This is a genomic window from Streptomyces sp. NPDC058701 (assembly GCF_042715295.1).
GTDB lineage: Bacteria > Actinomycetota > Actinomycetes > Streptomycetales > Streptomycetaceae > Streptomyces.
The window spans coordinates 1-54,554 of record NZ_JBHXSY010000045.1 but is presented as its reverse complement, the minus strand read 5'-3'; the positions used below and the strand labels follow the sequence as shown (position 1 = coordinate 54,554).

Below are 54,554 nucleotides of genomic sequence, written 5' to 3'. Positions count from 1 at the left end.
TGAGCGACCTCCACCTGGACCCCGCCTACGGCCGCTACCTCGACCACGCCCCCGCGCCCCTCCTCGCCACCGTCAACCTCATGTCCCTCCTCGGTCTCCACCGGGCCCTGCGCGGCGCACTCGTCGGCCACTTCGCCTGCCTCGAGATCACCTCCCCGCCCGGCTCCCGCCGCCTCGCCAAAGCCATGGACCGCTGCGGAGCCGGCCCCGCCGCCGCACACTTCTACACCGAACACGTCGAAGCCGACGCCGTCCACGAGCAAGTCGTCCGCCACGACGTCATCGGCGGCCTCCTCACCGACGAACCCCACCTCGCGCCCGACATCGCCTTCGGCTGCGCCGCCACCCTCCACCTCGAAGACCGCCTCACCCACCACCTCCACACCCACTGGACCCAAGGACACACCGCACTGCGCACCCCCCTCCCCCAACACTGAACCCACCCGGAGTCCTCCGGAATGCCAGGGCGCCCGGAATGCACCAGTCTGGGCACGGACAGCAGGCCTACCGGTCCTGCGTACGAAGGAGGCCGCGGTGACGGACGGCAGCGATACCCCGCCCGACCCCGGAGCCGGTGCGGCTCCCCCGGGACACGGCGGGCCCACCGCTCCCCCGGCCTCCCGCGTCACCCTGAAGGTCAACGGCACCGAGCACGTGCTGCGGCTGGACCACCGCGTCACTCTCCTGGACGCCCTGCGCGGACACCTGGGCCTGACCGGGGCGAAGAAGGGATGCGACCACGGCCAGTGCGGCGCGTGCACCGTGCTGCTCGACGGTAAGCGGGTCAACAGCTGCCTCCTGCTGGCGGTCGCCCAGGACGGCTCCGACGTCACCACGGTCGAGGGACTCGGGACCACGGACGGCGGCCTGCACCCGCTGCAGCGGGCCTTCCTGGAGCGGGACGCCTTCCAGTGCGGCTTCTGTACGCCCGGCCAGCTCTGCTCGGCCGTCGGAGCGATCGCCGAAGCCGGCGCCGGACACCCCTCGCACGCCACCGCCGCGGACGCCTTGGCCGACCCCGGCCCCGTCACCCTGACGCCCGAGGAGATCAAGGAGCGGCTAAGCGGCAACCTCTGCCGCTGCGGCGCCTACCCGCGCATCGTCGACGCCGTGACGGACGTGATCGCGTGAAGCCCTTCGCCTACGTGCGCGCCACCGGACTAGACGAGGCGGTCGCGGCCCACGCCCGCCACCCGGGGGCCCGCTATCTCGGTGGCGGCACCAACCTCGTGGACCTGATGAAGCTGGGGGTGGAGAGCCCGACGGCCCTCATCGACATCTCCCGGCTCCCGCTCGGCGACGTGGAGGAACTGTCCGACGGCGGGCTCCGCATCGGCTCCATGACCCGCAACAGCGACGTCGCGGCCCACCCCGCAGTACGGGCCCGCCACCCCGTCCTGTCCCAGGCGTTGCTGGCCGGTGCCTCCGGGCAGCTGCGCAACATGGCCACCACCGGGGGAAACCTGCTCCAGCGCACCCGGTGCTCCTACTTCCAGGACGTGTCCAAGCCGTGCAACAAGCGCGAGCCGGGCACCGGTTGCGGTGCCCGCCACGGGCTGCACCGCGACCACGCCGTGCTCGGACAGTCGGAGGGGTGCATCGCGACGCACCCCTCCGACATGGCGGTGGCGCTCGCGGCGCTCGGTGCCGGGATCGAGCTGTACGGCCCGGACGGAGCCCGTACCGTGCCCGCGGCGGACTTCCACCGGTTGCCGGGGGACCGTCCCGACCGGGACACGGTGCTGCGCGGCGGTGAGATCGTGACGGCGATCGTGCTGCCCGCCCCGGGCACCGGGGCCGTCTCGCTGTACCGCAAGGCCCGCGACCGGGCCTCGTACGCCTTCGCCCTGGCCTCGGTCGCCGCCGTCCTGGAGCTCGACGCGGGCCGCGTCCGGCGCGTGGCGCTCGCCTTCGGCGGGCTCGCCCACCGTCCCTGGCGGGCCACCGCGGCCGAGGACCTGCTGGTCGGCGCCGAGCCGACGCCCGCGGCGCTGCGCCGGGCGGTGGAGGCGGAGCTGGCCCCGGCCCGGCCGCTGCGCGACAACGGCTACAAGGTGGCCCTGGCCGCCAACCTCGCCGTCGACGTCCTCGGCACGCTGGCCGTCCGCGCGGGCGGCCGCCCCCGTACCCCGTAGCCCGGCACACGGCACACGGCACACGGCACCATCGTCCAGAGGAGCTCCCATGCGGCACGTCGTACTCGGCACCCCGGCCGGCCGGGCGGAGGGACCGGAGAAGGTCACGGGTTCCGCCCGGTACGCCGGCGACCACGCCCCGGCCGGCTGCGCCCACGCCTGGCCGGTACCCGCCACCGTGGCCCGGGGCCGCGTCACCTCCGTGGACACGGCGGCCGCGCTGGCGATGCCCGGCGTGCTCTGCGTCCTCACGCCGCACGACGCCCCGCGGCTGGGGCCGTCCGACGACCCCACCCTCCAGGTGCTCCAGGACGCCCGGGTGCCGCACCGCGGCTGGTACGTGGCGCTGGTCGTCGCCGAGTCCCCGGAAGCCGCCCGGGCGGCCGCCGGGGCGGTCGTGGTCGCGTACGAGACGGAGGAGCAGGACGCCGTGTTGCGTGCCGACCACCCCGGCGCGTACACGCCGGAGGAGGCCAACGGCGGGCATCCCGCGCACCGCGAGCAGGGCGACCCGGACGGGGCCCTCGCCGCCGCGGCCGTACGCGTCGACTGCTCTTACGCCGTGGGCCCGTTGCACAACCATCCCATGGAGCCGCACGCCGCCACCGCCCTCTGGGACGACGGGCGCGGCCACCTGACCGTGTACGACTCGAGCCAGGGATCGGCGCCGGTCCGCTCGGACCTCGCCGCCCTGTTCGAGCTGCCCGAGGACCGGGTCACCGTCGTCTCCGAGCACGTCGGCGGCGGGTTCGGCTGCAAGGGCACCACGCGCCCGCACGTGGTCCTGGCCGCCATGGCCGCCCGCCGCACCGGCCGCCCCGTCACCCTCGCCCTGCCCCGCCGCCACCTGCCCGCCGTGGTCGGGCACCGGGCGCCGACGCTGCACCGGGTGCGTCTGGGCGCCCGTGCCGACGGAACCCTCACCGCGCTCTCCCACGAGGTCACCACCCACACGTCCCGCATCCGGGAGTTCGTCGAGCAGGCCGCCGTGCCCGGCCGCGTCATGTACGCCGCGCCCGACAGCCGCACCACCCACCGCGTCGTCGCCCTGGACGTGCCCACGCCGTCCTGGATGCGTGCCCCCGGCGAGGCCCCGGGCATGTACGCGCTGGAGTCGGCGATGGACGAGCTCGCCGACGCCCTCGGCATCGACCCCGTCGAACTGCGCGTCCGCAACGAACCGGTGACCGAGCCGGACAGCGGCCGGCCCTTCAGCAGCCGCCACCTCGTGGAATGCCTGCGGGAGGGCGCCGACCGCTTCGGCTGGGCGTCGCTGCGCACCCCGCGCCGGGAGGGTGCATACCTGCGCGGCGCCGGCGTGGCCGCCGCGACGTACCCCGTGCTGATCTCCCCCTCCACGGCTCGGGCCCACGCCCTTCCGGGCGGGAGGTTCCTCGTCGAGGTGAACGCCACCGACATCGGTACGGGGGCTCGCACCGTCCTGGCCCAGGTGGCCGCGGACGCCCTGGAAGTCCCCCTGGACGCCGTCTCGGTGGACATCGGGCACACCGGCCTGCCGCGCGCCTCCCTCGCGGGCGGCTCCAGCGGGACCGGCTCCTGGGGCTGGGCGGTGCACGACGCGTGCACCGCGCTGACCGCCCGCATGGCGGGCCGTCACGGGCCGCTCCCCGACGGCGGGCTGTCCGCGTCGGCCGACACCGCCGGGTCGGCGGGGCAGAAGTCGCCCTACTCCCGCCACGCGTTCGGCGCGCACTTCGCGGACGTACGGGTCGACACCGTCACCGGCGAGGTGCGGGTGGCCCGCCTGCTCGGGGTCTTCGCCGCCGGACGGATCCTCAACCCGGTCACGGCGCGGTCCCAGTTCGTCGGCGGCATGGTGATGGGCATGGGCATGGCGCTGACCGAGCACAGCGGCGTCGACCCCGTCCACGGGGACTTCGTGGAGAGCGACCTGGCCGCGTACCACGTCCCGGTGCACGCCGATGTGCCGGACATCGAGGCGCATTGGATCGACGAGCACGACAAGCACCTCAACCCCATGGGCAGCAAGGGGATCGGCGAGATCGGCATCGTCGGCACGGCCGCCGCGATCGGGAACGCCTTCTGCCACGCCACCGGACGGCGGCTGCGCAGCCTCCCGCTCACGCCGGACCGCGTCCTGGACGTGCTGGCCTGAGGGACCGCCACCACGGCACGCGCCACCACCACCGCCTTACGATCCGGCGGCGAAGGGGTGGTGCGTGGCGCGGGTCCCGGCCTGAAGTAGCGTTTCGGTCATGAGCATGCCGCCGCCCCAGTCCCCCGGCCCGTACGGGCCCCCACAGCCCCCGCATCCGTACGGCGGCCCGCAGTACCCGGCGCAGCCCGGGCAGCCCCCGTACCCGCCCCAGGCCCACCCGCAGCCGGGCTACCCGGGGCAGTTCCCCGCTCAGGGCGGCTGGGGGCAGCCGCCGGTGGGGCCGCCGCCGCGCCGGAAGCGGACCGGTCTGGTGGTCGGGATCGTCGCGGCCTCGCTGGCCGTTCTCGGCGTCGTCGGCTTCGCCGTGAAGCTGCTGGGCGACGCGGGTCAGGTCGTGGGCGGCGCGGGGTTCCCCGAGGCCCAGTACCGTCTCACCGTTCCGCCGACGGTGCTGGACGGGACGTACACCCTCGCACAGGACCTGTCGCAGACCGAGGGCAAGAAAGCGCTCTCCGGTGCCTACGACCCGAAGATCCGCGACCCGAAGCCGGCGGTGGGCCAGTACACGTCCGCATCCGGCGCGGGGACCAGCGCCCTGGTCCTGTCGGGGATGTACGGCCAGTTCAAGGATCCTGCGGCGGCCCGCCGGAAGATGATGGAGGGCGCCGCGGACGCCCAGGGAGCGACCGTGGCGGTCCCGGCGAAGGACGTCACGCCGCTCGGCTCCGACATCACCCTGACGTGCCAGGTCCTCACCTCGTCGCAGGGCGGTGTCACGAGCACCCTGCCCATGTGCGCGTGGGCGGACGAGAACACCGGCGCCTCGGTGGCCGTAGTGACCCCGGTGACAGTGCGGCAGAGCCCCGGTTCCGTCGACTTGCAGAAGGTGGGCGCCACCACGCTCAAGGTCCGCGCCGAGGCCCGCAAGCCGATCGGCTGAGACCGGCCGGACGCCCCGGCCCCGGTCCCCTCCTTCGGGACCGGGTCCGGGACCAGGGCCGGGACCGGTCCCGGCCCCGGGCCTCAGCGCCCCGGGCCTCAGCGCTCCGACAGCTCCGACGGGGCCTCCTGGACCACCCAGCCGTTGCCGTCCGGGTCGTCGAACGTCATGAACGAGTTCCACGTCTCGCCCTTGCCGTCCTCCCAGCCCGCCGCGCCGACGTGCCGGACCGGGGAGACGTCCACGCCCCGGGCCACGAGTTCGTCGCGGGCCGCCTCGATGTCCGTGACGCAGAGCTGGAGGCCCTGCAGCGTGCCCGGCGCCATCGCCTTGGTCCCGGGCGCCGCGGGCATCCCGTGGAGCATCGCGATCGAACAGCGCGAACCGGGCGGGGTCAGCTGGATGATGCGCATTCCGGGAGCGACCTCGTCGTCGAGGTCGACCTTGAAGCCGACCTTGTCGGCGTAGAACTCCTTCGCACGGTCCATGTCGGCGACGGGGACGGGGACGACTTCGAGCGTCCAGTTCATGGAGAGCCTCCTCAGATGCGCCGGCGGGCCCCGGCAGGTCCACCGTCTCCCACGACCCCCGCGCCGTGCACGCCGAAACGCCAATCCGGCCCGCTTCTCGTACCGGTGTGCGTGCGCCCGCCCGCGTCAGAGGACGAAGACGCTCCTGTTGCCCTCCGGCCGGTACGTCTCGCCCGGGTCGACGAAGTGCTCCACCCGCCCCGAACAGTCGGGGCGGGACCACACCGCGACGGCGGCGTCCGTGTAGTTGGACACCGTCGGCGGAACGAAGTCGCCGAGCGGGTAGCAGCCGCCGGGATCGCGGTGGGACACCCCGTCGACGACCAGGATCCCGTGCGCCGCGTACGCCGTGCCGTGCGTCGAGAGCGCGAGCGCGGCGGCCGCCGCCGCGGCTCCGGCCGCCGTCGCCAAACGTCGGTTCATGCGCCTGTCCCTTCCATGGGCCCGCCCGTTGCGGGCGGTGCCGTTCCCGCCGGTCTACCGCGCGTTCCCCCGTCACCACGGGCGACCGGGGCCGCCGTCACCCGGCCGGGTGCACCGGTTCACCGGTGGAACGTCCGCGGCGCGGTCCGGGTTGACCGGGCCGGCCGTGCCCGGCCCGGCGGCTGCGGCCCGTCGAGGGGAGCCGGGTGCGCGGTCGGGTTAGGCTCGGACCAGGCTGTGAAGGGAATGGTCCGCATGTGTCGCTGGCTCGCCTACCTGGGTTCGCCGATCCTGCTCGACTCCCTGCTCTACCGCCCCGAGCACTCACTGATCAACCAGAGCCTGCACGCCCGGATGGGCGTCGAGTCGACCAACGGCGACGGCTTCGGGATCGGCTGGTACGGCGAGGACGGCGACGGCACCCCGGCGGTCTTCCGCGACATCGGGCCCGCCTGGAACAACCGGAACCTGCGCGAGCTCTCCGCGCACGTCCGTTCCCCGCTGTTCTTCGCGCACGTCCGGGCCTCGACGGGTTCCGCGATCCAACAGACCAACTGCCACCCCTTCCGGCACGGCCGCTGGATGTGGATGCACAACGGGGCCATCGCGGACTTCCAACGGCTGCAGCGCGACCTCTGCATGGCCGTCGATCCGGCGCTTTTCCCCTCCATCGAGGGGTCGACGGACTCCGAGGTGATGTTCTACCTCGCCGTCACCTTCGGGCTCGACCAGGACGTCCCCGGCGCGGTGGCCCGGATGGCGGGCCTGGTGGAGCGGCTCGGCAAGGAGCACGGGGTTCCGGAGCCCCTGCAGATGACCGTGGCGGTGAGCGACGGCGAGCGCGTGTGGGCCTTCCGGTACTCCAGCCAGGGGAAGTCCCGGTCGCTGTTCTACAGCAGCCGCGCCGAGACCGTACGCCACCTCTACCCGGAGGTGCACTACCTCAGCGAGGTCTCCGACGAGACCCGGATCGTGGTCTCCGAGCCCCTGGGGAACCTGCCCGGCGTGTGGAACGAGCTCCCCGAGGCAAGTTACGCGGTGCTCCCCTCCTCCCCGGACGCGGACTACCTGCCGTTCATCCCCGACGCCGGCTGAGGCGGGGGCGTCATCGCCCAGCGGATCGTCCGCGTCACGGCGTGGCCGGTCAGGCGTACGCAGGTCTCCCCCGGGCCGGTGGGCGTGCGCAGCGCCAGCGCGGTGCGGGCCCACGGCGGGAGCAGGGCGACCGCGTTCGCGGCGAGCAGGGCGTACGGGGGCCGGGCGACCGGGGGCAGGGGCGGGTGGCGGAGGATGAAGCGGGCCGCGTCGAGCGCCTCGGGGGTGGCCCGCAGCTCGGGCCGGTACGCCGTCAGCCGGGCGGTCAGCTCGGCTCGGTCGCGGGGCGGATCCGTGATCCCGAGGGCGGTCGCCACGCGGGCGGTGTCCGCCAGGTACGCGTCGCACCCCGCGGCGTCCAGGGGGCGGGCGCCGAAGCGCTGGTGGGCCCGGAGGAAGCTGTCGACCTCGGCCGCGTGCACCCAGCCCAGCAGGTGCGGGTCGGCCGCGTGGTACGGCTCCCCGCGGGCGGTGGTTCCCCGTACGCGTTCGTGGACGGCGCGGACGCGGTCGACGGCGTGCTGAGCGTCGGCGGCGGTGCCGTAGGTCGTGACGGCGAGGAAGGTGCTGGTGCGCTGGAGCCGTCCCCAGGGGTCGCCGCGGAAGCCGGAGTGCGCGGCGACGGCCGCCATGGCCAGAGGGTGCAGGGACTGGAGCAGCAGGGCGCTCAGGCCCCCGATGAACATCGAGGCGTCGCCGTGGACCGTGCGGATGGGGCGCTCGGGGCCGAACCAGCGGGGGCCGGGCGCGCCGTGGATGCGGGCCCGGTTGGCCGGTCCGCCCGGGCCCGCCACCCGGGTGAACAGGGTCCTGCCGAGTCGTTCCCGCAGAGTCCGGCCGCCGGGGGCCGCGGGCTCGTCCATACTCCTGTTCTGCCCCGCGGCCTTGCGGTTCACCCGCCCCGCCGGGGCCGTCACCGCCGGGTGATTGCGGTGGCGGGAGCCGCCGCGCGGGAGTCCTCGCGGGCCCCCCGGGCGGCGTGGCGCCGGCGCCAGTAGGGGTTGTCGTGCGGCAGGCCGCCGCTGACCCGGCCGTACATGCCGAACGTCGTGATGAGGAGCCCCATCACGAAGCTGAAGACGACGTTGGACATGCTGAAGTCGAGGATGTTGGCGGCCTTGTCGATCAGGAACAGGTGGACGAAACCGCTGAGCACGAAGAGACAGCCGACGGTGATGTTGACGGTGGACGCGACGTTCCCGCCGATGAAGGCGGCGCCGACGAGCAGTGCGCCGACGACGATCGAGATGATGCTCAGGAACCCGTTCGTGGAGAGCCCGGCGACCCTGGCCCCCTCCGTCGCGAAGAAGCCGAGCCGGTCGGCGAAGCCGAGGCAGCCGAAGGCCAGCAAAATGGCGCCGCACAGGGCGGCTCCGATCCGGTAGACCAGGTTGAGCCGGTGGTCCAACGGAAGTTCGTCACGCACGTTCACGGCGACTCCTTGGGTTCTCCCCCGCTGAGAGTCCCAGTCTGCGGAGCTCGCGCCGTCCGCGCAGCTTGCATCGATTGCGCAGCGAACGGGGTAGGGGGCCGGGGCCCGGCCCGCCGTGATGCGGGCGGGGCCGGCGCCGTCATCCGCCGACGACCCTCCGGACGTTCTCGACGCTGCCGCAGTCGGCCGCCAGGTGCTTCTCCCGCTCCTTGAGGAACGCCGCGCCCAGCTCGGCCCTGCGCTCGTCCGGCACGTTCTCCCGAGCACCGTTGAGGATCGTGCGTTCCTCCTCGTCGAGGTGGTGGGAGACCGCCTTGACGAGTTCCTCCAGCCGCGAGTCCCACTCGTCGGAGCCCACCTCGGAGACCTCCAGGAGGGCCAGCAGTGCCTTGTTCCCCTCGTCGTGCTCCTCGGTGCCGTGCTCCACTTCCTCGTTGTCGACGTCCTTGAACCGCTTCAGAGCGCTGTACACCTCGCTCTCCTCCGCCTCGCCGTGGGCGATGAGCAGCGCGGAGAACGTCGCGAGGGCGGCCGCCCGGTCCGACTCGACGCTCCGCATGCGGCGGAACAGGTCCTCCATGGTGCGGTGGTCCTTCAGGATCATCGCGACGACGTCCTGGTCCTGCTGCTTGTCGGCGCTCATGCCGCAGCCTCCTCCGTCTGGTGTTCCGTCGTCTCCCGCGTGCTCGATGGCGTGTGGTTCAAACCCCGCCCCCCCCATCCGGCCGGGCCCCGTACTCCCCCGTACCGGGGCCCGGTACTTCCGGGCCGGTACGGCAAGGGCATACGGGTTTGTCGGGGGGCAGTGGGGGCAGCCGCGTCAACGAATAGAACAGCCCCCGAATGGAGGCGCGAGATGTCATCGAACACGCTGATAGCCGTCATCGTCGTGGCGGCGGTCGTGGTGATCGCGCTCACGGCACTGCTGTGGGCGCTGGCGCGGCGACGCCACCTACGGGAACGGTTCGGGCCGGAGTACGAGCGCACGGTCGAGGAACGGGGCGGCCGGATCGCCGCCGAGCGCGATCTGCGCGCCCGGGAGGAACGGCACGACAGCCTCGACATCAAGGAGCTGTCGGCCGAGCGCCGCAACGAGTACGCGGCGGAGTGGAGCGGCGTCCAGCAGCAGTTCGTGGACCAGCCGGACGGTTCGGTGGCCCGGGCCGACGAGCTGGTGACACGCCTGATGGGAGAGCGCGGCTACCCCACCGACGGATACAGCGGACAGGTCCGCGACCTGTCGGTGGAGCACGGCCGCACGCTGGAGGAGTACCGGGCCGCGCACGCGGTCAAGGTCCGCAGCGGGGCGGGAGAGGCGACGACCGAGGATCTCCGAGGGGCGATGGTGCACTACCGCGCCCTGTTCGAGGAACTGCTCTCCGACCAGAGGAGCCGTTGACATGAAGGACCGCGACGAGAACACCCAGCGGACCACCGAGCCCGCACTGAGCACCGAGGACCTCGCCCGTCCGGCTCCGGCTCCGATCCCGGACCGGGACACGGGCAGGGAGACGGACCGGGACACCGGAACCGGGACGGACCCGGACACGGGCCTCGACACGGGCCGGAGCGCGGGCCTCGACACTGGCCGCGAAGCAGCCGTCTACCCGGGCGAGGCCACCGGCGACGCCCACCGTCCCGGCTCCGCCGACGACGGGATGCGCAGCACGGAGGCCGACGCCTACCGCGCGGACGAGGCCCGAGCGGCCGACGCTGACGCCGACACCGACGCCGATGGCTACGCCCGGCACACCGGGGAGACCGAGCCCCTGACCGGCAGCGATGGCGCCGATGGCGGTGCACCCTCGCCCTCCGGGCCGCCGGGCGGCGACGCCGGGTCGGACGAAGTGGCCGAACCGCTCCTCGGCGCGGCGGAGGCCGAGAGGTACCGCAGCACCTGGAGCGAGATCCAGGGCCGGTTCGTGGACGACCCGCGGGAAGCGGTCCGGTCGGCGGACACGCTGGTGGCCGAGGTCATGCAGGCCTTCGCGGGCACCCTGGCCGACCACCGGGGCCGGCTGGAGAAGCAGTGGGGCAGCGGTGAGCAGGTGGCCACGGAGGACCTCCGGCAGGCGCTGCGCGCCTACCGCTCGCTGATCAACCGGCTGCTCGACACCTGAGGGCCGGGTCCCGGGCCGCGCCCGGGGGTCAGGGGTCGCCCGGGACGTGGACGTCCAGGACGCAGATGTCATCCCGGTGGCCGGGGTGCAGGGCGGCGAGGGAGCGGGCGAGTCTCCCGCCCCGGCCGTCCTCCAGGAGCCGCAGGGTGAGGTCGGCCAGGCGGGCGAGTCCCGCTTCGATGTCCTCACCCGGATCCTCCACGAGGCCGTCCGTATAAAACAGCAGGTGGTCGCCCGGCAGCAGGTCGATCACGGACTGGCCGTACACGGAGTCCGCCGCGGCGCCCAGGAGGCTGCCCTGCGGCTGCGGTAGGAAGCCCGCTTCCCCGCCGCGGACGAGCAGGGGCGGCAGGTGCCCGGCGCGCACCCAGTTCAGGCGGCGGTCCCAGGGCTGGTAGCGGGCCATGACCATGGTGGCGGTGGCGCCCGAGGTGACGGGCGCGCCAGTGGACTCCGAGACGGAGTGCAACAGGAGGGCGTTGAGTCTGCGCAGGACGTCGGGCAGCGCTGATCCGGTGATGGTCATCCCCTTCGTGGTGAACCGCAGCTGGGCCATGGTGCCGACGGCCGCCAGACCGTGGCCCGCGACGTCCCCGACGACGAAGAGTGCGCTCTCGTCGGGGAGTCCGATGGCGCTGTACCAGTCCCCTCCGACGTTCAGTCCGCTGTCGGAGGGCACGTAGGCGACGTCGACGCACAGTCCGGCGAGTTCCAGCGACTGTTCCGGCACGGGCAGCAGGGTGTCCTGGAGCCGTGCCGCGAGGGCGTGCTCGGCCTGGAGCATGCCCCGGTGGACGAGGACGGAGCGTTCGCTCTCCATCAGGGCCAGTTCCGTACCGCGCTGCGCGGTCAGGTCCTGGAAGAACCCGTGCACCTCGACCGGGGTACCGTCCGCGTCCTTCTGCGCTTCGGCGACGAGCCGCAGGTGTCGCAGGCCGTCCGAGGCGGCGATGCGGAACGGCTGGTCGACGGCCTCCCCCTCCTCCAGCAGGCGTCGGACGGCCGTGCTCATCCTCGGCGCGTCCCCGGGCTCCACGTGCCGCGGGAGGTCCTGGAGCCGAAGGGGTCCCTTGGCAGGTTCGCGGTCGAAGACGGCGTAGACCTGCTCGGACCAGCTGACGGTGTCGGCCATCAGGTCCCAGACCGACCACCCGAGGTTGCCGAGGCGCTGCATGTCGGCGAGCCGGCGGGCCTCGCGTTCGCCGTCGTCGTGCCGGATCCAGGACACGACGAGCCCGTCCCCGAGCCGGGTGGCGCGGACCGAGAAGACCGACCGCCGCGGGAGTCCGGCCACCACCTCCTCGTAGGTGAAGGGCTCGCCCCCGTAGGCCGTCCCGGTGGCCAGCGTGTCCAGGTAGCCCTTCCAGAGCGGGGTGCCGACCACGGTCGGGTACGTCTCCAGGACGCGCAGGCCGATCAGGTCCGCGCCCCGGCGCCCCGCCACGTCCACCGCGTCGGGTGCGGCGGCGTCGATGCGGAAGTCCTCCACCTCCCCCGACGGCGCGCGCACGGGGGTCAGCAGGATCGCGGTGCCGGACAGCACGTCGAGGATCCGCTGGACGGTCTCCGCGCCGGCGCCCTCGCCCCCGGCGGGGTCGTCCCGCACGCCGGCGGCCCGGGGCGGGGCCGGGGACGGCCCGGGGGCGCACGTCGTGCCGCCGTCGCCCTTCAGCTCCGCGATCTCGGCCCGGAGCCCAGCCACGACCCTGGCCAGCACGAGCACCTCGGGTGCCGCGCCGTCCCCGGGGAGCGGGAGCGGAGCATCGCTCTTCACCCTCTGAGCATGGCACGCACCGCGCCGGGCGGCCCCGGATGCGGGTCCCGCACACGGGACCCGGCCGGGCGGGCCGGCCGGTGGCCGTGCGCGGGCTGTTTGTCGCGCCCGGGGGCCCGGGCACACGGTGGTGCACGTCCGAATCGACGAAGTCGACCACGGGTACGGTCACCACGAAGGTGCCGGCGCGACTGGACCGCCTCCCCTGGTCCAGGTGACTCATCTCCAGCGGGGTGGTGTCCGACGCCGTGCTCGCCTTCTGCATCGGAGCCGCGCTGATGGTGGCGGCGGGGGTGGTGGCCGTGTTCTCCGCGGTCGCCGCCGAGGGCCGCTCCCTCGAGCAGATCGCCACCCCGCTCTCGGCCCGTAACGCCGAGGTTCCCCCTTCGTCCTGACGGACGGCGGGGGGGCGCGGGCGGGGACGCGGGGCGGGTATCGAGGCGCGGGCGCGGGGCGCGGGCGCGGGGCGGGGCCTTCGCCCCGGGTGATACTTGATCACGGCGCGGCACGGCAACTTCCCACAGACAGCAGGGTGAACATGTTCGAACCGGTGCGGGAGAATCCCTATCCTGACAGCCACGTCCCCGGCGAGGGCCCCGATCCGCATCCGCTGCTGGGGCCGGTCCTGCCGCTCCTCGGGCGGTGGCACGGCCGCGGCCGCGGCCAGTACCCCACCCTCCCGCAGGACTTCCGGTACGAGCAGGAGATCACCTTCAGCCACGACGGCCGCCCCTTCCTCCGCTACGAGGCACGCGCGTGGCTGGTCGACGCGGCTGGGGACCCGGTGCGCCCCGCGGGGCGGGAGAGCGGGTGGTGGCGGGTGACCCCGGACGCGGGCCTCGAGGTCGTCCTGGCCCACCCGACGGGCATCGTGGAGACCTACGTCGGCCGGGTGTCCGGCACCGCGTTCGAGATCGAGACCGGGACCGTGGGGCTGACCCCCCTGGCCAAGGAGGTCACCGGGACCCGGCGCCGCTACACGCTCGACGACGCCGGGGAGCTGACGGTGGTCCACGACATGGCGGCGGTGGGCGAGCCCCTGACCCACCACCTCACCACGCACCTGCGCAAGCGCGCGTCCTGAGGCGCGCGTCCCTCGGGCGTACGGGCGTCAGGGGCGCGGACGTCGGGCGTACGGACGTCAGGGGCGCGCACGTCCGACGTACGGACGTCTGACGCGCGCGGACCTCCCGGTCCGCAGGCCTCAGCCGAGGGCATCGAGCAGTTCGCGCTCGCGGCCCGCGCTGAGGCCTGCGCGCCGCGGACGGTCCAGGCCCTGGTCGCGTTCCCAGCGCAGCGTGTCGGCCAGCAGCTCGGCGCGGGGGCGGTGGCGCAGGCCGGCCGCCCGGGCAGCGGCGCCCGTGCGGGCGGACCAGCCTTCCCAGCCCGGTTCCTCGAGCCACATCGGCATCGACTCGGGGCCCATGAACCCGGCCACACCGTGCGCGAGCAGCCACTCCGGGGCGGCGGCGGCCACCGGGCCCGTGTGTCCGCCGATGGAGCGGGAGAGCTCGATCCACTCCCCCAGCGGCACCACCGGCCCCACCGCGTCGTACGTCCCGGTGGTCCCCGCCTCCGCCGCGTCGAGCAGCCAGCCGGCGAGGTCCCGCACGTCGACCACCTGGGTCGGCGCGGCCGGCGAGTCCGGCACCAGCATCCGTCCGCGGGGCTCGCGGGCGGCCCGCGCCACCCAGTAGCCGGACCTGTCGGTGTGATCGCCGGGGCCGCCGATGAGGCCGGCGCGCGCAATGACGAGCCGGTCGCCGACGGCCCGCGCGGACGCCGCCTCGCAGGCGGACTTGGCCTCGCCGTACCCCTCGCGGTCGACCTCGTCGCGGTCGGTCGGAGGCCGCAGCGCCGTGGACTCGTCCGCGCCCGGCACGGCGTGCGAGGCGTAGGCGCTGACGGACGAGACGTACGTCCAGTGCTTCGCCCTGCCGGCCAGCGCCGCGAGCGCCGCACGCACGAAACCGGGCTGCCACGACACCTCCAGGACGGCGTCCCACTCCCGGTCGAGCAGCCGATCGTACGCCGAGGGGTCGCGCCGGTCGGCCGTGAACAGCACCGCACCGTCCGCCACTCCCCCGCTCTTCCCGCGGGCGAGGCACGTCACCCGGTGCCCGCGCCCGATCGCCTGCCGCGCCAGCTCGCGGCCCACCCATGCCGTCCCGCCCAGTACGAGGATCTCCATCCCCGTACTCAAGCACCGCCGGTGGTCCCGGGGCGGCGGGGTTCACCGAGGGCGGAGTTCACCGAGGGCGGAGGGGACGCGGCGGCCGTGGTCAGCGGCCCGCGCCGCGTGGCGTAGGCTGAGGTCTACCGACGCGGGGTGGAGCAGCTCGGTAGCTCGCTGGGCTCATAACCCAGAGGTCGCAGGTTCAAATCCTGTCCCCGCTACTGCACGGTGCGGCCCGGGTCCTCGGACTCGGGCCACACCTGTTTCCGGGCCGGGCGGTACGTGCCCCGTCCGAGTGGACCTTCTTCCCCCGATCGGACGCCTGCCCGCCATCGAGGCTGGTCAGATGGGGTGAAAGGGCGGATCCGGTCGTTCCTGCCCCCCACCGGGAGCCGTTGACCGGGATGTGACCACCTCAAGCACCACCCCGATACTGTCCGGAGCTCCCTCGACAACGTCCCGCCCCACCCCGCGGGAACCCGGCGCGGCGACCGCGCCCAGCGGCATAGTCGCCCGCGTCCTCACCGCCCGTACCGCCACCCGGCGTTCCCCGGTCGCCCGTTCCCGGACCGGCCGGGAGCCGTCGAAGCCGTCGGCGACGTCATGACGTTCACGCTGCTGACCTGCGCGCCGATGCTCGCGGCGGTTCTCCTGCTGTACTGGAAGCCGCGCGAGCCACGGCACCGCCGCCACTCCGTCCGCGCGGCGCGGCCGCCCGCACGACGCCGGACCCTGATCCGCCGTCACCTGTCACCGCCGCCGCTGAACGCGCCTGCCTAGGCCGTACCGGGGGCTGGGGCCCGGCGGGTCCCAGCACCCCGGTCGATGGTCAGCGCCGGCTCGGGGGTGTGGTGCAGGAACTCCAGCCGCTGTCGGGCCAGGCTCAGGTGCCGGGGGTCGAGGGAGGGCAGGCGGTCGAGCAGCAGGATCAGCTCGGTGCCGGTGTCCAGGGCCGCGACCGGGTCCTTGAGCTGGGTCCAGCAGTAGAGGGCGCCCGCCGCAGCGGCCTTCACCCCGGGGGCGTCCGCGTCCTGGCGGGCCAGGCGGGCGCGGCCCGCGCTGGTCCACAGCTGCGTCGCGAGCCGGAAGTCGCCCGCCATCCGGGCGAGGTCGGCCCGGATCTCCTCCCACTCCGTCGCCTCCTGCGAGGCGTTCCCGAACGTCTGCAGGACGTACTGCTCCCAGCCCCGCGCGAGCGTGGCCGCCTCGTGGTGCCGGCCGGCGGTGGCCAGGGAGTGGATGTGGGGCCGCGGGTCCCGGCCGGGGGCACGGCCCGGCGCGCTGACCGGTACGGCGGGAACCGGTCGGGGTTCACGGGCCGGCTGCCGCCGCCGTACCGGCAGCGTCCTGGTGCTGAGCGCGTCCTCGGCGTCGCAGGGCGCCGCGGCGGACTCCGGTACCCCCTGCCGGCCGGGCGCGACGTCCGCGGGCGGCCGGAAGGCGTCGCGTACGGGAGCGGGCGAGGCGCCCCCAGTCGGCGCGGGAACCGCCGAGGCGGCGAGTTCCCTGGCGGTGGGCAGGACGAGCGCGCCGGGGGGCAGGGACGCCGATCCCACGGTGAGCGCGTGCAGCTGCAGGTTGGCCGGGCGCCGGGCGCTGCGCCGCAGTTGCTCGATCCAGTGCCGGGTGTAGCTGCTCACGTTGTTGCCGCCGCCGGTGAACCCGGGGGGCGAGACCACCCCGTACACCTCGGCGGACGGGGACGCGGGCAGGCTGCCGTACTCCCGCAGCAGCGGCCACGCGGCCTTGTCCGCCGCGAGGTCGAGCAGCACGGTGGTCAACCCGGTCGGCCGGCCGCGCAGTTCGAGTCCGAGCCACTCCCAGGGCAGGCCCGTGTAGCGGACGGTGCCGGCCGTGGTTCCCGCGAGGGCGAGGTGCAGGCGGTTGCCCCGGCGGTCCACCGTGAGCCGTCCGGACAGGTACACGAGCAGGGGGCCGGGTGTGGCCGCCGCCGTGCGCAGGCGCATCAGCACGGTGTTGGGGTCCCGCGCGCCGTCGAGGTACGTGGTGTCGCTGGGGACGTCGCTGTTGAGCAGCATCGAGGCGGGTACCACGCCGAGCGCGGCCAGGTTCGCGCTCGGCGCGACCTGCACGGTGCGGCGACGGACGGCGGCGTCCCCCGCGATCAGGAGCACATGCCCCCGCTGGTGCTGCTCCGGACCTCTGTTGTGCATGAGCAGACCGTACCCACTCCGCGCGCCCGCCGACTGCCCCGGTGGACGCGGGAGTTCCGCAGCGGCGGGCCCCACGGCCGCGTGTGCCCCGCACGAAGCGCTCCGGACCGGCCCGACACCGCGCGGCGAACCTGCCCCGGATTCTGCCGCCCACCTGCGGAAACGATTGCTCCGGAGCCCTGATGGCCTACCGTTTCCCTCTGAGGACCGCTCCACTCGTCGAGCCGTTGCCGTCCCGGCGGAAGCACCGCTCGGGGGCGGACGGGTGCCCGGGACGTGCAGGACGTGCAGGACAGGAACGACCACCGGACCCCGTGGGGATGACCGTGCGCCACAAGACAGCCTTACTCGCCGCGTCCGCGCTCGCCTTGGCGGCGGCCGCCGTCGGCTTTCGTTCCCAGGACCCCGCCGAACCGGCCGCCCCCGCCGTCCGCGTCGAGCCCGTCGTCCGCGGCGACGGGGCGCGCTCCGGGCCGGCAGCCGGGCGCCCGTACCCGCGGCCGGACACCTCCCCGGCCCCCCACCCGGGGGAACGGTGGACGCGCGCGGTGGCCGACCTGCTCGGCCCCTGACCGGGGCGTGCGGGCCCCTCGGTCGGCGCGGCGCCGTGCCGTCAGCGCCATGGGGGCGCCGGAGCCAGGACGGCGAGCCGCCCGCCCGTCCGTCGGAACGCGGCACCGCCCGGTTCCGGTCCCCCCTCGCCCCTTCGGGCGGGACGCCCGGTCACCTGCCGCTGTCCTCCGCGAGGGTGTGCGCGACGAGGGCGTTCGCGTGGCCGTGGCCGAGCCCGTGCTCGGTCTTGAGCCAGGAAACGATCTCCATGTGCCTGGTCAGCGGCGAGGAGCGGATGAGCTCCTTCCACTCCGCTACCGGGCGTCCGTACTTCTTCTCTATGGAGGGGAAGTAGCTGGCAGGGCCCTTGGCCGGCTCGCTCATGTCGTGTGTCCCGTCTGCTCGTCACATGGGCCTCCGCCCGCTGCGAAGAACCGTCACCTCTGTAGACGTCGCCGGGCGCCCGGACTCATCGGTCCGGCGGCTACCGACTGCCGGGACGGGACGGGACCGGTGCGGGGCGCGGTGTCCCGGGCGGAGGAGACCGCACCGTCAGGTGCCGCTCCTCCGGCTCCCACGCCCGGAGCAGGTCGATCAGCCCCGCGTCTCCGGCGATGCGCAGGGACCGTGCCGGGATCCGGTCGTGCATGAAGAGGACCAGTTCACCTGCCGTGGTGTGGACGCAGACGCCGGCGGCGACCGGGCCTGTGCCGGCCCCGGCACCGGTACCGGTACCGGGCGTTCCCGTGGCGCCTCCGGGGCGCCCTCGGGTGCGGCCTTGCCCGTGGCGGCGGGCCCCGCGGCCACGGTGGCGGCCCAAGCGCGGCGCCCCTCGCCCAGGTGCCGCGCCAGATCGAAGAGGGTCCAGTCGGGACAGGGGGGCACCTGCGCGTCGAGGCTGGGCGCGGTGGCGACCGCGGCGCGGAAGGCGGCGGACCGCTCGTCTATCAGCCGCAGCAGATCGGGGAACTCGAGGGTCTCGTGCACCCGGGATGTCCATCACCCCGCTCCGGCACCTCGACAGTGTCTTTGCCCGCACCCCGCCCGGCCCGGCGTTCCGCTACGGCGCCGGGGTACGACGCGCCGGGCCTGCGGCCGGCCGGCCCGGCTCACGGATCGGCCGTTCCTCCCGTGCACCAGGCGCGTGCGCGACGACCCGGCACGGGGGCGGCGCTCACGGGGTTCGGCCGGCGCTCCGGACGGTCGTGGTGTTCGCGTAGTCCAGCAGGTTGATGAGGAATCCGAGGGCTTCGGCCACGTCCTGTGCGGAGCCGACGGTCTGCGGGTCCAGGTGGCCGCCGATGCGGTAGGGCCGGCCCGCCGTCTCCAGGACGAGGGAGCCGGCGGCGAAGGCCGGGGGCGGGGTGGCGCTCGCGATGATCTCCAGCAGCTCCGGAGCCGCTCGCAGCAGCGTCTGCTCGTCGTGTTCGGCGAGCGCCGCGCCGAGCACCAGCGTGTCGTCCATCCTCATGATCGTGATCAGGTTCCCCGCGCCGACGGAGAGGGTGACCGCCCGGCCCGCGTCCAGTTCGGCGCCGGCCCCCTGCAGGCCCATGCCGTCCAGCAGTTCTTTCACCCGTACGGTCAGGTTCTGGGGCATACGCGATTCCTCCACTCGGCGGGCCGGGACGGTCGGCGGGGGCTCCGCCCGGAGCCCCACCGGTCATCCCATCAGGCCGGGAGGGGTGCTGTCACGGGGACGGCGGATCGCCTAGAGGTCGATCCAGTACCGGCGCTTGGGACCGATCAGGGTCTCCCGGACGTCCTCCAGGACCCCGCCGTTGGACTCGATCGTCCGCATCGACGCGCTGTTGCCCGGGTCGCAGGTCAGCAGGACCCGGTCGATGCCGAACAGCCGCGCCTCGTACAGGACTTGGGCCAGAGCCCAGGTCGCCAGACCGCGCCGGCGTGCCGAGGGCCGGATGCTGTAGCCGATGTGACCGCCCGCGTCGAGAAGGATTCCGTTCAGGTAGTGGCGCAGGTCGATGGCGCCGAGGTAGGTGTCGCCCTCGGCGATCCACCAGTAGGTGGCGTGGACCCGCCCCTGCTCGACCGGGAGCGTCCGGTCCCCGTACGAGCGCAGCCGCTCCACCCAGGCCGCGAAGCCTTCGGGGCTGTCCACGTCGTCGTCGGAGCCGAGGCCGGCTCCGTCCATGTGGGCATCGTCCCCCCACTCCTCGCGCGCGGCGAGCCAGGAAGCGTGCAGGCGTGGGGTCGGTGCGATCAGCTCAGGCATGCCCGGACGATAACAGTCCGATCATCCGACCCCCGCGCCTCGGTCCGCCCCGGTCCGCGTCGTCAGGCGGCGGTTCCGGCCGGACCGGTCGCCGGCCGCGGCCCGTCCCGGCCGGGCAGCGGGGGCAGCGGGGCCTCGATCGCGTGGGCCGCCGCCATCCGGGCCAGGTCCGCGGTGAGCGAGTCGAGCCACGCCACGGCCGTGAAGAACAGCGGGGGCGCGTCGAGCGTGGCGTCCGAAGGCTGCGGCCCGCCCGCACCCGGCCGCCCGCCCACGTCCGCGGCGGGCTCCGGGGCCGCGCGGGGCCGCGCGTCCTTCGGTACGTCGAACCGGGCCGCGGCGCGACCGATGCCCTCCGCCACCCAGGCCCCGTACGCCCGCACCCTGGCGTACGCCCGCGGGTCGGGCGGCGAGCCCTCCTCCGCGGCGGCCAGCACCCGCCGGGCGCCCCACAGCACGTGGTGCCCGACCATCAGCGCGCTGTGCCAGTCCGGGCTCGGTCCGGCATGGCGCTGCGCCTCGCCCTGGTACTGGGCGTAAGCCGACTCCGCCAACACCAGCGCGTGCTGGACGTCCGGGTCGTCGCCGCCGAACGGGCCGCCGGCGTTCGGGCCCGCCGCCCCGTCCGCGGGGCGGCCGCCCGCCGGGGTGACGGCGCGCGTGGTGGTCGTGACCTCGGCCGCCGCGGCCCGCAGCAGCCGGGCCACGGCCCGGCCCACTTCGTCGTGGGCGCCCCGCGGCCAGGCGAGCAGTCCACAGACGAGGCCGATGACGCTGCCCACGAGCACGTCCAGGAACCGGTACTCGGCCAGCTGCCAGGTGGTGGGGGCCAGCTGCGCGAACGCCACCGCGACGACCAGCGTGAACAGCGCCTGCGCCCAGCCCACGCCGCGCACCGGGCCGACGAAGAAGGCGACGAGCATCAGGGGCGGCAGCGCGATCGCGTACGGCAGGCTCGTCTCGCCGGCCAGGGTGAGGACGGTCCCGGCGGCGAGGGCGCCCAGGCAGGTCCCGATCAGGGCCGCGCGCACGGTGGCGCGGGTCTGGACGGCGGTGGTCCGGGTCAGGCTGAGGACGGCGAGCATCGCCCAGAAGCCGTGCGGCAGGGAGTCCAGCCCGGCCACCGTCCGGGCGGCGGCGAGCGCGAGGCTGATCCGTACGGCGTTCTGGAAGTGGACGGACCGGGGTCCCGCGTGCCCGGACAGCCGGATCCACCACAGCCGGAGCGTGCCCGGCCGGGCGTACCAGAAGCGGCCGGGATCGCCCTCCGGGAGTGCGCCGCGCCCCCGGACGGCGATGTCCGCGGCCGTGCCGAGCACCAGCGCCACGTCCGCCACCTCCAGCAGCGCGGCCTGGCGGCGCCGGTCGGCCGGGGCGGGGGGCAGGAGGCGCGCGTTGTCGGCCCGGTCGTGCACCAGCCCGCGCGCCGCCCGCCCGGCATCCGCCTCGGGACGGCCGTCCGTGAGCAGTGCGGCGGTGTCCCGGGCGGCGCGCTCCACGGAGTGGAGCAGGGCCAGGCCCGTGGCGTCCGGGCGGGTGCCGGCGAGGGGGCCGGGCAGGGCCCGGAGGCGGACCAGCAGGGTCCGCGCGGCCAGGCCGGTGTGCGCCAGCGCCCGCTCGTGCACCCCGGGACCGGCCGGGCGCTCCCCCTCCGGTACGTGGGACGGTCGCAGGCCCTCGCCGGTGGTCCTGGCCCGCTCGGCGAGCACCGCGGGCAGGGCGTACGGGGGCTCGCGCAGCGCGGAGGCGCACCGGGCTGCGGTCGTGGCGGCGGCGGCGGCCCGGTCCCGGTAGGAGGGGACGCGCGGGTCGGGCAGGACGTACGCCTCGGCCAGGATCAGCAGCACGATGCCCGTGACGGTGCCCGCCAGCCGCTCGCCGAGGTCGCCCGGTACGTACGGGGGGAAGCACGGCAGGATGTAGAGGAGCTGAAGCCCGGGGGCGGCGCCGGCGGGGCGCGGACCGCCCGCCGAGGCGAAGGCCAGGCAGAAGCCGATGACCAGCATGCCGGCCACGGCGGACCAGGTGCGCACGGCGAGGAAGGTGCCGACGGTCACCAGGGCGCAGGCCACGGGCAGGACCCGGACGAGCTGGGTGGCGCGCTGGCGGCCGGTGCCCGGAATCCGGGACAGCGCGGCGAGCGAGACGGCGGCGAACAGGGCGTACGTGGCGGACACGGGGCGGTCCAGCGCGTACAGGAAGACGTAGAAGCCGGCGCAGGCGGCGAGGGTGACCCGGACGGCCCGGCGGGCCGTGGCCGCTGTGGCGCCGGTCCCCGCGCGCACCTCGGCCACGGCCCGGGCGAGCGCCGACGGGCGCCCGCGGGCTCCCGTGTCATCGCCGCCGCCGTTCACCGTGGCGGTGCCCGTATCCGTGTTCGCGCCCATACCGGCTCCGCCTCACCACTCACGGTCTCCGGGTTCCAGGATCCCACGCCCGGCGGGGACGGGCATTCGCGAACGCACACGAGAAGTGGCCATCCCGTGCAGAAGGTTCGAAGAGTGTGACCGTTCCGAGGAGCGGGCGAGGAGTTCCCTTTAAGAAACCTTGTTGAATATCCCCCAGGCCCGAAGTGACCTTGAATCAGCTCCGCGAATCGACCATGGTTTCGATCAACTCCCGGAGATCTTTCGGCTCCGGAGGGTTTGCGCGACAACGCTTGACGCCCCACACGTCAAACACGAGGAGAACCCTCTACATGTCAACTCACAAGCACGCACGCACCCGTTCCCGCGGAGTTCGGGTCCTGGCAGTCGTCACGGGAGCGGCGACGGCAGCCGGCGTGACCTTGTTGCTCTCCCCCCTGGCCGGCGCTGCGACTCCGGCTGAGGGAACGGTCTACGGACTGGGCGCACCCGGTGCCCTGAGCGGCAGTTACATCGTCATCCTCGACAAGTCGGCCGACAAGAAGGCACTTGCCAAGAAGTACGGTGGCGAGGTGCAGCGCGAATACGCATCTGCCATCAACGGCTTCTCCGCATCGGGGCTTTCGGAGACGGACGCCAAGCGTCTGGCCGCCGACCCGACCGTGGACAAGGTCGTCCAGAACAAGAGGTTCACCATCAACGCCACGCAGGAGAACCCTCCTTCGTGGGGCCTGGACCGCATCGACCAGGAAGAGACCGCAGCGGACAAGAAGTACGGCTACCCCGACGCGGGTGGTGAGGGCGTCACCGCGTACGTCATCGACACCGGCGTGCGGATCAGCCACAAGGACTTCGGCGGCCGGGCCGAGCACGGCTTCGACGCCATCGACAACGACGAGATCGCCGACGACGGCAACGGCCACGGCACGCACGTCGCCGGAACCATCGCGGGCACGTCCCACGGTGTCGCCAAGAAGGCCAGGATCGTCGCCGTCCGGGTGCTGGACGACAACGGGTCGGGCAGCACCGAGCAGGTCGTGGCCGGCATCGACTGGGTCACGCAGCACCACAGTGGTCCCTCGGTGGCCAACATGAGCCTCGGCGGGGGCGCCGACGAGGCGCTCGACGAGGCGGTGCGCCGGGCGATAGCCGCCGGTGTCACCTTCGGCGTCGCGGCGGGCAATGAGTCCTCCGACGCCGGCCAGGGTTCGCCCTCGAGGGTTCCGGAGGCGGTGACGGTGGCGTCGAGCGCCGCTGACGACTCGCAGTCCTCGTTCTCCAACTTCGGTTCGATCGTCGACCTGTACGCCCCGGGCTCGGACATCACCTCCACCTGGAACGACAGCGACACCGGCACCAAGACCATCTCCGGTACCTCGATGGCGACCCCGCACGTCGTCGGGGCGGCGGCGCTCTACCTGGCCGGGCACAAGGGTGCGTCGCCGGCCGAGGTCGCCGGGGCCCTGACCTCCGGCGCGACCGCCGGGAAGATCACCAACCCGAGCAGCGGCACCCCCAACAAGCTGCTCAAGGTCTCCGCTGAGTGACCCCCTTCTCCCACAGGCCGAGGCCCCCGCACCCGATCAGGGTGCGGGGGCCTCGGTCCGTGCCCGGCAGGGGCCGGGGGCGGTTCCGGCCCGGGAGGGGGGTCAGCGGACCCACGGCTCCCACACCTCACGGTTGCTCTCCACCCACTTCTTCGCCGCCTGCTCCGGCGGCAGCTTCTCCTCGGCGATCATGAGGGACACCTCGTTCTGCTCCTCCACGCCCCAGTGGAACCTCTTCAGGAACGCGGCGGCCTTCCCGCCCGACTCCGAGAAGCGCGTGTTCAGGTACTTCTGCAGTGGGGTGTGCGGGTAGGCGCAGGCGACCTTCTCCGGATCGGCGTCGCAGCCTTCCTTGTACTCGGGCAGCTTCACCTCGGTCATCGGGACGCGCTCGAACAGCCACTGCGGCGTGTACCAGTAGGTGAGGAACGGCTTGCGCTCCTTGGCGAACTGCTTGATCTGGGTGATCTGGGCGGCCTCGGAACCGGCGAAGACGACCTCGTAGTCCAGGCCGAGGTTCTTCACCAGGGCCTTGTCGTTCGTGACGTACGACGGGGAGCCGTCCATCAGCTGGCCCTTGCCGCGGCTCTCGGGGGTGCGCAGCTGATCGGCGTACTTGTCGAGGTTCTTCCAGTCGGTGACGTCGGGGTGCTCCTCGGCGAAGTACGTCGGCACGAACCAGCCGATGTGGCCGGTCACGCCGAGGTCTCCGCCGGGGGTGATGGTCTTCTTCCCCTTGACGTACCGGTCCTCCTGCTCGGGGTGGCCCCAGTCCTCCAGGATCGCGTCGACGCGCCCCTGGCTGAGGGCGTCCCAGGCGGGCACCTCGTCCACCTGGACGGTGTCGACGCGGTAGCCCAGCTCGTGTTCGAGCAGGTAGGAGGCCACGGCGGTGTTCGCCTGGGCGCCGACCCAGGACTGCACGGAGAGCGTGACGGTCTTGGCGCCCTGGGCGGCGGCGTACGGGGAGGACTGGCGGGTCATGTCGGCGGCGCCGCAGCCGCTGAGGACGGCGAGTCCGGTCGTGGCGGCGAGTACGGCGGCGAGACGGCGGCGCCGGGTGGTGCGCGGTGATGGGGCGGGCATGTCAGGCCTCCTTCGCGGGCTGGGTGACGCGGTCGAGCAGCAGGCCGAGGCAGACGATCGCGGCGCCGGCCACCAGGCCGGTGGCCAGGTCCCCCTGGGCGAGGCCGAGGACGACGTCGTAGCCGAGGGCGCCACCGCCGACCAGGCCGCCGATGATGACGACGGCGAGGACCAGGACGACGGCCTGGTTGACGGCGAGGAGCAGCGCCGGTCGGGCCAGCGGGAGTTGGACCTGCCACAGCTGCTGCGAGCGGGTGGCGCCGAGGGAGCGGGCCGCTTCCATGGCGGCCGGGTTCACCTCGCCGAGGCCCTGCGTGGTGATGCGGACCACCGCGGGCAGTGCGTACACGACGGCCGCGGCCGCGGCCGGGGCGCGGCCGACGCCGAACAGGGCGACGACGGGGATGAGGTAGACGAACTGCGGCATGGTCTGGCACACGTCGAGCACCGGGCGAAGCAGCCGCTGGGCGCGGGCGCTGCGGGCGGCGCCGACGGCGATGGCGAAGCCGAGGACCAGGGTGACGGCGACGGCGGCCAGGACCTGCGAGAGGGTGTCGAGGGAGGGTTCCCAGACGCCGAGGACGCCGATGGCCGCGAGGGCGAGGACCGCGGTGAGCGCGGTCCGCCAGGTGCCCACGAGGAGGGCGACGGCTCCGGCGAGGAGCAGCAGGGACCACCAGGGGGCGGCCTGGAGCGCGGTGCGCAGCGGGTCGAGGACCCAGCCGGTGAAGCGGGCCGACCAGTCGGCGGTGCCGCCGACGACCGGTACTCCGGAGTACAGGTGGGCGGTCATCCAGGCGACGGCCCGGTTGACGGGCTCGGCGATGGGGACGGTCCAGGACTCGGGCCACAGGGTGGTGTCCGCGATGCGGCCCGCGACGGAGGCGGCGACGGCCGCCAGCACGGTCAGCAGGCGCCCGTACCAGCCGCCGAACACGCGGCGCAGCAGGTGCTTCTCTCGGGCGGGGTCGGGGGTGGCGCCGAGCCGGGTGCCGGCCGCGTCGGCGGTGCGGTCGAGGACGACGGCCAGCAGCACGATCGGGATGCCGGCGGCGAGGGCCGCGCCCACGTCCACGGAGGCGAGGGCCTGGTACACGCGGTCACCGAGGCCGCCGGCGCCGATCACGGAGGCGATGACGGCCATGGACAGGCCGGTCATGATCGCCTGGTTCACGCCGAGCAGGAGCTGTCGTCGGGCGAGCGGGAGCCGCGCGCTGAACAGTCGCTGGCGTCCGGTCGCGCCGAGCGAGGCGGACGCCTCCAGGACGCCCGCGTCGGCGTCGCGCAGGCCGAGCGCGGTGAGTCGGGCCATCGGCGGAGCCGCGTAGACGACGGTGGCGAGGACGGCGGCCGGCACGCCGATGCCGAAGACCAGGACCATCGGCAGCAGGTACGCGAAGGCGGGCAGGACCTGCATGGTGTCGAGTACGGGGCGCAGGGCGCGGTCGGTGCGCGGGGACAGTCCGGCGGCGAGGCCGAGCAGGGCGCCGACGGCGACGGCCGCGGTGACGGCGACGGCCATCAGGGCGAGGGTCTGCATGGTGGGTACCCACATGCCGAGCAGTCCGCAGGCGGCGAACGCGGCGACGCAGGTCAGGGCGAGCCGGATTCCGGCGAGGCGCCAGGCGACCAGGCCGGCGAAGGCGGTGACGCCGAGCCAGCCGGCGGCGAGCAGCACCGTGTAGACGGCGCGGACGCAGATCACGACGGCGTTGCTGACGTGCCCGAAGAAGTACAGGAACAGCGGGTGGCTGTCCCGGTGGTCGATGATCCAGTCGCCCGCCCGGCCGAGCGGGCCGGACAGGTCGACGGCGAGCCGGGCGGGCCAGCTGCCGGCACCGGGGAAGGCGAGGGCGAGCGGGATCAGGAGCGCCGCGGCGACGGCGAGCGGCAGGAGCTTGCGGACGGTGTGGTGGCTGAACAGGCCGGTGAGGCGGGGGGCCGGAGGCCTGCCGGATGCGGTGGGGCGGTGGGTCGCCCCGCGGCCGTCGGTCCGGGTGTCGCGGGTGTCGCCGGTCTCCCGGGGATCGCGGCGGCCGACGGTGGCCGAGCCGTCGCCGTGGGCGCCCGGGCGGACGCGGCCGGTGCCGGTGGCCTGGGGCCGTTCTGCGTCGCGCGGGTCGCGGGGGTCGCGCACGGAGGGGGTGGCGGCGGTCACGCGCACCACCTGCCCGTGCCGGGGACGGGGGGCGCGCAGGCGGGTCGGCGCGTCACGCGGCCACCCCCCGGGCGGCCGGGGCGGGGAGGCCGGCCACCACCGCGAGGAGCGCGGCGTCGTCGACGATGCCGAGGCACCGGCCGCGGTCGACGACCCGGGCGGGGCCGCCGCTGCGGGCGACCGCCTCGATGGCCTCGACCACCGTCGTGGCGGGGGCGAGCGCCGGGCCCCGGTCGGCCTCCCCGGCCGCCGCGGGGCGCATGGCGCTGCGTACGGTGAGGACCTGCTCGCGTGGCACGTCGCGGACGAACTCCCGTACGTAGTCGTCGGCGGGCGAGCCCACGATCTCCTCGGGGGTGCCGAGCTGCACGATGCGGCCGTCGCGCATCAGCGCGATCCGGTCACCGAGGCGCAGCGCCTCGGCGAGGTCGTGGGTGATGAAGACCATGGTGCGGCCCTCGTCGTGGTGCAGCCGGGCGACCTCGTCCTGCATCTCGCGCCGGATGAGCGGGTCCAGTGCGCTGAACGGCTCGTCGAACAGCAGGACTTCGGGGTCAGCGGCAAGGGCGCGGGCGAGTCCGACGCGCTGCTGCTGTCCGCCGGAGAGCTGTCCGGGGCGGCGGTCCTCCAGGCCGTCGAGACCGACCTTGGCGACCATCTCGGCGGCCTTGGCGCGGCGTTCGGCCCGGCCCACGCCCTGGATCTCCAGGCCGTAGGCGACGTTGTCGAGGACGGTGCGGTGCGGCAGCAGGCCGAAGTGCTGGAAGACCATGGCCGCACGGTGGCGGCGCAGCTCGCGGAGCCGGGCCGCGTCCATGGCGAGGACGTCCTCGCCGTCGATGGAGAGCGTCCCGGCGGTGGGCTCGATCAGCCGGGTCAGGCAGCGCACCAGGGTGGACTTGCCGGAGCCGGAGAGGCCCATCACGACGAAGACCTCGCCCTTGCGGACGTCGAAGCTCACGTCGCGGACGGCCGCGGTGCAGCCGGTGGCTTCGCGGAGTTCGGCCGGGGGCAGCTCGGCGTGCTCCGAGCCGGGGACCTTCGCGGCCGCGGCCTTGGGGCCGAAGACCTTCCAGAGGCCGCTCACGGAGAAGACGGGGATGTCGGCGGCGTCGGGCGCGGCCGGGCCGTGGGTCATGGCGTTCACCGGGTCTCGCCCCCCAGCAGCTCGGCGGCCTTCTCGCCGACCATGAGAACTCCGATCATCGGGTTGACCGCGGGCATCGTCGGGAAGACCGAGGCGTCCGCGATCCGGATGCCGTCGAGGCCGCGGACCTTCAGGTCGGGTCCCACGACGGCGGTGTCGTCGTCGGCGGCGCCCATCTTGCAGGTGCCCGCCGGGTGGTAGACGGTGTGCGCGACGGAGCGGGCGTACGTGCTCAGGGCCTCGTCGCTGGTGATGTCCGGTCCGGGGCAGACCTCCCGCTTGAGCCAGCCCGCGAGGGGCTCGGCGGCGGCGATCTTCCGGGCCAGTTTGATGCCGTCGACCAGGGTGCGGCCGTCGTAGTCGTCCTCGTCCGTGAAGTAGCGGAAGTCCAGGGCCGGCTTGACCTCGGGGTCCGGGCTCGTCAGGTAGAGGCGGCCGCGGCTGCGGGGCTTGGGGATGTTCGGGGTCAACGAGACTCCGTGGGCGGGGCGTTCGTAGCCCAGGCGCTCCGGGTTGTCCGTGAAGGGGATCTGGTAGAAGTGGAACATCAGGTCGGGGCCCGGCGATTCGGGGTCGCGGCGGACGAACAGTCCCGCGTCGCTGTCCATCGCCGAGTTCTCCGGGATGGGGCCGTCGGTCTCCCAGACGATGACCGACTCGGGGTGGTCGAGGAGGTTCTCCCCCACACCGGGCAGGTCGTGGACGACGGGTATGCCCAGGGCCTCCAGCGCTCCGCGCGGTCCGATGCCGGAGTGCAGCAGCAGGCGCGGCGTGTCGACGGCGCCGGCGCACACCAGCACCTCGCGGCGGGCGCTGATCAGCGACTCCGTTCCGTCCGCGGCCCGTACGCGCACGCCGCGCGCCCGGGTTCCGTCCAGCTCCAGGCGGTACGCCCAGGTCTCCAGCAGCAACCGCAGGTTCGGCCGGGCGTCCATCACCGGGTGGAGGTACGCCACCGACGCGGAGGAACGCTTGTTGGTCTCGGGGTGGTAGGCGAGGTCGAAGAATCCGGCGCCCTCGTGGAAGGGCTTGCGGTTGAAGCCCTCGACGAGCGGCACTCCGAGCGCCGTCTGCGCCGCGTCCACGAAGTCGCGGGCGATGGCGTTGCGGTCGTCCTCGCCGACGGGAACGACGTTGTTCAGGAGCCGGTCGAAGTAGGGGTCCATGGCGGCCGCGTGCCATCCCTCGGCACCCGCCGCGGACCACTCGTCCCAGTCGGAGGGCAGCGGCTTGAACGCGATGAGGGTGTTGTGCGAGGAGCACCCGCCGAGCACGCGGGCCCGGCTGTGCCGGATGTTGGAGTTGCCGCGCGGCTGCTCGGTGGTGGGGTAGTCGTAGTCCAGCTCGCCGCCGAGCAGGCCCATCCAGCGGCGCAGCGTCAGCACGTCGGGGCGGTCGACGTCGCTGGGACCGCCCTCGATGACGGCGACCGTGACGTCGGGGTCCTCGGTGAGGCGGGAGGCGATCACCGAGCCTGCGGTTCCGCCGCCGACGACGACGTAGTCGTACTCCTGCTCGGTCCCGCCGTCGCGGTGCGCCGCGGTCGTGGTGGGGGTGTGCGTTTCCGTGGTCATGTGGGTCCTCTCCCGTCAGCCCGCGAACCAGCGCACGGGGCGCGGAGCGAGGTTCTGGTACACGTGCTTGGCCTCGCGGTACTCGGCCAGGCCCGTCGGGCCGAGTTCGCGGCCGGTGCCGGACTTCCCGAAGCCGCCCCACTCGGCCTGCGGCAGGTAGGGGTGGAAGTCGTTGATCCAGACGGTGCCGTGGCGCAGCCGGCCGGCGACGCGGCGGGCCCGGCCCTGGTCGGCCGTCCACACCGCGCCGGCGAGCCCGTACTCGGTGTCGTTGGCGAGTGCGACGGCCTCGTCCTCGGTGCGGAAGGTCTCGACGGTCAGGACCGGCCCGAAGACCTCTTCCCGTACGACGCGCATCAGACGGTGGCAGCCGTCGAGGACGGTCGGCCGGTAGAAGTAGCCGGGACCGTCGGGGCGTTCGCCGCCGGCGCGCAGCACGGCTCCCTCGGAGAGGGCGGATGCCACGTACTCCTCGGTCCGCGCGAGCTGGCCGGCGGAGACCAGCGGGCCGCACTCGACGCCCGGGTCGGTACCGCGGCCGAGCCGGATCAGGTCGGCGCGCCGGGCGAGTTCGGCGACGAAGCGTTCGCGCAGGGATTCCTCGACGATGAGCCGGGATCCCGCCGAGCAGACCTGGCCGCTGTGGATGAACGCCGCGTTCAGGGCCTGGTCGACGGCGGTGTCGAAGCCCTCCTCGGTGGCGCAGGCGTCGGCGAAGACGACGTTGGGGTTCTTCCCGCCGAGTTCGAGGGCCACCTTCTTGACGGAGTCGGCGGCCGCGCGCATCACCTTCGTACCGCTGGTGAGGCCGCCGGTGAAGGAGACGAGGTCGACGTCGGGGTGGGCGGCGAGGCGGGCGCCGACCGGGTCGCCGGGGCCGGTGACCAGGTTCGCGACGCCTGCGGGAAGGCCGGCCTCCACGAGCAGCCCGATCAGCGCGGCCGTGGTCAGCGGGGTGATCTCGCTCGGCTTGACCACGAAGGTGTTGCCCGCGGCGAGGGCCGGGGCGATCTTCCAGCTGGCCTGGAGCAGTGGGTAGTTCCACGGGGTGATGAGGGCGCACACGCCGACGGGCTCGTGGACGACCACGCTGTGGATGTCCGGGGAGCCGGCGTCGACCACGCGACCGGCGCTCTCGCCGGTGACGAGGTCGGCGAAGTAGCGGAAGGCGGCGCTGACGCAGTCCACGTCGACGCGGCCCTCTTCGAGGGTCTTGCCCGCGTCCCGGCTCTCCAGCAGTCCGATGCGCTCGCGGTCGCGCTGGAGGAGGTCGGCGGTGCGGCGCAGCAGCTCGGCCCGCTCCGCGACGGGGGTGGCGGGCCATTCGCCGCCGTCGAAGGCGGCGCGCGCGGCACTGACCGCCGCGTCGGTGTCCGCGGTGGCGCCCTCGGCGACCACGGCGAGCACGGTGGCGTCGACGGGGTCGAGGACTTCCCTCGTCGCTCCTGAGACCGCTGAACGCCACTTTCCGGCGATGTGAATCGTCTTCTGCTCCGACACGACGCGCTGTACCTCCGGTTCCGCACCGCGGCCTACCCGCGGTGATCTTGCATCTGACTCGTTTGCCCCCGTGTGCCGCAGACATGTCCCGACCGTCACGCGAAGTGACCGGTGTCACTCCGCGTTGCCCCGGCCGGTGGCGGGGTTCGACGGGAGCGTGGCGCCCGGGCGGGTGCCTCCCGCAGGGCGCCTATCGGGCGACAACCATGACCCCTCACGCGGCGCAGCCTTCGAGCCCGCCCGGGTCTCCCACCTCTCCGGGCGGTTGGACCCGGCGGCCGTGGAGGACGACGGGGTGGCCCTCCGGGTGACCGGTGCTCGCCGAGGAGGCGCCGGGCCGGGCGTTGTGGGGAGGTTCCCTGATCTGCCGGCGCCCCGGACGAGGTACGCGGACGCTGCCGATCCCGCGGGACGGCGGGCCGGTGGGACCGTCTGCGCCCGGGCAGGGCGGCGGCCCGAACCGGCGCGGCGCGGTCCGCGCCGGTTCGGCCCGGCGGCGGGAACGGGGGTACCGGCTGACCTTCGCCACGCACCGTACGGAGGCCACCGGTCGGCGCTCGTCTGTCGGCCGCGGACCCCGAGGCGGGGCCCGTGGCTCGGGTGCGGATCCCGGTACGGGTGCCGCCGGGCCTGCACGGCAACCCGGCCGCCGACGAAGTGACCGCCGGCCCCGGAGGCGGCGTACGGACCGCCCGCGGCCTGGGCCGTCTCAGCCGGGCGTACCGCTGCCGCCTCCGGCCCGCGGTCCTCCACCCGATGTACGCCGCCGGGGCGCGGGCGCCGGCCGGCCCGTGGGCGGCCGACGGACCGGCCGGGGGGTCAGATGACGCCAGGCTCCTTGTACGCGCCGTCGCACTCCGTGCCGCCGGCCCGGGTGACGTCCGCGCACAGTGCGCCCTCCACCTTGCCGAGGAGCCGGGCCAGTTCGGCGCGTTCGGACTCGTCCAGGCCCTCCAGGGTCTGGCGTTCGAGTTCGCCCCAGGCCTTGCGGACCTCGACGAGGAGCCCGCAGCTGGTGTCGGTCGCCTCGACGAGCGAGGCACGCCGGTCCGAGGGGTCGGGCCGGCGGCGTACGTGACCGGAGTGTTCGAGGCGCTGGAGCATCTTGGTCACTGTGGAGGGGTCGAGGCCGACCGCCTTGATCAGCTCGGACTGCCGCACGGCGCCGCTGTCCCAGAGCTGCATCATGAGGAACTCCTGCCCCGGGTGCAGTCCCAGGTCCCGCAGGACCCGGCCGGCCGCGATGCGGTGGAGTCGCGCCACCCGGCTGATCGCGTGGCTCACCGGCCCGTCCAGCACGGCGCTGGGCGGCGCCGCGCACTCCGGGGTGGTGCGCGGTTCGCGAGCGGCATCCGCGGTCATGGCTGCGCTCCTCCTTCGTCGGTCCGGCGGGACGGGTCGGACGGATTCCCGCGGATCCGGGCGGCGGGCCGGGGGCACGCGCCTGACGTCCGTGTCTGGACTCTACCCGCTCCACAGATTTTACCTTGGTCGGCCAAGTAATGAGGTACGCTCCTTCTCGCGGCCAAAGATTGGCCGACCAACTAATTCGGCCAACCCACCCTGTGAGGCAGATATGACCACCGCATTCGAACCCGTGCGCATCGCCGGTGGCGTCCTTCCCAACCGGATCGCCCTGGCCCCCATGACCCGCAGCCGTGCCGGCGAGGGCGGCATCGCGACCGGCCTCGTCGCCGAGTACTACACCCAGCGCGCTTCCGCCGGGCTGGTCATCACCGAGGGCATCCAGCCCTCCGTGGTCGGACAGGGTTACCCGTTCACCCCCGGTCTGCACAGTGCCGAGCAGGTCGCGGCCTGGCGCGGGGTCACCGACTCGGTGCACGCCGCCGGCGGCCGGATCTTCGCCCAGCTGATGCACGCGGGCCGGATAGGCCACCCCTCGCTGCTGCCCGACGGCCTGGTCCCGGTGGCTCCGTCGGCGATCGCACCCGAGGGCCAGCTGTTCACGGCGGAGGGCATGCAGGACTTCGTGACGCCGCACGAGCTGACCGGGGCCGAGGTGCGGGCGACCATCGCCGACTTCGCCGATGCCGCCCGCAACGCGGTCGAGGCCGGCTTCGACGGGGTCGAGCTGCACGGGGCCAACGGCTACCTGATCCACCAGTTCCTGGCCCCGGGCTCCAACCGGCGCACCGACGAGTGGGGCGGCACGGTCGAGAACCGGATCCGCTTCGCCGTGGAGACCGTCAAGGCCGTAGCCGCCGCGATCGGCGCCGAGCGCACGGGCCTGCGCGTCTCCCCCGGAAACCCGTTCAACAGCATCTCCGAGCCCGACCCGCAGCCCGCGTACGAGGCGCTGGTCCAGGAGATCGACGGGCTCGGCCTGGCCTACCTGCACGTCATGGAGCACGGGCCCGACGCCCGCGAGACGACGCTCGCGCTGCGCAAGCAGTTCAGCGGCCCGCTCGTGCTGAACCCCGCGACCGAGGGCCCGACGGACCACCGCGCCCTCGCCCTCGTCGAGGACGGCACCGCCGACCTGGTCGCCTTCGGCGCCCTCTTCCTCGCCAACCCGGACCTCCCGGACCGGCTGCGCACCGAGGGCCCCTACAACACCCCGGACCCGGCCACGTTCTTCGGCGGCGACGCCCGCGGGTACACGGACTACCCGGCCCGCTGACCCGGCCCCCCGGCCGGGCCCGGGACCGGACGCACTCCCGACCCCGACAGCGGGCCCGAGGCCGGGCCCGCGATCGGACTCGGGACCCGTTGTCGGAGCCGCGTGGCATCGTGGCCGGATGAGCACGCGCCCCCGCCCGTCCGGCCCGGCCCCCTGGTCCGCCGGCACCCCGGTGCACGAGGACCTCGGCATCGTGAAGTCACGCGTCTACGACCCGTGCGGCTTCGCCTGTTCGCAGCCCGTCCCCGAAGCCGAGAGCGCCGATTACGCGGCCCACGCGTTCACCGTGGACGGCCTGGCCGTCCGGTTCCGGGCCGCCCGTTCCACTCCGCGGAAGGTCGGCCGGTTCGTCACGGTGTGGCAGAGGTCCCGGGAGGGTCCGATCCGGCCCTTCGCCGACACGGACCCCGTCGACCTCGTGATCGTCGCCACCCGCGGCGAGGAGCACGTCGGGCACTTCGTCTTTCCCGTGGACGCCCTGTGCCGCGAGGGCGTCGTCTCCGTCGGCGGCGTCGGCGGGAAGCGGGGCTTCCGGGTCTATCCGCCGTGGGTCACCACCACCAACCGGCAGGCCGAGCGGGTCCAGGCGTGGCAGGTCGCGTACTACCTGCCCACGCCCGCGGAGGACCCCGTCGACGAGGCCCGCGCCCGTTCCCTCTACCGAGCCCAGGCATCTCCCCCGGGCATCACCGGCCCGACCGCTCCCCCGCCTCGGCGGTGTGCCGCGTGATCGCCGGGACGACCGTGTCCCAGGTCGGTGGCGGAGGCATCTGGTGCCCCATGCCGGGCAGTGGGACCAGTACGGCGCCGGGGATCTCGCGCGCGAGCGCCTCCGCGTGGCCGTAAGGGAAGAGCGGGTCGGCGGTTCCGTGCAGGACCAGGGTGGGGGCGGTGATCTCCCCGAGCCGGTCACGGACCGGGGCCCCGCCTTCGACCCTCCAGTGGTTGGCGGCGGCCGCCGGGACCGGGCTGCGGTCGAACGCGCGGCCGGCGGTGCGGCGCAGCCGGTCCTCGTCTACGGGGATGGTGCCGGCGAACGTGTGCTCGGCGGCGAGGAAGTACGCGACGACTGCGTCGCGGTCGGTCCAGTCGGGTGCGGGGGCGGGTTCCGCCAGCGCACGACGCAGCGCCTCGCTCGTCGGCGGCAGCCCCGGCCTCCCGGGTCCGCCGGGCCCGTCGGGGCTGGTGGACATCAGGGTGAGCGTGCGGACCCGGCCGGGGTGGTGGACGGCCAGGTGCTGGGCGAGTGCGCCGCCCATGGAGACGCCGACGATGTGGGCCGCGGGGATCCCGTAGGCGTCGAGGACGCCCACGGCGTCCGCGACGAGGTCCTCCGGGGCGTAGGTCGGCGCGCCCACCGGGAAGGTCGTCGACCGGCCCGTGTCGCGGGTGTCGTACCGGATGACGCGGCGGCCGGCTGCAGCCAGGCGGGCCGTGAACTCCTCGTCCCACCAGTCCATGGATGCTTCGGCGCCGCCGATCAGCAGGATCGCGGGCCCGCCCGGGTCTCCGAAGGCCTGGGTGGCGAGGACGACGCCGTTGACGTGGACGTCCCTCTCCGGCGGCGCGGGCTGGTCGACGGTCACGGCTGCCTCCGGGGTGGGGTCCTCCCCGGAACGGTACGGGGCCGGGGCGTCACGATGCCGGAGTGAGCACGGCCGGTCAGGCCGGGTGCCCGTCGTCGTCCGTGCGGTCCGCCTGACTGGAGAACTTGTTCAGGAAGACGTCGTACCACCCGTCCGGGCGGCGGGTCAGGGTGGCACCGTCCTGCCAGACGGCGTTCTCCGCCCACCACCTGCTGCCGTACGGGTCGCCCTGGTTCCGGTGGATGTTGTGGATGCCGAGCCCCTGGTCGAAGGGCTCCCCGAAGACCAGGACCGGCCGGCCGGGCACGAGCAGGGGCTCCAGCGCGGCGGCCGCGTCGAGGTGGGAACCGGAGACCCACGGCCGGGGCGGGTTCAGGCGGTCGAGGAACCGCCGCAGCCAGTCCGGCGGGCGGCGCGCGAAGAGGCAGCCGGGCCGGTCCACGAGGGCCGGGTGCCGAAGGTGGTCCAGGGCTCCCGAGCCGCGGGACGGGGAGAGGTCGTGGTAGCCGGGGGCGAGGGCGGGCACGGGTTCGAGCACCGAAGGGGCCAGGGTGAGCACCTTCCACTGGACCCCGGTCGCGGACTGGGCGCTGTCCACGTCGACGGCGCACCGGTACCTCCCCGCGGGCGCGTCGACCTCGAGGTTCACGTGGAACCAGCGCCCCTGGGCGTCGGGCCGGTCCCGGAAATGGCGGTGCAGCGTCCCTGAGAGCACCCCGTAGGCGTCGAGCGGCATGACCCCAGTGAACCACCGGGGCGCCGCCTGCACGCGCCGGATGACCGCACGCGTCGGCGGGACGCACTCGACGAGCACACCCGACCGGCGCAACCGGAGATGCCGTCCGGCCGCGGCCCGCGTCGAATGAACGCGCGGCGCCCTTGCCCGGGCACGGTGGTCCGGCGCTGACGGGCGTACGCCGCACGGCGAGTCGACCGCGACCACGCGGAGCGATCACGGAGGAGGCTGGATGTCCCGTTCGGCTGACGGCTCCGCCCCTCCCGGGCCACGGCTGCGGCGACCCCGCGGATCGGCGTTCCACCGGCCGACGCGCGCGATGCGCAGGGGCCTGTCGCAGCTCGTCTGCGCGGCCGCCGGACTGGCGCTGGGGCTGGTGGCGCCCATGGTCGCGGTGGGGCCCCAGGTGGAAGCCGGACGGGTCGTGTCGCTGCTGTTCACGATCGGCTTCGGCGTCATCAGTCTGGTGAGCATCATCTATTCGATGCTGTTCCTGGTCGTGCAGTTCTCCGCGAGCACCTTCACACCGCGCCTCGGGCTGTTCCGGGACGAGCCCATCGTCTGGCGCGCGTTCGCCTTCACGGTCGGGGTGTTCGTCTTCTGCGTCACCTCCGCGCTCGCGATCGGCGTGGGCCCGCGCGTCTCGTCCTTCGTCCCCGTAACCGCCATGGTGCTCGCGCTGGTCGCCATCGCGTTCATGCGGACGCTGCAGATGAAGGCGTTCGACTCGATCCAGCTCGGCCACGCCCTGACCGCGATCACCACCCGCGCGCACCAGCTGTTCGACGTGCTGTACGCCGAGCCGTACGACCCCGCCGGAACCGTCGAGCGCCCGCAGCCGGCGGCGGCCGGGGCCACCCGGGTGCGCTGGTCGGGACCGGCCGCCGTGCTGCAGCAGTTCGACGTCCCGGCGCTGATCGGGGCGGCGCGGGAGCGGGACTGCACGATCGCGTTCCGGGTCGTCCCCGGCGCGACGCTGTCCCGGGGCACGGAACTCGCCCGGGTGACACCCGGCGGGCTCTCCGAGGAGCGGCTGCGCGACGCCCTGCTGACCGGCGTGGAGCGCACCTTCGACCAGGATCCGGAACTCCCGTTCAGACTCCTCGCCGACATCGCGCTGCGGGCCCTCTCCCCGGCCGTCAACGATCCGGCGACGGCGGTGGAGGCCTTGGACCGCCTGGCGGACCTGCTGACCCGCCTGGCCGGACACGACCTCGACATCGGGCGCTTCCACGACGACGCCGGCCGGTTGAGGGTGACGGTTCCGGTGCCCGGCTGGGAGCAGTTCGTCCGGACGGCCGTCGACGACGTCGCCTACGCCGCGGCGGGTTCCCCCATGACCCTGCGCCGGATGCGCGACCTGCTGCTCGCGCTGGCGCAACGGGCTCCCGAGAGCCGCCGCGGTGTCGTGCGCGACCGGCTCCTGTGGGTCGAGCGGACCGGCGGCGAGCGGTATCCGCTCGTCTGGACGGCGCCCGAGAGCGGGTACCCGGAGGCCGCAGACGCCGCGGAAGGCTGAGGTGGCGCCGGTCCCCGTCCCGCCGGGCACGGGAGCGCTCCACCGTCCACCGGTCGCGCTCCACCGTCCACCGGTCGCGCTCCGGGCGCCCACCGGTCGGGCCCCGGGGCGCCCACCGGTCGGGCCCCGGGGCGCGCTCCGGTCGCGGGATGCGCTCCGCGCCCGTCTCCTGATGGCATGGACCGCGATGCATCAGGGCGGCGGAACCGCGCCGGCCGGACGACCAGGCTGCGCACCCGCGTGCTGTTGGGCCACCTGCTCCGCTCGACGGCCTCGATCGTCCTGCTCACCGGCCTGTACTACCTGGTCCCCCTGGACAGCGGGTTCACCGTTTCCACCGTCACGCTGCTGACGCTCGGCCTGGTCGTCTTCGGGGGTCTGGTGGCCTGGCAGGCCACCGCCATCGCCCGTGCGCCGTATCCGCGGCTGCGCGCGCTGGAGGCGCTGGCCACCGCGGTGCCGCTGTTCCTCGTGCTCTTCGCCGCGTCGTACTTCCTGCTGGCGCAGGAGGTACCGCAGTCGTTCACCGAGTCCATGAACCGGACGGACGCGCTGTACTTCACCGTCACGGTGTTCGCGACCGTCGGTTTCGGGGACATCGCACCCACCACGGAGACCGCCCGCGCGCTGACCACGGTGCAGATGATCGCCGACCTGTTCGTGGTCGGAGTGATCGCCAAGGTCCTGTTCGGGGCGGTCAGGATCGGGATGCGGAGGCGCGGAACGGCCGATCCGGGGCCGGACAACGACCTGTGATCCCGGCGGTGCACCGGCCGGCCCTACGGACCCTTCCGGCGGCGGAGCGCGTCGCGCAGGTGGATCATCGAGCAAGCGGAAAGGAAGTGCCCCATGACGGAGCCGCGCCCCCGATCCGACCCGCCCGGCGGCGGGACCGAACCGCCCGGCGGCGGGAAGACCGGCCGCCCCGTGGACGGGCCCGGGCCGCAGGAGGCGGAGCTCCTGCGGCACCTCCTCCGCAGTCCCGGGTACCTGCAGACGCTCGTGTTCTGCGCCCTCATCGGCATCCCGGTGTCCCTCGCCGCCTTCTGGCTCCTCGTCGGGCTGCACGAGCTGGAGGGCCTGCTGTGGGCGGACTTCCCCGAGGCACTGGGCTGGGACGCCGCGCCCTGGTGGTGGCCGCTCCCCCTGCTGCTCATCGCCGGAATCGCGGTCGGCCTGATCGTCACGCACCTGCGCGGGGCGGGCGGCCACGTTCCCGCGGCCGGACTGAACACGAGCGGCGCCTCGTCGGCCGCGCTGCCCGGCGTCCTGCTCGCGGCGGTGGCCAGCCTGCCGCTCGGTGCCGTACTGGGACCGGAGGCTCCGCTCATCGCCCTGGGTGGCGGTCTGGCGCTGCTGTTCCGGAACCTCGCGCAGACACCGGCGACCCCGCAGAGCAACGCGCTCCTGGGCGCGGCCGGGGCGGCGGCGGCCATCGCCGCGATCTTCGGCAACCCGCTGATCGCGGCCGTGCTGCTGATCGAGGTCGCGGGCGTGGGCGGGCCCCAGCTGTTCGCGGTCATGCTGCCCGCCCTGCTGTCCAGCGGGATCGGGTCCCTGGTGTTCACCGGGCTCGGCCGCTGGACGGGCCTGGGCACGGGCGAGCTGTCCCTGCCCCTGTCGGCACCGCTCCCCCGCCTGGACGCGCCGGACGTGGCCTGGGCCGTGCTCATCGCCGTGGTGATCGCCGCCGTCCTGCACCCCATGCTGGTCGGGGCGCGGGGGCTGAGCGGCTACGTCACGGCGCGGCCCCTCGGACGGACCGTTCTGTGCGCCCTCGCCGCCGGGGCGTGCGCCGCCGTGTACGGGCTGGCCACCGGCCGCGACCCCGTCGAGGTGGCCTCGTCAGGGCAGGCGACACTGGCCGGGCTGGCTGCCGACCCGCATGCCTGGGGGGTGGGCGCGCTCATCGCCGTGCTGCTGTTCAAGGGAGCCGCGTACGCGCTCTGCCTGGGCAGCCTGCGCGGCGGCCCGGTGTTCCCGGCGCTCTTCCTGGGAGCCGCGGCGGGCGTGCTCCTGGCGCCCCTGCCGGGCCTGGGGGTCGCACCGGCGATGGCGGCGGGCATGGCGGCGGCGTCCGCCACCGTCATGCGCCTGCCGGTGAGCAGCGTGGTGCTCGTGGTCCTGCTGCTCGGCAGTTCCGCCATGATGCCCGTGGTGATCCTGGCGGCCGTGGTCGCCTTCGTCGTCTCCGAGCTGCTGCCGCCCGGGCGGCGGACGGTTTACTGACGTCCGGCGCCGGGTGCTGCCTGACGGCGCTCCGGGCGGTCACGACGCTCGACACCGGCGGCTCGCTCTCGGTCTTCGCCGGTTCATCCGCGGGGAGGAACCCCGTACGGCGCTCACTCGCGGGCGGGCGGCCACGGCGTGGCGCGGGCGATGACGAGGGCCACGTCGTCGTGGTCGTTCGGGCGGCGCAGCGAGTCGAGGAGCCGGTCGCAGGTCTCCTCCAGGGGACGGTCGGCGTCGGTGAGGAGTTCGAGGAGGAGATCGAGCCGTTCGTCGAGGGGCTGGTCGCGTGTTTCGACCAGCCCATCGGTGTACAGGACCAGCTGGTCCTGGGGGCGCATGCTCACGGTGGTGGCCTCGAAGGGGATGCCGCCGACGCCCAGGGGGGCGCCGGTGGGCAGTGCGAGCAGGCGCGGGGTCTCGCCGGGGCGGATGAAGACCGGAGGCAGGTGTCCGGCGACGGAGATCCGGCACTCGGCGCGGTGCGGGTCGAACACGGCGTAGACGCAGGTGGCGATGGTCTCTTCGAGGGCGGCGGTGGTGCGGTCCAGCTGGCGCAGCACCTGGGGCGGGTCCAGGCCCAGTTCGGCGAGGGTGCGGGTGGCGGTGCGGAGCTGTCCCATGCTGGCGGCGGCGTTGATGCCGCTGCCCATGACGTCGCCGACGACGAGCGCGGTGGTGCCGCCGACCTGGGGGATGGCGTCGAACCAGTCGCCGCCGATCTCGCTGGTGGCCGCGGCGGGCTGGTAGCGGTAGGCGACCTCCAGACCGGCCGTCTCGGGCGGGTGGTGCGGGAGGAGGTGGCGTTGCAGGGCGAGCGCGGTGTGGTGGGCGTTGCGGTACCAGCGGGCGTTGTCGATGCACACGGCGGCCCGCGCGGCGAGTTCGCCGGCCAGGACGATGTCGTCGTCGTCGAACGGCAGCGGGTTGCGGGTGCGCTTGAGGTCGAGGGCACCGAGGACCTCGCCGCGGGCGATGAGCGGTACGGCGAGGTAGGAGCGCAGTCCGGCGCGGGCCAGCATGGCGGCGGCGTCGTCGTCGCGGGCGATGCGGGAGATGTCGCGGGCGTGCACGTGGGCCACGAGGACCGGGTGGCCGGTCGTGACGGACCGGGTGACGAGCCGGTCCGCCTCGTAGCGGGCGATGTCACCCGGTGGGTCGGCGGCGCGCACGGCCTCGCTGGGGTAGGCGGCGGCCACGGCGAGTGCCCGGAACACCGCGGGCTCGTGGGCGGAGGACAGGCTGGGGCGTCCGTCGAGGACGGAGTCGAGGATGTCGACGGCTGCGATGTCGGCGAGGTCGGGGACGACGACATCGGCCAGCTCGCGAGCCGTCTGGTCCAGGTCGAGGGTGGTTCCGATGCGGACGGTGGCGTCCGCGATCTGGGCGAGCCGGCGGCGGCTGCGGGCGATCTCCTTGGCCGCCAGGTGGCTCTGGGTCACGTCGACGATCGAGGTGGCCAGGCCCAGGACCCGCCCGCCGGCGTCCTCCAGCCGGTAGTACGACACCGACCAGGCGTGCTCGTGGCGCTGGTCCTCGTGGGTGTGGCCGGCGGTGAACTGCTCGACCAGCGGGGTGCCCGTGGCCAGGACCTGGCGCATCGCCGCCTCGACCGCCCCGGCGTCGTCGAGGAAGGACAGGGCCTCGCGTACGCTGCGGCCGATGTGCTGGGAGGCGGGCAGTCCGTTGATCCGCTCCAGCATCGGGTTGACCAGGACGTACCGCAGGTCCGTGTCCAGGACCGCGAGGCCGATCGGTGACTGGGCGACCAGCCGGGCGGAGAGGGCGAGGTCCCGCTCCAGGTGGCGCAGCCGGGCCCGATCGGTCGCGATCCCGAGGGCGTAGAGGTCCCCGTGCTCGTCGAGGAGCCTCATGTTGCGGAACTCGACCAGGTGGCTGCCGCCGGCCTTGTGCCGCACCGGGAACGCGCCTGCCCAGTCGCCCGCGCCGCCCATGACGCGCGCGAACAGCTCCAGGACCAGGTCCAGGTGCTCCGGGGCGGCCAGCAGCTGGGCGGCGGGCCGGCCCAGCGCCTCCTTGGCGGACCATCCGAACAACTGCTCGGCCTGGGGGCTCCAGAGGGCGATCCGGCCCTGGGAGTCGAGGACGATCGCGGCCACGTTCAGTACGTCGAGCAGCCCGCTCGGCGGCGAGATCCGGGTCTTGCCCGGCGCCGCCGCGTCGCGGGCTTCGGGGGGGCCGGTGCCGCCGGGCTCGAACGCGGCGCTCTCAGCCATCACGGGCGCTCCCTTCCGGCGTCCGGCCCTCAGCCGGGCCTGCCTGGTGCGGGCCGCGGCTCACGGCCGGCTTCCATCGTCCCCCGGAACCGGCCCCGCAGCCGTCCGGGCGGCCCGCTTTGGCCCGTACACCTGCGCTGACCTGCGGAAACCCGGAGACCAGGGGCTCGCTGCCGCTCTCCTCCGGTAGCCGAGCCCGGACGAGCGCGCACGCCGGCGTCCGGCCCGCCCGCATTCCGTGGACGCGGCGCGAAGGCCCCTCGGACCCTGGGTACGGGGTGTCCCGGTGGAGGGGCACCGGAAGGGGCGGCCTCCCCGGGAGTCGGTACAGTGGTCGGCGCGCAGGCCGACCGGGCCGAACCGTTTCCGCACGGCGGCCCGCACGGGTCGTACCGTCCGCCCGAGCACGACAGGACCCCGCTCCCCTTGTCTTCCCCCTCCCCCGCGGCGCCCGCCGCGCGGCTTCGCGCCCTGCGACCGGACTGGCTGTCGGACCCGAAGGTGTGGCGCACCGAGGTCCTGGCCGGGCTCGTCGTCGCCCTCGCGCTGATCCCCGAGGCGATCTCCTTCTCGATCATCGCGGGTGTCGAACCGGCGGTAGGCCTGTTCGCGTCGTTCACCATGGCCGTCGTGATCTCCGTGGCCGGAGGCCGACGGGCGATGATCTCGGCCGCGACCGGCGCCGTGGCGCTCGTCATCGCGCCGCTGAACCGAGAGCACGGATTCGGCTACCTCGTGGCGGCCGTGATCCTGGCGGGCGTGTTCCAGATAGCCCTCGGTGCGCTCGGCGTGGCGAAGCTGATGCGCTTCATCCCGCGCTCGGTCATGGTCGGCTTCGTCAACTCCCTGGCCGTTCTCGTCTTCATGGCACAGGTCCCCGAGGTGCGCGACGTACCGTGGCCGGTCTACCCGCTGATCGCGGCCGGCCTGCTGATGCTGGTCTTCTTCCCGAGGATCACCACCGTGGTCCCGGCGCCCCTGGTCTCCATCGCGGTCCTGACGGCCGTCACGGTGGCCGCGGGCCTGGCGGTCCCTACCGTGGGCGACAAGGGCTCCCTGCCGTCCGCGCTGCCGCTCCCCGGCCTGCCTGACGTGCCGTTCACCGTGGACACGCTGACGACGATCGCCCCGTACGCCTTCGCCATGGCCCTGGTCGGGCTGATGGAATCGCTGATGACGGCCAAGCTCGTCGACGAGATCACCGACACCCGCTCGTCCAAGACGCGGGAGTCCGTCGGTCAGGGTGTCGCCAACATCGTCACCGGCTTCTTCGGCGGCATGGGCGGGTGCGCCATGATCGGCCAGACCATGATCAACGTGAAGGTGTCGGGCGCCCGTACGCGCCTCTCCACCTTCCTCGCGGGGGTGTTCCTGATGGTGCTGTGCATCGTCTTCGGCCCGCTGGTCTCCGAGATCCCGATGGCCGCCCTGGTCGCCGTCATGGTCATGGTCTGCTTCGCGACCTTCGACTGGCACTCCGTCGCGCCCGCGACGCTGCGCCGCATGCCCGCGGGCGAGATCACCGTCATGCTCGTCACGGTGGTGTGCGTGGTCGCCACCCACAACCTCGCCGTCGGTGTCGTCGCCGGCTCGGTCACCGCGATGGCCGTCTTCGCCCGGCGCGTCGCCCACCGCGCGGACGTCACCGCGCGGACGGACCCCGACGGCCGCACGGTGGTGTACTCGGTGACCGGCGACCTGTTCTTCGCCTCGGCCGACGACCTCGCCGGCCGGTTCGACTACGCCGCCGACCCCGACCGGGTCGTGGTCGACCTCGGCTCGGCCCGCGTGTGGGACGCCTCGTCCGTCGCCGCCCTCGACGCGGTCACCGCCAAGTACGCGCAGCGCGGCAAGACGGTGGAGATCGTCGGCCTCGACGTTGCCAGCGCCGAGCTGCACGGCAGGCTCAGCGGCGAACTCACCCCCCGCTGATCCCGCCCGGCACGAACCGGCGTCACACCCACTCGGTGGGTCCGCCGCCGATCCAGCTGATCCGCGGGTCCTCGCGGGCGATCAGCTCGGCGCCGTCCTCCAGGCCGATGCGGCGCAGGAACTCCACGACGTCGTCGACTCCGGACGCGATGCCGAGCCGCTCGTCGACGCCGTGGGCGTGCGCGGTGACGGGGCGGCCGCCCTTCGCCAGCAAGGGGTGGATGGTGACGTGCGTACGGTCGGGCATGCAGCCACATTGCCGGGCGCGCGCGGTGTACGCATCCCGGCGGATCTGGATGGCCCAGCCGCCCGGCACTCCCCCGGGCCGGGCCGGCTCCGGCCGGGGGTCAGAGGGCCTCCCCGGAACCGGAACGGGTGCGCTCGCCCGGAGAGCCGCCGGGGATCCGCGCCAGCGTCACCGTGCGCAGCAGCCATTCGACCGGGCCGTACCGGTGGCGCGCCATCAGCCGTGCGCTGAGGGCGAGTTGCACCGCGTACAGGGCGATCGCCCCGAGGACGACGACGGCCGGGCCGAGCCGGCCGTACCACGCGAGGCCGTAGCCGGTGAAGACGAGGGCCATGACCAGCGACTGGCTCAGGTAGTTCGTGAGGGCCATCCGGCCCGCGGGCGCCAGCACGGCCGTCACCCGCGCACCGCGCGCGGTTCGCATCAGGAGGAGCATTCCGCAGACGTAGGCGGCCGTCAGGGCGGGCGCCGTGACCGTGCCCACCATCTGGCCGATTATCGCCCACCGGGGTCCGAGCGGACCGCTGGTGGCGAGGGCCATGAACACGCTGCCGGGCAGGCCGAAGGCGACGCCGAGCAGGCAGACGCGCCGCAGCCGGGCGCCGTGGTCCGCCAGGTCGCCGAGGAAGTGCACCTTGGCGCACCGGAGGCCGACCAGGAAGGCCGCTACGACGAGTCCGCCCATCAGCGGGATGGCCAGCAGGGCGTCGGGGAGCTGGGCGAGGTTGGCCCGCACGACGTCCGCGGCGTCGCCGCGGTAGTCGGCGATCAGGTCGGGGAATCCGGCGACCAGGTCGGCGTCCAGGTCGGCCGCCTCCGCGTCCGACATGACGAGGGAGGCCAGCCCCACGAGGAGCAGGACCCCGCTCGCGCAGCCGTACACGATCCACGCGGCCCGGAGCGCCGTCTGGGGCGCGCAGCCGCGTACGGCGATCAGGATCAGGCCGAGCACCGCGTACGTCATCAGGATGTCCCCGCTGAACAGCAGTACGGCGTGCAGGGCGCCGAGCGCGAACAGTCCGAGGGAGCGGCGCAGGAGCCGCGGCACGGGCCGGTCGCCGTCGCGGTCGGCCGAGGTCAGCTGGAGGGAGAAGCTGTAGCCGAAGAGGAACGAGAACAGGAGGTAGAACTTGCCGGCGACGAAGGTCTGGACGAGCCCTTCGACGGTCCGGTCGAAGGTGGAGGCGCCCGGGTCGTCGATGGTGCCGAGGGCGTACGGGCTCGCCATCATCAGGGCGTTGACCAGCAGGATGCCCAGGAGAGCGAAGCCGCGCAGCGCGTCGAGCTCGGATATGCGCGGCTGGGCCCGTTGTGCGTGCGAAGCCGTTACGGCCACCGCTTCCCCCCAAGTGGTCCTGGATGCCCGGGGCGCCGCCCCCGGCCGCGGGCCCGGTCCGGGTCCCGCCGTCATACCGTAATTGATCATCTTTGGGCGGACCGTCCGCGGCAGGGCGCCGGGGCGGGAACGTGCCTACGCTGAAACGGGTCCGTGCGCCACGTCCCGGCAGGTGACCCTGGACCGAGGCCGTCGGGTGAGGCGGACCGGAGCAGTTCTTCCCCGGCGGTGGACCAATCCCCGTGCGGGCCGGCCGCGAATGTCCGGTGTGGACTCCCGCACCGCGCGGGAGCCGCGAAGGAGATCGGATGCAGCGCTGGACGGTCGCGTACGACGCGGGGAGGCCCGAGGGCGGGCACTGCGCCCACCTGGACCAGGAGGACGTCGAAAGCACGGCACACCGAGGCCCGGGTTGCGCGGAGTGCGTGGCAGCAGGACAGCGGTGGGTCCATCTGCGCACCTGTCTGACCTGCGGAAACATAGGCTGCTGCGATAGTTCCCGCGGCCAGCACGCCTGGTCCCACGCCGAGCGGACCGGCCATGCCGTGGCCCGCTCGGCCGAGGCCGGCGAGGAGTGGGCGTGGTGCTACGAGGACCACGTGTTCCTCCGGCCGGCCGCTCACGCCGCCCGCGGCCCGGGTGCATCCGTACGACCCGGTCGCGGCGAAGCAGGGGGTACGAGCGGCACGGCGCCGCATCACCCGGGCGCCGCGCCCGTCCCGCCACTCGGGGGCGAGGAGAAGCCATGAACACCAACCGCACGGTCCGCACCGTCGTCGCGACGGCGGCCGCCACGCTCCTGCCCTTCGCCGTGCTCGGCGCCGGGTCGGCTTCCGCGACCGTACTGGACCCCTTCGGACCGGCGTGTGCGTCGGTACCCAAGGACGGCTCCGGCAGTTTCGACGCGATGGCGAAGGTCCCGGTGGCAACCGCCGCCTCCCAGAACCCGGAACTGTCGACCCTGGTCACGGCCGTCAAGCAGGCCGGACTGGTCGACACCCTGAACAACGCACAGGACATCACCGTCTTCGCTCCCACCAACGCGGCCTTCGCCAAGGTCCCGCAGGCCGACCTGGCCAAGGTCCTCGCGGACAAGGCCCAGCTGACGAAGATCCTCACCTACCACGTGGTGGGCGAGAAGCTGACCCCGGCGCAGCTGGAGTCCGGCTCGTTCACGACGCTGGAGAAGGGAAAGCTCACCACCAGTGGATCGGGTGAGTCCTACAAGGTCAACGGCACCGCCAACGTGGTGTGCGGCGACATCGGGACCGCCAACGCGACCGTCTACATGGTCGACAGCGTGCTCATGCCGCCGATGACCTGATCGGGTCCGGGCCGGACCTTCCGGGGTCGTCCATGATGCGGCACCCGGCACCCGGCAGCTCGGCGACCGGAAGATCATCCGGTCGGTTCCGGCCGGCGGTGCGGCGGTGTCAGCCGCTCCCACAGGAAGCTGTGGACCAGCGCCTCGTTGAAGGCGGTCTGCCGGTGGTCCGTGGCCCCTGCGTGGCCGCCGCCCAGGTGCTCGTGGAAGAGCACGCTCTGTCCGAGCTCCCGGAGCCGGGCCGCCATCTTGCGGGCGTGGCCGGGATGCACCCGGTCGTCACGCGTGGAGGTGAGGAGGAGCAGCGGCGGGTACGGGACGTCCGCACGCGCCCGGTGGTACGGCGAGATAGCCGTCAGATGCGGCCGGTCGGCGGGGTCGTCGGGATCCCCGTACTCGGCGATCCAGCTGGCTCCGGCGAGGAGCAGGTGGAAGCGGAGCATGTCGAGCAGCGGCACGTGGGCGACGACCGCGCCGAAGAGGTCCGGGTGGCGGGTGAGCATCGCGCCCATCAGGAGGCCGCCGTTGCTGCCGCCCTCGATGCCCAGCTGCGGCGCGGTGGTGATGCCGCGATCGACGAGGTCCCGGGCGACGGCGGCGAAGTCGTCGAAGGCGCGGACGCGGTGGGCCCCGAGGGCAGCCTGGTGCCAGGAGGGCCCGTACTCGCGGCCGCCCCGGATGCCCGCGACGACGTACGTGCCACCGCGCGCGAGCCAGGCCCGTCCGATGACCGGGCTGTACTGCGGGACCTGGGAAACCTCGAAGCCGCCGTACCCGTAGAGCAGGGTTGGGCCGGGGGCGGGGCGGTCCTCGGGGCCGATCACGAAGTACGGGACGCGCGTGCCGTCGGCGGAGGCGGCGAAGTGCTGGCGCACGGCGAGCCCGGTGGTGTCGAACAGGGCGGGGGCCTGCTTGAGGGTCTCTCCGGGGCCGCCGGCCACGCCCCGGTAGAGGGTGGCGGACTGGAGGAACCCGGACACGTCGAGGAAGAACTCGTCGCTCTCGTCGGGGTCGGTGCAGATCACCGAGGCGGTGGAGAGCGGCGGCACGTCGGCCAGGGGTGCCCGGGTCCACGCGTGCCCGTCCGGTCCGGGGGTGAGCAGTTCGAGGCGGGAGGAGACGTCGGCGCGGGTGGCGAGGACGAGGTGGCGGCGGGTCCAGTGGTGGCCGGACAGTGCGGTGTGCTCGTCGGGCGCGAAGAGCACGGCGGGCTCGCGGGCACCGGACGCGTAGGCCCCGGCCTGGTAGGCGTCGAAGTCGAAGGCGAGGAGGGTGCCGGCGGCGTGGCCGAGCCAGGGCGACTTGGTCGTCACGATCAGCCACTGGCGGTGGACGTACTTGACGGCGTCGTCCGGCACGTCGACCGGCACGAGGTGCCCGCCCGCGCCTCCCTCTTTCCCCGGGTCGCGGAGGAGGAACAGGCGACTGTTCCAGAAGTCCAGGTGGGTGGAGACGAAGTCCCTGGCGTAACCGGGCGTGTGGTCGTGCCAGCCGTCGGCCGACAGGTCCGAGGGCTCACCCCGGTGGACGAGTTCGGCCTCCTCCAGCGGCGTTCCGCGCTGCCAGCGGCGTACCTGCAGCGGGTAGCCGGACGCGGACATCGAGCCCGGGCCGAAGTCCGTGCCGATCCACACGTGGTCCCGGTCGATCCACCCGATCCGGGTCTTGGCCTCGGGAACGGTGTAGCCGCCGTCCCCGACGAACTCCCGTGCCACCAGGTCGAACTCGCGCACCACGCAGGCGTCCGACCCGCCGCGCGAGAGCATCACGAGGGCGTGGCGGTGGTCCGGCGCGAGGACGTCGCTGCCGGCCCAGGCCCACTCCTCCCCCTCGGCCTCGGACAGCGCGTCCAGGTCGAGGACGGTCTCCCAGGCCGGCCGGTCCTTGCGGTACTCCTCCAGGCCGGTCCGCCGCCATACGCCCCGCACCCGGTCCGCGTCCTGCCAGAAGTTGTACAGGTACCGGCCCCGGCGGACGGCGTACGGAATCCGGTCGGCGTCGTCGAGCACCTCGCGCACTTCGCGCTCCAGCACCTTGAACCCGGGTGTTCCGGCCAGCGCCTCCACGGTCTCGGCGTTCCGCTCGCGCACCCAGGCGAGGGCGGCCTCGCCGGTTACGTCTTCCAGCCACAGGTGGGGGTCGTCGTCGCTCATCCGCCGATTGTGCAGCAAGCGGGGCGGGGTCAGCGGCCGCCGTCGTCGAGCGGACGCAGGAAGCGTCGCTCGTACCGCTTGATGCAGCGGGTGTCACGGGCCAGGTCGAACGCGGCCTGGCACTCCGGGTCGGTCATGCTGTCCGTGCGGTACTGCTCGTAGGCGGCGAAGCCGGGGAACGAGAAGAGGGCGTAGGCGATGTCACTGTCGCCCTCGCTGGGCAGGAAGTAGCCGTGGTGCGTTCCACCGAACCGCTCGACCAGTCGCACCCAGCGGCGCCCGTACTCCTCGAAGTCGGCGAGCTTGTCCACGTCGATCTCGTACTTCAGATGAATGGTGATCACGGCCCCCATCATGCCCCGCCGGCCGTCGTCCCGGCGGAGTTCTGGGAGCAGTTCGGGCCGGGAGCGGTCGGCGTCGGCCGGGACCCGGCGTTCATGGGACTCGGGCGAGACGCCCTGCCACACGCTCAGGGCGCGTCCGCGTAGCGGGCGACGATCGCGGCGGCGCGGTCGTGCAGGGCGGTCCGCAAGGACCGGGGGGCCAGGGCCTCCGCGTCCGTGCCGAGCTGCCACAGCGCCCAGGCGGCGTGCCGGAAGTCCTGGAAGGTCACGTCCAGCCGGAGCCGCCCGTCCGCGCCGGGTTCCTCGGCGCGGACGGCCAGTGCGGTGTCCAGCAGCTCCTCCCGCCGGGCCGGGTCCACCCGTACCTGCACGGTGAGGTGGTCGCTGCCGGAGAGGAATTCCGCGGAGCGCTCCCGCCAGATCCGGTCCAGATCGACCCGGTCGGGCCGCTGGGCCGCTTCGGGGAGCTCCTCGGCGGCGAGCACCCGCGAGAGCCGGTAGGTGCGGTCCTCGCCGTCCCGGGTGGCCAGCAGGTAGGCCCGGTCGCGTACGGTGACCAGCCCGATCGGGTCCACCGTGCGCCACTGCGGCGGCCGGCCGGTGGGCGCGTAGTGGATGCGCAGCTTGCGTCCGGCGAGTACCGCGCGCCGGACCTCGATCATGGTGGTGCCGGGCACCTCCTCGGTGACCAGCCGGCGTGAGAGCAGGTCGGTCTCCGGGTCGACGAGGAATCGCCGGGCGGCGTCGCTCGCGGTGGCCCGGTGGCCTTCGGGCAGGGCGTCGACCACCTTGCGCATGGCGGAGGCGAGCGCCGAGCCGAGACCGAAGACCAGCTCGCCGCGCCCCGATCCGGCGGTCAGCAGGGCGAGGGCCTCGTCGTGGTTCAGGCCGGTGAGCTCGGTGCGGAAACCGGGCGACAGTACGAATCCGCCGTGCCGCCCGCGTTCGGCGTAGACGGGGACACCGGCGGCGGACAGCGCCTCGATGTCGCGCAGGACGGTCCGGGTGGACACCTCAAGCTCCTCGGCCAGGGTGTCCGCCGTCAACCGACCGCGCTGACGCAGCAGCAGGACCAACGAGACCAACCGGTCGGCGCGCATGCGCGAACTCTATCGAGATACACGACAGAGGGTGTCGTGATTCCCTGCGAGGCTCGTTCTACGGCGTGGAGCCGGCGCGACGAGCGGGCCGGCGGGCGTACGTACTCCCGATGGAGCGAATGGAGCTGACGTGGCAGTGGAACGCACAGCGGTCAACCCGGTGACGTGGTCGGCGGACCTGGGCTTCAATCAGGGCGAGGTGGTCTCCGGGCACACCCGCACCCTGTACACCTCGGGGCAGACGGCGATGAGCGGCGACGGCAAGCCCCTGCACGACGGCGACATGGCGGCTCAGCTGACGTTGAGCATCGACAACCTGGAGGCCGTGCTCGGCGAGGCCGGCATGTCCCTCGCCCATCTCGTCCGGCTCAACGTCTACACGACGGACGTCGATCTCCTCTTCCGGCACTACGGTCTGCTGGCGGCGAGGCTGGGCGCCGCCGGGGTGGCGCCGACCACCACGATGCTCGGGGTGACGCGCCTGGCCGTCCCCGGCCAGACGGTCGAGCTGGAGGGCACCGCCGTCGCGTGAGCCCCGCGACCGGACGAGGGCCGGGGAGCGGGGCGTCCGCTTCCCGGCCCGTCGCGGGCGGCGCGATGGGCGCGACCGCGCCGGCCGAGGACTCCCCCACCCGAATCGGCGCAGACTTCGCCGCGCCAGGATCCGGTCTCGCGGCCGCGGCCCTCGATGTACTGCTCGAACCGCTTCAGGTCGCCGGTGATCTGCCGCTTGACCTTCCTCCCTTTTCCTCCGGTTCCTCCGGCCAGTCGGTACCTGGCCGTACCCGGGGAGACCTTCCCCTGTCTGCGCCCCTCCCCGCGTTCAGCGCGTCCACGACCCGGTCGTGCGCACCAGCGCGCTGCGGAGGGTGACGGACCCCCTAGACGGTCTGGCTCACGGTGACGCGGGCCGTGTAGGTGTGGGCGGGGTCAATGTGGCCGCCCTTCTCCCAAGGCCGCCGGTAGGTGAAGGCCACCGCCGTGGTTCCCGTTGCCCTCGCGGTGAAGGTGAAGACGAAGGCCCCGGTGAGTCCGGGCCCCGCTTCGCCCTCGAACCCGCTGCCCGTGGGATCGAGCACCTCCACGTCGCGCGTGTCGGCGGTCCAGGCGTAGCCGGTGGCGGGGTTTCCCTCCAGTTGGATGGCCAGCGTGGACCCCTGCGGGATCACCACCTCGGTGTGGCCGCCGCGGCGCCCTTCGATGATCTTCTTCGTCGTCTGGTCACCCATCACGATTGCGCTCCTGTCAGGTACGGCGGCCCCGTGCGCCGCTCAGTGATTCCCGGTACGGAGCGCCTTTCCGGCACCGCTGAAGGTATGCCCGTCAACACCGCTGGCCGGGCCGGACGACCGGCCTTCCCCGAGGCCCTCCTCCGCCCGGGGCGCGGCGCCGGAACGGGGCCCGAACCCCCTGACGATCAGCCACCCGGCCAGCCCCAGCTCCCAGGCGAACACCGGGAGTGCGGCGGCCGCGCCCGCCGCGGAGAGCTGAGCGTAGGCCCCGAACATCACGGCGACGGCGGAGGCGCAGATCAGTGGTCCGCCGACCAGCCCGAGCACCGCGAGGGGCCGCGGCACGAGCCGTGCGCGATACGCCAGGTATGCAAGCAGGGCGGTGTTCAGGCCAAGGGCGATGTTGGGCCCGAGCAGGAACGTCCAGTCGTGTACGGCCGCGAGCGCGACATCGGCACCGGCCGACGCCCCCGCGTCCCGGCGCAGGGTGACGAGGGCCAGAACGGCGACGATCCCGACGGCGATGACCGCCGCCTCCAGGAGCCGTCCGAAGGCGTAGCCGAGCGCGAGCCCCTCGCCGTGGCGCCGCAGGACGGGGAACAACGCCGCCCCGGTACCGGCCACCGCCACCACGAGCACCACCTCGCAGAGCACCCCGAGCAGCGCCCGCGTGTCGGCGCCGTGCGCCAGCCGGCCGTCCGCCGCGCCCAGCAGGGGACGGTACAGAACCGCCCCCGCTATCGCGGCGGCCTCGGTCAACAGGAACAGCGACCCGATGGCCACTGCGGTTCTCCGGTCCGGATTCATCTCTCGTTACCCCTCGATCCTTGATGGTGTACGCCGTACACCTGACGACGACCATAGGTGTACGTCGTACACTCGTCAAGGACGGGGCTGTCCAGAAGGAGAGGAACCGCATCCGTGACCCGGCAGGAAGCCACGCACACCCCTCGGATCCCCCTGAACAGGGACCGCGTCCTGCGCGCCGCCGTCGCGCTCGCCGACACCATCGGCATCGACGCGCTCAGCATGCGCAGGCTCGCGCAGGAGCTGGACGTCGTACCGATGGCCCTCTACAAGCACGTGGCCAACAAGGAGGAGCTGCTCGACGGCATGGCCGACGCCGTCGTCGCCGAGATCGACCCGCCGGCCGCGGGCCCCGACTGGCAGCGCGTGGTCCGCGAGCGGATCCTCTCGGCTCGGCGGGTCCTGCTGCGCCACCCCTGGGCGGCCCGGGTCATCGAGTCCCGGACCGGCCCCACCCCGGCCGTACTGGCGTACTTGGACTCCATGGCCGGGAGTTTCAGGGACGGCGGCCTCTCCGCCGACCTCACGCACCACGTCATGCACGCGATGGGCAGCCGCCTGCTCGGCTTCAGCCAGGAACTGTTCGACACATCGGGTCCCCCCGGTCCGCCGGACCCCGCGTTCGCGGCGCGCTACCCGCACATCGCGGAACTGGCCGCGACGGCCGCACACGACGCGGGCTCCGCCGTCGGCGGCGGCTGCGACGACCAGTTCGAGTTCGAATTCGCCCTGGACCTCCTCCTGGACGGCTTTGCCAGCCTGCATCGCCGTGGCTGGACGTCCGCGCGGGCGGTCCGGGCCGCGTGCGGTGAGATCGGGTCTGACGGCCGTCCGGCCTGATCCGCGGCGGCCGCCCCGCCGGGTGCGGCGCCCGCGGCGTGCCGTGGTGCCGTGCTCCGGGTGACGGGCCCCTGCGCGGCCCGGCCCTTCCACCGCTCGTAGGCCTGGATGCGCCTCCCATCTCCGTGGATCCGACGGCACCATGGTGTCCTGCCGGCCTCCGTGCTCGTAATCTCGGTGACGGCAGATGACGCAGGAAGGGCGCGGGGGATGAGTGGCATCGGGAGCGGGACGTCGTGGAATCCGCCCGGCGGAGGACGACCGCCGGGCGCGGGTTCGCCGGTCGAGCCACCGACGGGCCCATGGCCACCGGCCGCGCGCCGGCTGACCTTCGGACGTCTCTTCAATCCGATCGCCGTGGGGCGTGCGGTGTTCACGCCGTCCCGGCCGGACCGGGTCAACGACCCGGTGGTGAAAAGGGTGCAGGTCCTGCGGACGGTCATCGGTCTGGCTGCCGTCACCTGGATGCTGTTGTCCTACGGGCTGGCGTCGGACGCCGACGCCGTGGTGGACGACCGCTTCGGCCAGATCCGTACCACCCTCATCACACTGGGGGTGACGTTCCCGCTCGCGGTCGCCGTCTTCATCGCGGCGGCCCGACCACCCCACCGGCGCCTGTTCCTTCGCCGCGTGGCCAAACCCGCCGGGGCCCTGCTCGCGCTGGTCCTCGCGCTGGCCGTGCCACGGCTGATCACCGGGCTGGGGTACGTGGACGAGAACACGGACTGGACGTCGTCCGCGGGACGGGTGGCGCTGCTGTTCGCCCTGGGCGCCTTCCTCGTATGGCTCGGCCCGTTCCTCCTGTACGGCATCGCGCAGTCGCTCGTGCACGTCTTCCGCACCGCAGACCTCCACGAGACGGTGCCCCCGCTGCTCGCGACGCTGCTCGTGTGGGAAGTCGCCTTCATCGACGTGTTCCGGGGCGCCTACGACGGGGTGCCGGTCGGCGTGCGCGTGGCCTTCGTCCTCGGAGCCCCGCTGACCGTCACCGCTGCGGCCATGTGGGAGCTGCGGCGGCTGCGGACGCGGCACGGCATCACCCTGCGGGCGGCGCTGAGCCGCTGAGCCGCTGTCGCGGCGGCACCAAGCCGTGGGTTTTGGGTCAGGGGGGGGCACCCCCGGGCCGTGATTGTGCCAAAATCACGGGCGAGGCGCGTCGGCCGGCGGGGGGGGGTCGTGGGCGGGG

General features: G+C 73.8%; 50 protein-coding genes, 1 tRNA gene and 2 pseudogenes. 24 read left to right on the top strand and 29 right to left on the bottom strand.

Going from position 1 to position 54,554, the window contains the following annotated elements:
* The 5 genes from ACFWW8_RS31930 to ACFWW8_RS31910 form a co-directional block, all read left to right on the top strand.
* The coding region (locus ACFWW8_RS31930; protein ID WP_386534507.1) for an iron-containing redox enzyme family protein at nucleotides 1-437 on the top strand (437 nt) is incomplete at its 5' end.
* Nucleotides 438-630: 193 nt separating this feature from the next.
* Nucleotides 631-1,131 carry a 2Fe-2S iron-sulfur cluster-binding protein gene (locus ACFWW8_RS31925; protein ID WP_386534520.1) on the top strand — a complete coding sequence of 167 codons (501 nt, stop codon included), beginning with the start codon at nucleotides 631-633 and terminating at the stop codon, nucleotides 1,129-1,131.
* Nucleotides 1,128-2,135 carry an FAD binding domain-containing protein gene (locus ACFWW8_RS31920; protein WP_386534504.1) on the top strand — a complete coding sequence of 336 codons (1,008 nt, stop codon included), beginning with the start codon at nucleotides 1,128-1,130 and terminating at the stop codon, nucleotides 2,133-2,135. Before ACFWW8_RS31925 ends, ACFWW8_RS31920 begins: the two co-directional genes overlap by 4 nt.
* 49 nt (nucleotides 2,136-2,184) lie before the next feature.
* The gene (locus ACFWW8_RS31915) at nucleotides 2,185-4,272 is read left to right on the top strand and encodes a xanthine dehydrogenase family protein molybdopterin-binding subunit (protein WP_386534502.1); all 2,088 of its coding nucleotides are present in this window, start codon (nucleotides 2,185-2,187) and stop codon (nucleotides 4,270-4,272) included.
* A 100-nt stretch (nucleotides 4,273-4,372) separates the two neighbouring features.
* On the top strand, nucleotides 4,373-5,215 hold the full coding sequence (locus tag ACFWW8_RS31910; RefSeq protein WP_386534499.1) for a hypothetical protein: 843 nt from the start codon (nucleotides 4,373-4,375) through the stop codon (nucleotides 5,213-5,215).
* Between the two features lie 98 nt (nucleotides 5,216-5,313).
* On the opposite strand, the gene ACFWW8_RS31905 is transcribed toward ACFWW8_RS31910, so the two are convergent.
* Together ACFWW8_RS31905 and ACFWW8_RS31900 are read right to left on the bottom strand one after the other, a co-directional pair.
* A complete protein-coding gene (locus tag ACFWW8_RS31905) occupies nucleotides 5,314-5,745 on the bottom strand; it encodes a VOC family protein (RefSeq protein ID WP_386534496.1) in 432 nt (143 codons plus the stop codon).
* A gap of 126 nt (nucleotides 5,746-5,871) precedes the next feature.
* Entirely contained in the window at nucleotides 5,872-6,168 is a 297-nt protein-coding gene (locus ACFWW8_RS31900; RefSeq protein ID WP_386534493.1) for a hypothetical protein, read from the bottom strand.
* 255 nt (nucleotides 6,169-6,423) lie between these two features.
* Between ACFWW8_RS31900 and ACFWW8_RS31895 the strand changes: the two genes are divergently transcribed.
* Complete coding sequence (locus tag ACFWW8_RS31895) at nucleotides 6,424-7,263, top strand: class II glutamine amidotransferase (RefSeq protein WP_386534490.1); 840 nt, start codon at nucleotides 6,424-6,426, stop codon at nucleotides 7,261-7,263.
* Here the strand turns inward: ACFWW8_RS31895 and ACFWW8_RS31890 are convergent.
* From ACFWW8_RS31890 to ACFWW8_RS31880, 3 genes are all read right to left on the bottom strand, one after another.
* Nucleotides 7,233-8,126, bottom strand: coding sequence for an oxygenase MpaB family protein (locus ACFWW8_RS31890; protein ID WP_386534487.1), 894 nt, complete (start codon nucleotides 8,124-8,126; stop codon nucleotides 7,233-7,235). The two genes, ACFWW8_RS31895 and ACFWW8_RS31890, sit on opposite strands and share 31 nt — an antisense overlap.
* 50 nt (nucleotides 8,127-8,176) lie before the next feature.
* Nucleotides 8,177-8,695, bottom strand: a complete 519-nt coding sequence (locus tag ACFWW8_RS31885; protein ID WP_386534484.1) for a DUF4383 domain-containing protein — start codon at nucleotides 8,693-8,695, stop codon at nucleotides 8,177-8,179.
* A gap of 139 nt (nucleotides 8,696-8,834) precedes the next feature.
* On the bottom strand, nucleotides 8,835-9,338 hold the full coding sequence (locus ACFWW8_RS31880; RefSeq protein WP_386534481.1) for a hemerythrin domain-containing protein: 504 nt from the start codon (nucleotides 9,336-9,338) through the stop codon (nucleotides 8,835-8,837).
* A gap of 213 nt (nucleotides 9,339-9,551) precedes the next feature.
* Here ACFWW8_RS31880 and ACFWW8_RS31875 point away from each other — a divergent pair, with 213 nt between their 5' ends.
* Together ACFWW8_RS31875 and ACFWW8_RS31870 are read left to right on the top strand one after the other, a co-directional pair.
* Complete coding sequence (locus tag ACFWW8_RS31875; protein ID WP_386534478.1) at nucleotides 9,552-10,094, top strand: hypothetical protein; 543 nt, start codon at nucleotides 9,552-9,554, stop codon at nucleotides 10,092-10,094.
* A gap of 1 nt (nucleotide 10,095) precedes the next feature.
* Entirely contained in the window at nucleotides 10,096-10,815 is a 720-nt protein-coding gene (locus ACFWW8_RS31870; protein ID WP_386534476.1) for a hypothetical protein, read from the top strand.
* Nucleotides 10,816-10,843: 28 nt separating this feature from the next.
* On the opposite strand, the gene ACFWW8_RS31865 is transcribed toward ACFWW8_RS31870, so the two are convergent.
* Nucleotides 10,844-12,589 (bottom strand): PP2C family protein-serine/threonine phosphatase, encoded by a 1,746-nt coding sequence (locus ACFWW8_RS31865; protein ID WP_386534474.1) that lies wholly within the window; start codon nucleotides 12,587-12,589, stop codon nucleotides 10,844-10,846.
* Between the two features lie 218 nt (nucleotides 12,590-12,807).
* Here ACFWW8_RS31865 and ACFWW8_RS31860 point away from each other — a divergent pair.
* Both ACFWW8_RS31860 and ACFWW8_RS31855 read left to right on the top strand, forming a co-directional pair.
* Nucleotides 12,808-12,984: pseudogene (locus ACFWW8_RS31860) on the top strand (MFS transporter); the annotation flags it as partial.
* A 143-nt stretch (nucleotides 12,985-13,127) separates the two neighbouring features.
* The gene (locus tag ACFWW8_RS31855) at nucleotides 13,128-13,673 is read left to right on the top strand and encodes an FABP family protein (RefSeq protein ID WP_386534518.1); all 546 of its coding nucleotides are present in this window, start codon (nucleotides 13,128-13,130) and stop codon (nucleotides 13,671-13,673) included.
* 120 nt (nucleotides 13,674-13,793) lie between these two features.
* Here ACFWW8_RS31855 and ACFWW8_RS31850 read toward each other — a convergent pair whose 3' ends face one another.
* A complete protein-coding gene (locus ACFWW8_RS31850; protein ID WP_386534472.1) occupies nucleotides 13,794-14,780 on the bottom strand; it encodes an NAD-dependent epimerase/dehydratase family protein in 987 nt (328 codons plus the stop codon).
* A 132-nt stretch (nucleotides 14,781-14,912) separates the two neighbouring features.
* Between ACFWW8_RS31850 and ACFWW8_RS31845 the strand changes: the two genes are divergently transcribed.
* Nucleotides 14,913-14,986: transfer RNA gene (locus tag ACFWW8_RS31845), tRNA-Met, on the top strand.
* A gap of 555 nt (nucleotides 14,987-15,541) precedes the next feature.
* On the opposite strand, the gene ACFWW8_RS31840 is transcribed toward ACFWW8_RS31845, so the two are convergent.
* Nucleotides 15,542-16,939, bottom strand: a complete 1,398-nt coding sequence (locus ACFWW8_RS31840) for a hypothetical protein (protein WP_386534470.1) — start codon at nucleotides 16,937-16,939, stop codon at nucleotides 15,542-15,544.
* A gap of 326 nt (nucleotides 16,940-17,265) precedes the next feature.
* On the opposite strand from ACFWW8_RS31840, the gene ACFWW8_RS31835 reads away from it, so the two are divergent.
* Nucleotides 17,266-17,511: a hypothetical protein gene (locus tag ACFWW8_RS31835; RefSeq protein WP_386534467.1), complete on the top strand. Its 246-nt coding sequence runs from the start codon at nucleotides 17,266-17,268 to the stop codon at nucleotides 17,509-17,511.
* Nucleotides 17,512-17,662: 151 nt separating this feature from the next.
* On the opposite strand, the gene ACFWW8_RS31830 is transcribed toward ACFWW8_RS31835, so the two are convergent.
* The 5 genes and pseudogenes from ACFWW8_RS31830 to ACFWW8_RS31810 all read right to left on the bottom strand — a co-directional run bounded on the left by ACFWW8_RS31830 (nucleotide 17,663) and on the right by ACFWW8_RS31810 (nucleotide 22,114).
* On the bottom strand, nucleotides 17,663-17,875 hold the full coding sequence (locus tag ACFWW8_RS31830; RefSeq protein ID WP_386534464.1) for a DUF4287 domain-containing protein: 213 nt from the start codon (nucleotides 17,873-17,875) through the stop codon (nucleotides 17,663-17,665).
* Nucleotides 17,876-18,229: 354 nt separating this feature from the next.
* Nucleotides 18,230-18,478 (bottom strand): annotated as a pseudogene (locus ACFWW8_RS31825) (maleylpyruvate isomerase N-terminal domain-containing protein); the annotation flags it as partial.
* Between the two features lie 187 nt (nucleotides 18,479-18,665).
* Nucleotides 18,666-19,091 (bottom strand): hypothetical protein, encoded by a 426-nt coding sequence (locus ACFWW8_RS31820; protein WP_386534462.1) that lies wholly within the window; start codon nucleotides 19,089-19,091, stop codon nucleotides 18,666-18,668.
* A gap of 111 nt (nucleotides 19,092-19,202) precedes the next feature.
* Entirely contained in the window at nucleotides 19,203-19,727 is a 525-nt protein-coding gene (locus tag ACFWW8_RS31815; protein WP_386534460.1) for a GNAT family N-acetyltransferase, read from the bottom strand.
* A 62-nt stretch (nucleotides 19,728-19,789) separates the two neighbouring features.
* Nucleotides 19,790-22,114: an FUSC family protein gene (locus ACFWW8_RS31810; protein WP_386534458.1), complete on the bottom strand. Its 2,325-nt coding sequence runs from the start codon at nucleotides 22,112-22,114 to the stop codon at nucleotides 19,790-19,792.
* A gap of 311 nt (nucleotides 22,115-22,425) precedes the next feature.
* On the opposite strand from ACFWW8_RS31810, the gene ACFWW8_RS31805 reads away from it, so the two are divergent.
* Entirely contained in the window at nucleotides 22,426-23,640 is a 1,215-nt protein-coding gene (locus ACFWW8_RS31805; RefSeq protein ID WP_386534456.1) for a S8 family serine peptidase, read from the top strand.
* A gap of 102 nt (nucleotides 23,641-23,742) precedes the next feature.
* On the opposite strand, the gene ACFWW8_RS31800 is transcribed toward ACFWW8_RS31805, so the two are convergent.
* The 6 genes from ACFWW8_RS31800 to ACFWW8_RS31775 form a co-directional block, all read right to left on the bottom strand.
* The gene (locus ACFWW8_RS31800; protein WP_386534515.1) at nucleotides 23,743-24,624 is read right to left on the bottom strand and encodes an ABC transporter substrate-binding protein; all 882 of its coding nucleotides are present in this window, start codon (nucleotides 24,622-24,624) and stop codon (nucleotides 23,743-23,745) included.
* 103 nt (nucleotides 24,625-24,727) lie between these two features.
* Entirely contained in the window at nucleotides 24,728-26,650 is a 1,923-nt protein-coding gene (locus ACFWW8_RS31795; protein WP_386534513.1) for an ABC transporter permease subunit, read from the bottom strand.
* A 286-nt stretch (nucleotides 26,651-26,936) separates the two neighbouring features.
* Entirely contained in the window at nucleotides 26,937-28,022 is a 1,086-nt protein-coding gene (locus ACFWW8_RS31790) for a glycine betaine/L-proline ABC transporter ATP-binding protein (protein WP_386534510.1), read from the bottom strand.
* A gap of 5 nt (nucleotides 28,023-28,027) precedes the next feature.
* Nucleotides 28,028-29,605, bottom strand: coding sequence for a GMC family oxidoreductase (locus ACFWW8_RS31785; protein ID WP_386534455.1), 1,578 nt, complete (start codon nucleotides 29,603-29,605; stop codon nucleotides 28,028-28,030).
* A gap of 15 nt (nucleotides 29,606-29,620) precedes the next feature.
* Nucleotides 29,621-31,105: an aldehyde dehydrogenase family protein gene (locus ACFWW8_RS31780; protein WP_386534453.1), complete on the bottom strand. Its 1,485-nt coding sequence runs from the start codon at nucleotides 31,103-31,105 to the stop codon at nucleotides 29,621-29,623.
* Between the two features lie 819 nt (nucleotides 31,106-31,924).
* Nucleotides 31,925-32,467: a MarR family winged helix-turn-helix transcriptional regulator gene (locus tag ACFWW8_RS31775; protein ID WP_386534450.1), complete on the bottom strand. Its 543-nt coding sequence runs from the start codon at nucleotides 32,465-32,467 to the stop codon at nucleotides 31,925-31,927.
* A gap of 235 nt (nucleotides 32,468-32,702) precedes the next feature.
* Here ACFWW8_RS31775 and ACFWW8_RS31770 point away from each other — a divergent pair, with 235 nt between their 5' ends.
* Together ACFWW8_RS31770 and ACFWW8_RS31765 are read left to right on the top strand one after the other, a co-directional pair.
* Nucleotides 32,703-33,746 (top strand): alkene reductase, encoded by a 1,044-nt coding sequence (locus tag ACFWW8_RS31770; RefSeq protein WP_386534447.1) that lies wholly within the window; start codon nucleotides 32,703-32,705, stop codon nucleotides 33,744-33,746.
* Nucleotides 33,747-33,864: 118 nt separating this feature from the next.
* Nucleotides 33,865-34,476, top strand: coding sequence for a MepB family protein (locus ACFWW8_RS31765; RefSeq protein ID WP_386534444.1), 612 nt, complete (start codon nucleotides 33,865-33,867; stop codon nucleotides 34,474-34,476).
* Here ACFWW8_RS31765 and ACFWW8_RS31760 read toward each other — a convergent pair.
* Both ACFWW8_RS31760 and ACFWW8_RS31755 read right to left on the bottom strand, forming a co-directional pair.
* Nucleotides 34,433-35,332, bottom strand: coding sequence for an alpha/beta fold hydrolase (locus ACFWW8_RS31760; protein ID WP_386534441.1), 900 nt, complete (start codon nucleotides 35,330-35,332; stop codon nucleotides 34,433-34,435). The two genes, ACFWW8_RS31765 and ACFWW8_RS31760, sit on opposite strands and share 44 nt — an antisense overlap.
* 76 nt (nucleotides 35,333-35,408) lie before the next feature.
* Nucleotides 35,409-36,068 carry a DUF2278 family protein gene (locus tag ACFWW8_RS31755; protein WP_386534439.1) on the bottom strand — a complete coding sequence of 220 codons (660 nt, stop codon included), beginning with the start codon at nucleotides 36,066-36,068 and terminating at the stop codon, nucleotides 35,409-35,411.
* Between the two features lie 232 nt (nucleotides 36,069-36,300).
* On the opposite strand from ACFWW8_RS31755, the gene ACFWW8_RS31750 reads away from it, so the two are divergent.
* The 3 genes from ACFWW8_RS31750 (at nucleotide 36,301) to ACFWW8_RS31740 (ending at nucleotide 39,816) form a co-directional block, all read left to right on the top strand.
* Nucleotides 36,301-37,587 (top strand): DUF2254 family protein, encoded by a 1,287-nt coding sequence (locus ACFWW8_RS31750; protein ID WP_386534436.1) that lies wholly within the window; start codon nucleotides 36,301-36,303, stop codon nucleotides 37,585-37,587.
* Between the two features lie 177 nt (nucleotides 37,588-37,764).
* Nucleotides 37,765-38,343, top strand: a complete 579-nt coding sequence (locus ACFWW8_RS31745) for a potassium channel family protein (RefSeq protein WP_386534434.1) — start codon at nucleotides 37,765-37,767, stop codon at nucleotides 38,341-38,343.
* Nucleotides 38,344-38,436: 93 nt separating this feature from the next.
* Complete coding sequence (locus ACFWW8_RS31740) at nucleotides 38,437-39,816, top strand: chloride channel protein (RefSeq protein ID WP_386534431.1); 1,380 nt, start codon at nucleotides 38,437-38,439, stop codon at nucleotides 39,814-39,816.
* A 113-nt stretch (nucleotides 39,817-39,929) separates the two neighbouring features.
* Here the strand turns inward: ACFWW8_RS31740 and ACFWW8_RS31735 are convergent, their stop codons facing one another.
* A complete protein-coding gene (locus ACFWW8_RS31735) occupies nucleotides 39,930-42,053 on the bottom strand; it encodes a SpoIIE family protein phosphatase (RefSeq protein WP_386534428.1) in 2,124 nt (707 codons plus the stop codon).
* Between the two features lie 426 nt (nucleotides 42,054-42,479).
* Here ACFWW8_RS31735 and ACFWW8_RS31730 point away from each other — a divergent pair, with 426 nt between their 5' ends.
* On the top strand, nucleotides 42,480-43,985 hold the full coding sequence (locus tag ACFWW8_RS31730; RefSeq protein WP_386534425.1) for a SulP family inorganic anion transporter: 1,506 nt from the start codon (nucleotides 42,480-42,482) through the stop codon (nucleotides 43,983-43,985).
* Between the two features lie 22 nt (nucleotides 43,986-44,007).
* Here ACFWW8_RS31730 and ACFWW8_RS31725 read toward each other — a convergent pair whose 3' ends face one another.
* Both ACFWW8_RS31725 and ACFWW8_RS31720 read right to left on the bottom strand, forming a co-directional pair.
* Nucleotides 44,008-44,232, bottom strand: a complete 225-nt coding sequence (locus ACFWW8_RS31725; protein WP_386534424.1) for a hypothetical protein — start codon at nucleotides 44,230-44,232, stop codon at nucleotides 44,008-44,010.
* Nucleotides 44,233-44,332: 100 nt separating this feature from the next.
* On the bottom strand, nucleotides 44,333-45,568 hold the full coding sequence (locus ACFWW8_RS31720) for a DUF418 domain-containing protein (protein ID WP_386534421.1): 1,236 nt from the start codon (nucleotides 45,566-45,568) through the stop codon (nucleotides 44,333-44,335).
* A 308-nt stretch (nucleotides 45,569-45,876) separates the two neighbouring features.
* On the opposite strand from ACFWW8_RS31720, the gene ACFWW8_RS31715 reads away from it, so the two are divergent.
* A complete protein-coding gene (locus ACFWW8_RS31715; protein ID WP_386534418.1) occupies nucleotides 45,877-46,317 on the top strand; it encodes a UBP-type zinc finger domain-containing protein in 441 nt (146 codons plus the stop codon).
* On the top strand, nucleotides 46,314-46,892 hold the full coding sequence (locus tag ACFWW8_RS31710) for a fasciclin domain-containing protein (protein WP_386534415.1): 579 nt from the start codon (nucleotides 46,314-46,316) through the stop codon (nucleotides 46,890-46,892). Before ACFWW8_RS31715 ends, ACFWW8_RS31710 begins: the two co-directional genes overlap by 4 nt.
* Before the next feature lie 74 nt (nucleotides 46,893-46,966).
* Here the strand turns inward: ACFWW8_RS31710 and ACFWW8_RS31705 are convergent, their stop codons facing one another.
* The 3 genes from ACFWW8_RS31705 to ACFWW8_RS31695 all read right to left on the bottom strand — a co-directional run bounded on the left by ACFWW8_RS31705 (nucleotide 46,967) and on the right by ACFWW8_RS31695 (nucleotide 50,489).
* A complete protein-coding gene (locus tag ACFWW8_RS31705) occupies nucleotides 46,967-49,045 on the bottom strand; it encodes a prolyl oligopeptidase family protein (RefSeq protein ID WP_386534413.1) in 2,079 nt (692 codons plus the stop codon).
* 29 nt (nucleotides 49,046-49,074) lie between these two features.
* Nucleotides 49,075-49,389, bottom strand: coding sequence for an NIPSNAP family protein (locus ACFWW8_RS31700; RefSeq protein ID WP_386534410.1), 315 nt, complete (start codon nucleotides 49,387-49,389; stop codon nucleotides 49,075-49,077).
* Nucleotides 49,390-49,514: 125 nt separating this feature from the next.
* Nucleotides 49,515-50,489, bottom strand: coding sequence for a helix-turn-helix transcriptional regulator (locus tag ACFWW8_RS31695; RefSeq protein WP_386534407.1), 975 nt, complete (start codon nucleotides 50,487-50,489; stop codon nucleotides 49,515-49,517).
* A gap of 136 nt (nucleotides 50,490-50,625) precedes the next feature.
* Between ACFWW8_RS31695 and ACFWW8_RS31690 the strand changes: the two genes are divergently transcribed.
* Nucleotides 50,626-51,021, top strand: a complete 396-nt coding sequence (locus ACFWW8_RS31690) for a RidA family protein (protein WP_386534405.1) — start codon at nucleotides 50,626-50,628, stop codon at nucleotides 51,019-51,021.
* A gap of 349 nt (nucleotides 51,022-51,370) precedes the next feature.
* On the opposite strand, the gene ACFWW8_RS31685 is transcribed toward ACFWW8_RS31690, so the two are convergent.
* Together ACFWW8_RS31685 and ACFWW8_RS31680 are read right to left on the bottom strand one after the other, a co-directional pair.
* On the bottom strand, nucleotides 51,371-51,718 hold the full coding sequence (locus ACFWW8_RS31685; protein ID WP_386534402.1) for a protease inhibitor I42 family protein: 348 nt from the start codon (nucleotides 51,716-51,718) through the stop codon (nucleotides 51,371-51,373).
* A 42-nt stretch (nucleotides 51,719-51,760) separates the two neighbouring features.
* Nucleotides 51,761-52,504 (bottom strand): DUF4386 domain-containing protein, encoded by a 744-nt coding sequence (locus tag ACFWW8_RS31680; RefSeq protein ID WP_386534400.1) that lies wholly within the window; start codon nucleotides 52,502-52,504, stop codon nucleotides 51,761-51,763.
* A gap of 138 nt (nucleotides 52,505-52,642) precedes the next feature.
* Between ACFWW8_RS31680 and ACFWW8_RS31675 the strand changes: the two genes are divergently transcribed.
* Together ACFWW8_RS31675 and ACFWW8_RS31670 are read left to right on the top strand one after the other, a co-directional pair.
* A complete protein-coding gene (locus ACFWW8_RS31675; protein WP_386534397.1) occupies nucleotides 52,643-53,368 on the top strand; it encodes a TetR/AcrR family transcriptional regulator C-terminal domain-containing protein in 726 nt (241 codons plus the stop codon).
* Nucleotides 53,369-53,737: 369 nt separating this feature from the next.
* Nucleotides 53,738-54,433 carry a hypothetical protein gene (locus ACFWW8_RS31670; RefSeq protein ID WP_386534395.1) on the top strand — a complete coding sequence of 232 codons (696 nt, stop codon included), beginning with the start codon at nucleotides 53,738-53,740 and terminating at the stop codon, nucleotides 54,431-54,433.
* The last annotated feature ends 121 nt before the right edge of the window (nucleotides 54,434-54,554 follow it).

Bases quoted from the DNA above. Each gene is read 5' to 3' on its own strand.
- ACFWW8_RS31815 (WP_386534460.1), bottom strand. From the start codon at position 19,727: ATGCCTGAGCTGATCGCACCGACCCCACGCCTGCACGCTTCCTGGCTC.
- ACFWW8_RS31705 (WP_386534413.1), bottom strand. From the start codon at position 49,045: ATGAGCGACGACGACCCCCACCTGTGGCTGGAAGACGTAACCGGCGAG.
- ACFWW8_RS31745 (WP_386534434.1), top strand. From the start codon at position 37,765: ATGGACCGCGATGCATCAGGGCGGCGGAACCGCGCCGGCCGGACGACC.
- ACFWW8_RS31870 (WP_386534476.1), top strand. From the start codon at position 10,096: ATGAAGGACCGCGACGAGAACACCCAGCGGACCACCGAGCCCGCACTG.
- ACFWW8_RS31895 (WP_386534490.1), top strand. From the start codon at position 6,424: ATGTGTCGCTGGCTCGCCTACCTGGGTTCGCCGATCCTGCTCGACTCC.
- ACFWW8_RS31810 (WP_386534458.1), bottom strand. From the start codon at position 22,114: ATGGGCGCGAACACGGATACGGGCACCGCCACGGTGAACGGCGGCGGC.
- ACFWW8_RS31915 (WP_386534502.1), top strand. From the start codon at position 2,185: ATGCGGCACGTCGTACTCGGCACCCCGGCCGGCCGGGCGGAGGGACCG.
- ACFWW8_RS31775 (WP_386534450.1), bottom strand. From the start codon at position 32,467: ATGACCGCGGATGCCGCTCGCGAACCGCGCACCACCCCGGAGTGCGCG.
- ACFWW8_RS31765 (WP_386534444.1), top strand. From the start codon at position 33,865: ATGAGCACGCGCCCCCGCCCGTCCGGCCCGGCCCCCTGGTCCGCCGGC.
- ACFWW8_RS31805 (WP_386534456.1), top strand. From the start codon at position 22,426: ATGTCAACTCACAAGCACGCACGCACCCGTTCCCGCGGAGTTCGGGTC.
- ACFWW8_RS31900 (WP_386534493.1), bottom strand. From the start codon at position 6,168: ATGAACCGACGTTTGGCGACGGCGGCCGGAGCCGCGGCGGCGGCCGCC.
- ACFWW8_RS31890 (WP_386534487.1), bottom strand. From the start codon at position 8,126: ATGGACGAGCCCGCGGCCCCCGGCGGCCGGACTCTGCGGGAACGACTC.
- ACFWW8_RS31735 (WP_386534428.1), bottom strand. From the start codon at position 42,053: ATGGCTGAGAGCGCCGCGTTCGAGCCCGGCGGCACCGGCCCCCCCGAA.
- ACFWW8_RS31880 (WP_386534481.1), bottom strand. From the start codon at position 9,338: ATGAGCGCCGACAAGCAGCAGGACCAGGACGTCGTCGCGATGATCCTG.
- ACFWW8_RS31850 (WP_386534472.1), bottom strand. From the start codon at position 14,780: ATGGAGATCCTCGTACTGGGCGGGACGGCATGGGTGGGCCGCGAGCTG.
- ACFWW8_RS31685 (WP_386534402.1), bottom strand. From the start codon at position 51,718: ATGGGTGACCAGACGACGAAGAAGATCATCGAAGGGCGCCGCGGCGGC.
- ACFWW8_RS31905 (WP_386534496.1), bottom strand. From the start codon at position 5,745: ATGAACTGGACGCTCGAAGTCGTCCCCGTCCCCGTCGCCGACATGGAC.
- ACFWW8_RS31725 (WP_386534424.1), bottom strand. From the start codon at position 44,232: ATGCCCGACCGTACGCACGTCACCATCCACCCCTTGCTGGCGAAGGGC.
- ACFWW8_RS31750 (WP_386534436.1), top strand. From the start codon at position 36,301: ATGTCCCGTTCGGCTGACGGCTCCGCCCCTCCCGGGCCACGGCTGCGG.
- ACFWW8_RS31840 (WP_386534470.1), bottom strand. From the start codon at position 16,939: ATGCACAACAGAGGTCCGGAGCAGCACCAGCGGGGGCATGTGCTCCTG.
- ACFWW8_RS31790 (WP_386534510.1), bottom strand. From the start codon at position 28,022: ATGACCCACGGCCCGGCCGCGCCCGACGCCGCCGACATCCCCGTCTTC.
- ACFWW8_RS31875 (WP_386534478.1), top strand. From the start codon at position 9,552: ATGTCATCGAACACGCTGATAGCCGTCATCGTCGTGGCGGCGGTCGTG.
- ACFWW8_RS31785 (WP_386534455.1), bottom strand. From the start codon at position 29,605: ATGACCACGGAAACGCACACCCCCACCACGACCGCGGCGCACCGCGAC.
- ACFWW8_RS31855 (WP_386534518.1), top strand. From the start codon at position 13,128: ATGTTCGAACCGGTGCGGGAGAATCCCTATCCTGACAGCCACGTCCCC.
- ACFWW8_RS31715 (WP_386534418.1), top strand. From the start codon at position 45,877: ATGCAGCGCTGGACGGTCGCGTACGACGCGGGGAGGCCCGAGGGCGGG.
- ACFWW8_RS31755 (WP_386534439.1), bottom strand. From the start codon at position 36,068: ATGCCGCTCGACGCCTACGGGGTGCTCTCAGGGACGCTGCACCGCCAT.
- ACFWW8_RS31710 (WP_386534415.1), top strand. From the start codon at position 46,314: ATGAACACCAACCGCACGGTCCGCACCGTCGTCGCGACGGCGGCCGCC.
- ACFWW8_RS31910 (WP_386534499.1), top strand. From the start codon at position 4,373: ATGAGCATGCCGCCGCCCCAGTCCCCCGGCCCGTACGGGCCCCCACAG.
- ACFWW8_RS31740 (WP_386534431.1), top strand. From the start codon at position 38,437: ATGACGGAGCCGCGCCCCCGATCCGACCCGCCCGGCGGCGGGACCGAA.
- ACFWW8_RS31800 (WP_386534515.1), bottom strand. From the start codon at position 24,624: ATGACCCGCCAGTCCTCCCCGTACGCCGCCGCCCAGGGCGCCAAGACC.
- ACFWW8_RS31820 (WP_386534462.1), bottom strand. From the start codon at position 19,091: ATGCCCCAGAACCTGACCGTACGGGTGAAAGAACTGCTGGACGGCATG.
- ACFWW8_RS31830 (WP_386534464.1), bottom strand. From the start codon at position 17,875: ATGAGCGAGCCGGCCAAGGGCCCTGCCAGCTACTTCCCCTCCATAGAG.
- ACFWW8_RS31695 (WP_386534407.1), bottom strand. From the start codon at position 50,489: ATGCGCGCCGACCGGTTGGTCTCGTTGGTCCTGCTGCTGCGTCAGCGC.